38 protein-coding genes are annotated in these 48511 nt (G+C 70.2%); 16 read left to right on the top strand and 22 right to left on the bottom strand.

Annotated elements, in window-relative coordinates:
- The coding region (locus tag VFB40_RS26065; protein ID WP_324855219.1) for a ricin-type beta-trefoil lectin domain protein at window positions 1-1297 on the bottom strand (1297 nt) is incomplete at its 3' end.
- 640 nt (window positions 1298-1937) lie between these two features.
- On the opposite strand from VFB40_RS26065, the gene VFB40_RS26060 reads away from it, so the two are divergent.
- The 3 genes from VFB40_RS26060 to VFB40_RS26050 all read left to right on the top strand — a co-directional run bounded on the left by VFB40_RS26060 (window position 1938) and on the right by VFB40_RS26050 (window position 4470).
- Entirely contained in the window at window positions 1938-2759 is an 822-nt protein-coding gene (locus tag VFB40_RS26060; RefSeq protein WP_324855217.1) for a polysaccharide lyase family 7 protein, read from the top strand.
- Between the two features lie 161 nt (window positions 2760-2920).
- Window positions 2921-3742, top strand: a complete 822-nt coding sequence (locus VFB40_RS26055) for an SAM-dependent methyltransferase (protein WP_324855215.1) — start codon at window positions 2921-2923, stop codon at window positions 3740-3742.
- A 71-nt stretch (window positions 3743-3813) separates the two neighbouring features.
- Window positions 3814-4470: a hypothetical protein gene (locus VFB40_RS26050; RefSeq protein WP_324855213.1), complete on the top strand. Its 657-nt coding sequence runs from the start codon at window positions 3814-3816 to the stop codon at window positions 4468-4470.
- Window positions 4471-4514: 44 nt separating this feature from the next.
- Here VFB40_RS26050 and VFB40_RS26045 read toward each other — a convergent pair whose 3' ends face one another.
- The 9 genes from VFB40_RS26045 to VFB40_RS26005 all read right to left on the bottom strand — a co-directional run bounded on the left by VFB40_RS26045 (window position 4515) and on the right by VFB40_RS26005 (window position 15770).
- Window positions 4515-6536, bottom strand: a complete 2022-nt coding sequence (locus tag VFB40_RS26045) for a cell wall-binding repeat-containing protein (RefSeq protein WP_324855211.1) — start codon at window positions 6534-6536, stop codon at window positions 4515-4517.
- 190 nt (window positions 6537-6726) lie between these two features.
- Window positions 6727-8202, bottom strand: a complete 1476-nt coding sequence (locus VFB40_RS26040) for an aminotransferase class V-fold PLP-dependent enzyme (RefSeq protein WP_324855209.1) — start codon at window positions 8200-8202, stop codon at window positions 6727-6729.
- A 103-nt stretch (window positions 8203-8305) separates the two neighbouring features.
- A complete protein-coding gene (locus tag VFB40_RS26035) occupies window positions 8306-10069 on the bottom strand; it encodes an ABC transporter ATP-binding protein (protein WP_324855207.1) in 1764 nt (587 codons plus the stop codon).
- A gap of 207 nt (window positions 10070-10276) precedes the next feature.
- On the bottom strand, window positions 10277-10765 hold the full coding sequence (locus VFB40_RS26030; RefSeq protein WP_324855205.1) for an NUDIX hydrolase: 489 nt from the start codon (window positions 10763-10765) through the stop codon (window positions 10277-10279).
- A 5-nt stretch (window positions 10766-10770) separates the two neighbouring features.
- Complete coding sequence (locus VFB40_RS26025; protein WP_324855203.1) at window positions 10771-11190, bottom strand: PPOX class F420-dependent oxidoreductase; 420 nt, start codon at window positions 11188-11190, stop codon at window positions 10771-10773.
- Between the two features lie 305 nt (window positions 11191-11495).
- A complete protein-coding gene (locus VFB40_RS26020) occupies window positions 11496-11747 on the bottom strand; it encodes a hypothetical protein (RefSeq protein ID WP_324855201.1) in 252 nt (83 codons plus the stop codon).
- 125 nt (window positions 11748-11872) lie between these two features.
- Window positions 11873-13000, bottom strand: a complete 1128-nt coding sequence (locus VFB40_RS26015) for a glycoside hydrolase family 18 protein (RefSeq protein ID WP_324855199.1) — start codon at window positions 12998-13000, stop codon at window positions 11873-11875.
- A 112-nt stretch (window positions 13001-13112) separates the two neighbouring features.
- A complete protein-coding gene (locus VFB40_RS26010; protein ID WP_324855197.1) occupies window positions 13113-13544 on the bottom strand; it encodes a GatB/YqeY domain-containing protein in 432 nt (143 codons plus the stop codon).
- Window positions 13545-13619: 75 nt separating this feature from the next.
- On the bottom strand, window positions 13620-15770 hold the full coding sequence (locus VFB40_RS26005) for a (Fe-S)-binding protein (RefSeq protein ID WP_324855195.1): 2151 nt from the start codon (window positions 15768-15770) through the stop codon (window positions 13620-13622).
- A 300-nt stretch (window positions 15771-16070) separates the two neighbouring features.
- On the opposite strand from VFB40_RS26005, the gene VFB40_RS26000 reads away from it, so the two are divergent.
- Window positions 16071-16406 (top strand): histone-like nucleoid-structuring protein Lsr2, encoded by a 336-nt coding sequence (locus VFB40_RS26000; protein ID WP_324855193.1) that lies wholly within the window; start codon window positions 16071-16073, stop codon window positions 16404-16406.
- Between the two features lie 105 nt (window positions 16407-16511).
- Here VFB40_RS26000 and VFB40_RS25995 read toward each other — a convergent pair whose 3' ends face one another.
- Both VFB40_RS25995 and VFB40_RS25990 read right to left on the bottom strand, forming a co-directional pair.
- Window positions 16512-18266 carry an ATP-binding SpoIIE family protein phosphatase gene (locus tag VFB40_RS25995; RefSeq protein ID WP_324855191.1) on the bottom strand — a complete coding sequence of 585 codons (1755 nt, stop codon included), beginning with the start codon at window positions 18264-18266 and terminating at the stop codon, window positions 16512-16514.
- A gap of 49 nt (window positions 18267-18315) precedes the next feature.
- On the bottom strand, window positions 18316-19011 hold the full coding sequence (locus tag VFB40_RS25990; protein WP_324855189.1) for a class I SAM-dependent DNA methyltransferase: 696 nt from the start codon (window positions 19009-19011) through the stop codon (window positions 18316-18318).
- A gap of 96 nt (window positions 19012-19107) precedes the next feature.
- On the opposite strand from VFB40_RS25990, the gene VFB40_RS25985 reads away from it, so the two are divergent.
- Window positions 19108-20595, top strand: a complete 1488-nt coding sequence (locus VFB40_RS25985) for an FAD-binding protein (protein ID WP_324855187.1) — start codon at window positions 19108-19110, stop codon at window positions 20593-20595.
- Between the two features lie 11 nt (window positions 20596-20606).
- Here the strand turns inward: VFB40_RS25985 and VFB40_RS25980 are convergent, their stop codons facing one another.
- Complete coding sequence (locus tag VFB40_RS25980) at window positions 20607-24143, bottom strand: discoidin domain-containing protein (RefSeq protein WP_324855185.1); 3537 nt, start codon at window positions 24141-24143, stop codon at window positions 20607-20609.
- A 517-nt stretch (window positions 24144-24660) separates the two neighbouring features.
- Between VFB40_RS25980 and VFB40_RS25975 the strand changes: the two genes are divergently transcribed.
- Window positions 24661-26787 (top strand): cellulose binding domain-containing protein, encoded by a 2127-nt coding sequence (locus tag VFB40_RS25975; protein ID WP_324855183.1) that lies wholly within the window; start codon window positions 24661-24663, stop codon window positions 26785-26787.
- A gap of 151 nt (window positions 26788-26938) precedes the next feature.
- Here VFB40_RS25975 and VFB40_RS25970 read toward each other — a convergent pair whose 3' ends face one another.
- Window positions 26939-27544, bottom strand: coding sequence for an O-methyltransferase (locus VFB40_RS25970; protein ID WP_324855182.1), 606 nt, complete (start codon window positions 27542-27544; stop codon window positions 26939-26941).
- A 135-nt stretch (window positions 27545-27679) separates the two neighbouring features.
- On the opposite strand from VFB40_RS25970, the gene VFB40_RS25965 reads away from it, so the two are divergent.
- Window positions 27680-28315 carry a hypothetical protein gene (locus VFB40_RS25965; RefSeq protein ID WP_324855180.1) on the top strand — a complete coding sequence of 212 codons (636 nt, stop codon included), beginning with the start codon at window positions 27680-27682 and terminating at the stop codon, window positions 28313-28315.
- A gap of 20 nt (window positions 28316-28335) precedes the next feature.
- Here the strand turns inward: VFB40_RS25965 and VFB40_RS25960 are convergent, their stop codons facing one another.
- Both VFB40_RS25960 and VFB40_RS25955 read right to left on the bottom strand, forming a co-directional pair.
- Window positions 28336-29082, bottom strand: a complete 747-nt coding sequence (locus VFB40_RS25960; protein ID WP_324855178.1) for a response regulator — start codon at window positions 29080-29082, stop codon at window positions 28336-28338.
- Window positions 29079-30728 (bottom strand): sensor histidine kinase, encoded by a 1650-nt coding sequence (locus VFB40_RS25955; protein WP_324855176.1) that lies wholly within the window; start codon window positions 30726-30728, stop codon window positions 29079-29081. The genes VFB40_RS25960 and VFB40_RS25955 overlap by 4 nt, the downstream gene beginning before the upstream one ends.
- A 254-nt stretch (window positions 30729-30982) precedes the next feature.
- Here VFB40_RS25955 and VFB40_RS25950 point away from each other — a divergent pair, with 254 nt between their 5' ends.
- The 3 genes from VFB40_RS25950 (at window position 30983) to VFB40_RS25940 (ending at window position 33946) form a co-directional block, all read left to right on the top strand.
- Window positions 30983-31843 carry an ABC transporter ATP-binding protein gene (locus VFB40_RS25950; RefSeq protein WP_324855174.1) on the top strand — a complete coding sequence of 287 codons (861 nt, stop codon included), beginning with the start codon at window positions 30983-30985 and terminating at the stop codon, window positions 31841-31843.
- Window positions 31840-32736 (top strand): ABC transporter permease, encoded by an 897-nt coding sequence (locus tag VFB40_RS25945; protein WP_324855172.1) that lies wholly within the window; start codon window positions 31840-31842, stop codon window positions 32734-32736. Before VFB40_RS25950 ends, VFB40_RS25945 begins: the two co-directional genes overlap by 4 nt.
- A 115-nt stretch (window positions 32737-32851) precedes the next feature.
- Window positions 32852-33946, top strand: a complete 1095-nt coding sequence (locus VFB40_RS25940) for an ABC transporter substrate-binding protein (RefSeq protein ID WP_324855170.1) — start codon at window positions 32852-32854, stop codon at window positions 33944-33946.
- 96 nt (window positions 33947-34042) lie between these two features.
- Here the strand turns inward: VFB40_RS25940 and VFB40_RS25935 are convergent, their stop codons facing one another.
- From VFB40_RS25935 to VFB40_RS25920, 4 genes are all read right to left on the bottom strand, one after another.
- Window positions 34043-34891, bottom strand: coding sequence for an ABC transporter permease (locus VFB40_RS25935; RefSeq protein WP_324855168.1), 849 nt, complete (start codon window positions 34889-34891; stop codon window positions 34043-34045).
- Window positions 34888-35922: an ABC transporter ATP-binding protein gene (locus VFB40_RS25930; protein ID WP_324855166.1), complete on the bottom strand. Its 1035-nt coding sequence runs from the start codon at window positions 35920-35922 to the stop codon at window positions 34888-34890. Before VFB40_RS25930 ends, VFB40_RS25935 begins: the two co-directional genes overlap by 4 nt.
- A gap of 123 nt (window positions 35923-36045) precedes the next feature.
- On the bottom strand, window positions 36046-36738 hold the full coding sequence (locus tag VFB40_RS25925; RefSeq protein ID WP_324855164.1) for a response regulator: 693 nt from the start codon (window positions 36736-36738) through the stop codon (window positions 36046-36048).
- Entirely contained in the window at window positions 36735-37859 is a 1125-nt protein-coding gene (locus tag VFB40_RS25920) for a sensor histidine kinase (RefSeq protein WP_324855162.1), read from the bottom strand. The genes VFB40_RS25925 and VFB40_RS25920 overlap by 4 nt, the downstream gene beginning before the upstream one ends.
- 262 nt (window positions 37860-38121) lie before the next feature.
- Here VFB40_RS25920 and VFB40_RS25915 point away from each other — a divergent pair, with 262 nt between their 5' ends.
- Both VFB40_RS25915 and VFB40_RS25910 read left to right on the top strand, forming a co-directional pair.
- Complete coding sequence (locus VFB40_RS25915; RefSeq protein WP_324855160.1) at window positions 38122-38523, top strand: SRPBCC family protein; 402 nt, start codon at window positions 38122-38124, stop codon at window positions 38521-38523.
- 818 nt (window positions 38524-39341) lie between these two features.
- A complete protein-coding gene (locus VFB40_RS25910; protein WP_324855158.1) occupies window positions 39342-40136 on the top strand; it encodes an STAS domain-containing protein in 795 nt (264 codons plus the stop codon).
- Between the two features lie 94 nt (window positions 40137-40230).
- Here VFB40_RS25910 and VFB40_RS25905 read toward each other — a convergent pair whose 3' ends face one another.
- Together VFB40_RS25905 and VFB40_RS25900 are read right to left on the bottom strand one after the other, a co-directional pair.
- Window positions 40231-42189 carry a cellulase family glycosylhydrolase gene (locus VFB40_RS25905; RefSeq protein ID WP_324855157.1) on the bottom strand — a complete coding sequence of 653 codons (1959 nt, stop codon included), beginning with the start codon at window positions 42187-42189 and terminating at the stop codon, window positions 40231-40233.
- A 175-nt stretch (window positions 42190-42364) separates the two neighbouring features.
- Window positions 42365-44500 carry a transglycosylase domain-containing protein gene (locus tag VFB40_RS25900; RefSeq protein ID WP_324855155.1) on the bottom strand — a complete coding sequence of 712 codons (2136 nt, stop codon included), beginning with the start codon at window positions 44498-44500 and terminating at the stop codon, window positions 42365-42367.
- Between the two features lie 315 nt (window positions 44501-44815).
- Between VFB40_RS25900 and VFB40_RS25895 the strand changes: the two genes are divergently transcribed.
- The 4 genes from VFB40_RS25895 to VFB40_RS25880 form a co-directional block, all read left to right on the top strand.
- The gene (locus VFB40_RS25895) at window positions 44816-45835 is read left to right on the top strand and encodes a LacI family DNA-binding transcriptional regulator (protein WP_324855153.1); all 1020 of its coding nucleotides are present in this window, start codon (window positions 44816-44818) and stop codon (window positions 45833-45835) included.
- A gap of 330 nt (window positions 45836-46165) precedes the next feature.
- Window positions 46166-46996, top strand: a complete 831-nt coding sequence (locus tag VFB40_RS25890) for a ZIP family metal transporter (protein WP_324855151.1) — start codon at window positions 46166-46168, stop codon at window positions 46994-46996.
- Between the two features lie 142 nt (window positions 46997-47138).
- Window positions 47139-47582 carry a DoxX family protein gene (locus VFB40_RS25885; protein ID WP_324855149.1) on the top strand — a complete coding sequence of 148 codons (444 nt, stop codon included), beginning with the start codon at window positions 47139-47141 and terminating at the stop codon, window positions 47580-47582.
- Window positions 47583-47770: 188 nt separating this feature from the next.
- A partial coding sequence (locus VFB40_RS25880) for an alpha-galactosidase (protein WP_324855147.1) occupies window positions 47771-48511 on the top strand: 741 nt, incomplete at its 3' end.

Genomic DNA, 48511 nt, shown 5'->3' with positions numbered 1-48511 from the left:
CGAGCCGGGCACCGGTGTTGCCGCCCGGGTCGGTGAGGCACAGGCCGGAGTTCGGGTTGACCAGTTCGCCGTTGGATTGGTGAGTCCAGGCCTGGGCGGCGGTGCCGTTGCACGGGTACCAGTCCACGTCGGTGCCGCTGGACGTCCCGGCGCTCACCACGTCCAGGCAGCCGCCCTGGACCCGCAGGGTGCTGTCGGAGTAGGTGGACCACTGCTGGGCTGCGCCGCCGTCGCAGGTGCTCACGCCGACCGGGTTGCCCTCGGTGTTGAGGGCGTTCTGGTTCGCCAGGCACAGGCTGTCGATGCCCTTGACCGCGCCGGTCGCGGTGGGAGTCGCGGTGGGGGTGGAGTTGCCGCCCTCCTCGTAGACCGCCACGTAGCCGACGCTCATCGACGCCCCGGACGAGGTCGCGGATGTGGGGCTGGTGCAGCCGCAGATGCCGTTGGGGTAGTTGCCCCCCATGGCCAGATCGAAAATGATGAAGAAGCCGTGGTCGATGGCCTCCTGCCAGGCCGTGGTGCCGACCGACGCCTCGGTAATGGTGCTCTCGACCGTGCCGTCCATCAGGAACTGCATCGACTCGGCGCTGGTGTTGGTCCGGTCGACGATCACCGAGTACGTGTGGTAGCCGGTCTGGCAGCCTGAGCCCGCGGCGGGGCACCCGATCAGCGGGTGACCACTGCTGCCCGCCGCGTCGTGCAGCGTCTGGGAGGCCTGGTTCAGGCCGTTGACGTCCTCCATCATGTCGATCTCGCCGGACTGCGGCCAGCCGCCGCCGGCCCGCATCGGCGAGCCGAGCGCCCAGAACGCCGGCCAGTAGCCGAGACCGGAGGCGGGGTTCGGCTGCTGGATCGAGGCGGTCATCTCCAGTTCGCCGCCGGGCGGGGCCTGGAAGTCGTCCCGGGTGCTCTCGATGCGCCCGGAGGTCCAGGTGCCGCCGTTGTCGATCGCCTTGAGCACCAGGTGGCCGTTGCCGTCGAGGTAGACGTTGCCGGTGGAGTTGGTGGTCTGCTCCTTCTCGCCGGTGCCGTAGCCGGTGCCGATGTCGTAGAACCAGTTGGCGGCGGACGGAGCGGAGCCGGCCGCGCCGGAGAAGTCGTCGCTGAAGACCGTGGTCCAGCCGGACGGCGGCGGCGGCGCGGGGTCGGCCACGGCCGCGGGCGCGGCGGCCAGGGTCGCGGCCGCCGCCCCGGTCAGGCCGCCGGCGATCAACGCAAGGGTGGTCAGGACCGGGCGCCGCCTGCGCGAGGCCGGTCCGCGTTCGGCGCGCCGGCCGATACGCGTGATGTCGAGCATGGTGCTTTCCCTCCAGCGCGCAGCGCGCTCGTCGGTGCGGCGCGGGGTCCGTGGCGGGCGGCGGCAAGGCGGTGCCGCAACTCGGCGATGGGTCGCGCCGGTTGTCGTCTTTGACACTCGTGTCGCTTCTGGCACTGTGCCGTGCGAGCATGGGAGAGCGCTCTCCGAACAGAAGATGTGTACGTCTTGGCGAGGGAGCTGTCAAGCGTTTGCGCGCGGACCTAAGGTTCCGGGCAACGAAGCGCAGGGGCGGGTCGGGACTGAATCGGGCGCGAGGCAACTCGGGCTTTGAGGAGTGGGGTGCTGCGCTACGACGGGGCGCCGTAGGTTGGAGCCTGCGGTTTGAATTGTGGGATTCAAGTATGCGAATGGCGCGACAAAGGTCTCCGATTGGGTGTCGATCTTGGCGGCTTTGCGAGCTCGGGCTGGTGGTGGACGTGGAGGGGGGGATTGGGGGCTTGTGTGGGGGCGGGTAATGGGGGCGGGGGAAGTGGCTGACTGCCGCGGTTCGCGTTCAGCGGGCTGAATTGGCTAAAGAGCTGGTAAACGTTATTTACTAACAAATTCGGCGGGGTTACCTTCTCGGTCAATGCGCCGCCGGCCGGCGGCGGCCCTCACGACCACCGGGATGATCACGCCGATGAAAGATCACGACAATCTCAGGACTCTGTTCAACACCGGGCGCCGCCGCCGGGCGCTCGTCGCGGGCGCGGGCGCACTCGCGTTGACCGGGGCGCTGTCGGTTACCGCGTTCCTCAGCGGTTCCGCCTCCGCCGCACCCGCGCACGCCACGAGCAAGTCCCCCGCCGCGGCCGTGTCGCTGAGCGGCTGGAACCTGACCCTGCCCGTCGACTCCTCCGGCTGCCAGTGCGGTTCCGCGACCGAGATCAGCCCCGCGACGGTCAAGTCGCCATGGCTGGTGCGCAACAGCGACGGCAGCCTGACCTTCTGGGCGCCGACCAAGGGCGCGCACACGCCGCACTCGCTGCACCCGCGCACCGAACTGGTCAGCACCGCCGACTTCACCGCCGGGTCCGGCACGCACACGCTGACCGGCACCTTCGTCATGCAGAAGCTGCCGAGCGCGAACGACATCATCATCGGCCAGATCCACGGCGGCGGCTCGTCCTCCGCGATCCCGCTGCTGATGCTGCACTACCGCAACAACGGCGAACTGGTCGTGGTGACCCGCAAGAACCCGACCTCCGGTTCGACCTCGGCGACGGTGCTCACCGGCGTACCGATGAACGCCGCCTTCTCGTACACGATCACGCAGAGCGGCATGAAGATGACCGTCACCGCCACGTACGGCGGCAAGCACGGCAGCGCGGTCGTCCCGGTGCCCAGTTCGTTCCGCGGCATGGACGTCCGATTCCAGGCCGGCGACTACCAGCAGACCAACGCGAACAACTCGTCCACCGACGGCGGCCGGCTGACCGTGACCGCGCTCTCGCAGAGCTGAGGGACACGCAAGTGAGCGATCGAACCGGCGCGGCGCAGCCGGTTCGCCCTGCGCGCTTACCGAACGCGCCCGCTGACACCAACCTCTTCGTATGATCGTGCCGCAGGCAGCCGCCACTCGGCGGCGCGTCACGCCGCGAGCGACGGCGGAAAGAGGTTTCCATGCTGGAGCGACCCCTCTGGGCCCCCGATGAGATCGACATCGAGCGCCCCTCCGTGGCTCGCATGTACGACTTCTTCCTCGGCGGCTCGCACAACTTCGCGGCCGACCGGCAGCTGGCCCAGCAGGCCTTACAGGTGTTCCCCGACGCGCCGTACGTCGTCCGCGCGAACCGCGCCTTCCTGCGCCGCGCCGTGACGCTGCTGTGCGAACTCGGCATCGACCAGTTCCTCGACCTCGGCTCCGGCATCCCGACCGTCGGCAACGTGCACGAGGTGGCGCACGCCGCCAACCCCGAAGCACGCATCGTCTACGTCGACTCCGACCCGGTCGCCGCGGCACACTCCCAGGCCATCCTGCGCGACGACGAGCGCGTGCGGGTGCTGCACGCCGATCTGCGCGCCCCGGCGCCCGTGCTGCTCGGGGCCGCCGCCGAGGGGCATCTCGACTTCAGCCGCCCGGTCGGCGTGCTGCTGGTCTCGGTGCTTCCGTTCATTCCCGACTCGGACGATCCGGCCGGCCTGGTCGCGGCGTACCGCGAGGCGACCGTACCCGGCTCGTACCTCGCGATCAGCCATGGAACCAACGAGTATCAGCCCGAGACCGTCGGCGAGGTAGAGGGCGTGTATACGAAGGCGAGCCAGCCTGGCGTCTTCCGCAGCCGCGACGAAATCCTCGCCCTGCTGCCCGGGTACGAGCTGCTGCCGCCGGGCTTGGTCGACGCGATCCGGTGGCGTCCCGACCCGAATGACGATCGCCCGGATCCGCTCGGCGGCGATGTCGCGCGCTACAGCCTGCTGGCCGCGGTAGGCCGCCGCGGATAACCCCGGCCGGCGCCGCGACCTCGTGTGCTGCCGCGGCTGCGCGCGAGCGCGTCGACCGGTTCAATGGTGCGATGCGCCTCGATGAGATTCCGATGCCGTCCGCGATCGCCGCACGGCCGCGTGACACGCGCGGCTACCCGGTTCTCGCCATCACGCCGTGGTCCGACGGAACGCCGGATTTCGCGGCCACCAGCACCGCGCGGATCCTCGTGTGCGCGGTGGAGCGACGCTGTTCGATCTGCGGCACCCCGCTCGGGAAGGGCCCGGTGTGGCGCGTCGTCGCTGCGGGCGAAGCCGCAGCGATCGCGCGGGCACAAGGCGACGGGGTTGCGTATTCCAATGCTGCGAAGACTGTCGAGCCGCCCGGGCACCACGCGTGCATGCTTTACGCCGCGATGGTCTGTCCTTATCTGGCGCGGCCTACCGGCAGGCGCGGCACCGACGCGACCGTACCCGACGCGCGCTTCAGTCGCGGCGAGGCGCACGGATCGAGCGAGGGGCTGACCGGCGCGGTCGCCGCGTTCGACGGGTACGAGTTCGAAGTCACGCAGGCCGTGCTGTTCCGCTTCGGCGCGCTGCGCTCGTTCCTGCCGTACGCATCGGGAGACGAGCATCTCGCCGCACTACGCGAGGCGATCGCCGCGCTTCCGGCCGCGGCCGATCCGTGCCCGGCGTGGCTCTTGAACGACGACTCCGCCGCCGAAGACCGTGCTGCGCGGTACGCCTGAAGCACGGTCACAGCGACGGAGCCGTCGGATGAGCAGCCCTCGGCTCACAGGTGCAGAAGCGTCCCCGGGTTGAGCACGGAGTCCGTCCCCGCGGGCCCCTGGAGAGCGTTCTTCGCGGCCGTAAGCACCGAGTCGGGTACCTGCACGGTGCTGCCGTAAGCGACGAGCGTGTCCACCGAGGCAGCCGAGCCCGCGAGCCAGCTGGTCGCGTCCGCGCTCAGACCTTGCTGCGGATCGACGAAGACCACCGGCATCGAGGGACCGTTGTTCGCCGCGAGCAGCGCCTCCTGCCAGGAGTCCGTCGAGGCCAGGCCGACCTCGGTCGGCCCGTCCGAGTAGCGCTCGCTGACCAGCAGGGAGTTGAGGTCGGCGTCCGAGCCGCCCAGCGCGGTGACCGGCAGGCCGGCCGGCTTGCCCGGCCAGGAGGAGGCGAGCGCGGACTGCGCCTGACCGCCCACGGCGACGAAGGTCACCCGGCCGTTTCCCGCCGATCCCAGCCGGTTGATGATCGGCTGGTCGGCCGCGGGCATCGCGTCCTTGTCGGTCAACAGCAGCGAGTCCGCGTGGCCGAGGGCTTCGAGGGAGAGGATCGCGGGCGTATCGGTCGCCGAGACCACGTACACGGTCTGGTCGACCGGCGCCGGCTGCAGCCTCGGGCTGTTGAGCGCGACCGCCTCGGCGATCGGGTCGCGGTCCGGCCGGCGGGTCGTCTGGTAGCCGAAGCCCTCGATCTGCGTCTCGACCGCGGCCGATACGGCGCCGGTGTCACCGATGATCTGCACCTGCGGAACCCTGCCGTAGAGCGGTTTGGCCGGGCCGAGCAGGCGCTTGAGCTCGGCCGTCGTGGCCGAGGGCAGCGAGCCGGGCTGGGTGAACAGCACGGGGCCGAGGCGTACGCCCAGGGCGGCGACGGTCAGCGCGTCCGGATCGGCGGTGCTCACCAGCGTGACAGTGGTCGCGTACGCGGCCCCGGTCGGCGCCTCCGGTATGCCGGTGGCGGGAGCCGTTTGGTAGAAGGCCTTGGTCTCGGCGATGGCGTCGGTGATCGGATCGCCGGTGTCGAAACGCAGGACGCTGGTGGGCGTCATCGGTTCGTACGAGGCGACGCCCGGGATCGGTGACTCGACCGCGAGCGGGTTGCCGCCCGAGCCGGAGGCAGCCGTCGCGGACACCGATTCGACGTTCGTGCTCGTGCCGAACGCGATGCGCGAACCGTCGGGCGACCAGACCGGGTGCGTCAGGCCGACGACGCCGACGGTGAGGCGAACCGCGGTCGTGGTGCCGGTGATCGGCAGGGCCTCGATGTAGAGCTGGCCGTCGCCGCCGACGAAGGCGAGCTGCTTGGCGTCGGGCCCCACGGCCGGCTGCGCGCCGTCGCGGGCCTTTCTGCCCTGCGGGCCGCGCTGGTTGCGGTCCAGGATCCAGATCTCCGCCCCGCCCTGCCCTTGGTGCTGGTATGCCAGGGCGCTGACAGGTCCGTCGAACTTAAGCACCGCGGCGTCGTAGACCGCGCTGGCCGCGGTGTCTGCGGCGCCGTCCCCGATGCTGTCGAGCAGCGCCTCGCCGTGGCCGCCGGCGGCCGGGTCGTCCTGGCCGTCCGCGCCGACTCCCATCAGCCGCCAGACCCCGTCGGCGCCGCGCTCCGAGAAGACGATCTCACCGCCGCCGTCCTCGAACGCCGGCTGCGCGCGCTTGACCCCGGGCTTGGACCGAGTCAGCACCCGCACGTCGGTGCCGTCCGGCCGGGCGGTGGCGATGTTGCCGTTAGCGTCCACGTAGACGAGGCGGGTGCCGTCCGGGGACCACGCCGCGTCCGTGACGGTGGACGGGAAGGTGACGGCCGTGTGGTCGATCAGCACCCGATCGGTGCCGTTGCTGATCGTCGGCACGGTCGCGTTGTAGACCGGGCGCGGTGCCGGGTGTGTCGGCTGGGCGCTGTGGCCGGTCCCGGTCGGGCTCGGCGCGGCGGTGTGGTGGGCGGTGTTGCCCCCGCAGGCCGCCGCGGCGGCGAGCGAGCCCGCGGCGAGCACGATCGCTGATACGCGATGGAAGGCTGATTTCGGCATGGTTCTCCCCCATTGAACCCGACTGTGAGTCTACGAAGACACGCATGTACGCACGTTCATTCCACTGCGACGTACCCGTTCTGCCGGGGTCGCACTCCCTTGACGCGTGACAACGTACGGCGGTTGAGGCCCGCTGCGGTTGGTACCCGAAACGTTATAGAACGGGGTCGTCGCCGGTCGGATCACCAGGTCAGCAGCGTTCCCGCGCCGGCAAGCCCTCCGCGGTGGCCGGTCGGTCGCGGTAGGCGCGCTCGGCGAAGGCGATGAAGCCCTCGACGTCGGCCACGTTCGAGACCAGGCCGAGCGAGACGCGGACCGCGCCGCCGCTCGGCAGCCGCAGGGTCCGAAGATAGTCGTCGATGCCCCGGGACTTGCGGCCGATGCGGCCGCGCAGGGCGCTGCGGCCGATGCCGAAGGCCAGTTCGCCGGCGCCGGGATTGCAGAAGCAGCCGGTGCGCAGGCTGATCTTCGCCGCGGCGGCCTCGCGTTCGACGAGCCGTTCGTCCACCACGCGGCCTTGCGGGTCGAGGAAGTTGAACGCGACCGTGCCGCCGCGGTCTGTCGTATCGCGCGGTCCGTAGATGCGGGCCATCGGTGCGCCGTTGCTATGCGTGAGATCGCCGAGCCGCTGCAACAGCCAGCCGGTTAGGCAGTGCACGCGTTCGCCGATCAACTCCAGTCGCAGGTTGCGCAGCCAGCGCAGGCCGAACTCGACGTCCGGTATGGCCAGGAAGTTGACCGTGCCGTCCTCGAACGCCGACTCGTCCGGGGCCATCACATGCCAGTCGCCCTGGACGCTGACCGCCTGGATCGTGCCGCCGGAGAACCACGGCCTGCGCAGCCGCGCGAGCGCTTCGCGGCGCGCGATGAGGCAGCCGAGGCCGGTCGGATAGCCGAACAGCTTGTACCAGCTGACCGTGACGAACTCCGGCTTCACCTGGGACAGGTCGAGCCGGTTGGTGGGCACGTAAGCCGCGGCGTCGAGCAGGACGTCGAATCCGTGCCGGTGCGCCAAGTCCACCCAGTCGAGCGGATGGCGCACCCCCGAGAAATTGCTCTGCGCGGGATACGCGAACAACCCGGCCGGGCCGCGCCGCCCGATCACGTGCCGGCTGAGCGCCGACTCGACCAGTGCGGTGTCGGTGCGCAGGTCGTGGCCGTCGCCGGAGACGTAGCTGACCGCGGTACGCCGGGCCCGGGCGAACTCGCGCAGGCCGTTGACCGAGTTGTGGTTGTCGAAGGTGAGGACCAGCCGGTTGTCGTGCTCGAACCGGTACGACTCGCCGACCAGCCGGCAGGCCGCGGTGGCGTTCGCGGTGAAGATCGCCGCGTACTCGGCCGGGTCGGCGTTGAAGTGGGCCAGGACCGCGGCGCGGGCGCGCTCGACCCGCTCGGTGGAGGCTCGCGACGCCGGGTTCTCCGAGTGCGGATTGCCGAAGCACTGGTCGGTGAGCCGCTCGCTGTGCGCTTGGTACTGCGCGGTCGCGGCCAGGCAGGCGCCGGTGTAGTCGAGGTAGACGTGGCCGGTGCGGTCGAGGTGGGCGTACTCGGTGCGGCGCGCCTCGTCGAGCACGCGGGTGCGCTCGTACTGCGGGTATTGGGTCAGGAATCCGGCCGGCTCGCTGGATCGCAGCAGGCCGCCAGGACTGGCAAGGATCTTCATCATCTCTTCGCCCCGGGGTGGCGGAGGTCGCAATGCGCTGACGGTTCGGGGGACGCACAGGCCGCGGTGCGGGCGCGCCGCGTCGCACGGCGCCACGCCCGCCGGGCTATCGGCTGGTGCGCCGGCGCCGCGGCGTCTTGCGGGAGAGCACCAGGCCGGCCCCGATCAGGAACAGGAGCATGAAGCCGGCCAGCAGCATCCACTCCCTCGGAACCGAGCCGTCGAAGGTGTCCCCGTATGAGGCCAGCAGCGGCGGCCCGAGCGGGGAGCCGCCGTCCCGCCACAACGCGGGCAGGCCCGCGGTCGTTCCCAGCGCGTCGAACGCCCACCGGTTCGACATCAGGTAGCTCACCGCACGCCCCGGCAGCGCCATCACCGGCACCGGGAGGAACGCGCCGACGAAGAGCACCTGCGGGAAGCAGAGCATCGGCAGCATCAGCGTGGCCTGGGACGGCGCGGAGACCGAGGCCGAGGCGAGCAGGCCGAGCGCGAGCGCGGCGGCCGAGCACAGCAGCAGGGTGGCGAACATCCGGCCCCAGTCCGCGCCGCCGAGCGTGGGCAGCCGGTCGGTGGCGCTCAGCGTCGCGAGCAGCAGCGCGTCCACGGCGGCCAGGACCGGCAGCAGCACCGTGAACTTCGAGGCCAGATACGGCAGGATCCGCAGGCCGACGATCCGCTCCCGGCGCAGGATCGCGAACTCGTCGCAGATCTGGGAGAGGCCGTAGGTCAGCCCGAAGAAGAAGCCGCCGAAGGCGATCCAGAACAGGATCATCATCGAGGTGTTCGGGCTCGGGTCGGCGAAGTCGAACGCCCCGGGCCGGAACATCATCAGGAACATCAGGATGATGACGAGCGGGGAGCCGAGCAGGATCGCCAGGGTGAGCCGGCTGCGGGTCAGCAGGTCGAGGCTGCGGCGGGTGAGCAGCCGCCACTGGCCGAGCGCGCCGAGCCGCCGGCCGGGCGCCTGCACCGGGCCGCCGACCTGCGCCATGCGGGTGCCGCGGATCGGCACGGCGGTGGCGATGCCGGAGGGAAGGCGATCGGCCCAGGCCTGCGGGTCGGGCTGCTGCGCCAGGGCCCGGTAGATCTCGTCGAAGCCCTCGACGCCGAAGTGGGCCAGCGCGGTGGCCGGGGAGCCGGCGAAGGCGAGCTGTCCCTGCGCGGCCAGCACGAGCACCAGGTCGCAGCCGGCCAGGTCCTGCGGGTTGTGGCTGGTGAAGACGACTGTGGTGCCGCCCGCGGCGATCCGGTCGAGCAGATCCACCAGGTCGGCGGCCATCGCCGGGTCGAGCCCTGAGGTCGGCTCGTCGAGGAACAGCGCGGTGGGCCGGGAGAGCAGCTCGACCGCGATGCTGGCGCGCTTGCGCTCGCCGCCGCTCAGCAGCCTGACCCGGGTGCCGGCCTGCTCGCTCAGCCCGAGGGCGGCGAGGACCTCGCTGACCTCCTGCTCGATCTGCGCGTCCGTGGTGCGCGCGGGCAGCCGCAGCCGGGCCGCGTATCGCAGGGTCCTGGCGAGCGGCAGCGACTGGTGGATGATGTCGTCCTGCGGCACGTACCCGATCGGCGCGACGGCGAGGTCGTCGCGCGGCCGGCAGGTGGCGCCGTCGTGCATCACCACGCCCTCGGTCGGCAGGGTGACCCCGGCGAGGGCGTCGAGCAGCAGGGTCTTGCCCGCGCCGCTCGGGCCGATGATCGCGACCAGGGAGCCGGGGCGGATGGACAGCGAGACGGGCCGCAGCACCTGTTTGCCGCCGCGCAGGGTGTGCCCCGCCGCGCGCGCGTCGATCCCGAGACCGGCCGACCGGCGCATCGCCGGACCGCTGCCCCGTTCCGTCGTCACGTGAGCGCCGCGCAGTCCCTGACCGCTCATCCGTCACCATCCGTCTCGCAGGTTTCAGCCGACAGTCACTCGGCGACCCACCTTAATAAGCATCCGTATGGGCTGTGAATACCCCCCGGGCGGCCTTGGGAGTGTCTTAGCGATCCGTCGCACGGTCCCTGCGCGCTCAGCCGAACGGCCCGAAGTCTGAATGAGAGTACTGATTCGCAGGTCGGAGCCGGGGCCGCACCCCGGCCGCTACTCGTCCGGGACCTGCGACAACCCCGCGAGCAGCGCGTCAAGCAGTGGAAGCTGCCCGCGCAAGATTTTCACGCGGGCCTCCTCGATCGTGAACCAGGCGGCGCGGTCGATCTCAGGGAACTGCCGAACCTTCCCGCTGCGCGGCGGCCACTCGATCTCGAAGGTGTTGCTGACCACCGATTCGGGGTCGAGCTCGCCGCGCGCCGCCCAGGCGGTCACGAGCTTGCCGCCGGGCTGGCGTACCGTGCCGAGGTCGATCAGCCGCGCCGCGGCCGCGGGGGCGAGCGGGCGGCCGAGCTCCTCCTCGAACTCGCGCAGCGCGGCGGCGCGGGGATCGGCTCCGGGCTCGTACTCCCCCTTGGGGATCGACCAGGCGCCCGCGTCCTTGCGCGCCCAGAACGGCCCGCCCGGGTGGACCAGCAGCACCCGCGGTCCGTCCGGGTCGAGCCGGAAGAGCAGGATCCCCGCGCTCTGCCGCGCCGGCACGGCCGTCAGGCTCCGGCGTCGCGGAAATGGCCGCCCCAGGAGTGCCAGGAGTCGATCTCGATCCACGCGCTCACCCGGCGGCGGTCGCGCACCGGGTAACCGCCCTCGCTGCCGTAGTGGCGGGCGATGCGGTCGATGTCGGCCAGCTGCGGGTCGTCCTCGATCGAGACGACCCGGCCGGTGAGGCTGATGTGCGAGTACCAGTCGCCGTCCACGAGCACGGTCAGCGCTACCTTCGGCTCGGCGCGCAGGTAGGCCAGTCGCTTGCGGCCCTCGTCCAGGTTGACCAGGACCCGGCCGTCCTCCCAGACGTACCAGGTGGGCACGGACACCGGCTGGCCGTCCGGCCGGACCGTGGCGATCACGGCGGGGTTGGGCTGGGCCAGGAACTGGTCGATCTTCGCCGGCACGGGCGGCTTGGCCATCGGTGCTCCTCTGTTCGCGCCCCGGGCGGGGCTTGATCTTCGTGTCGGGACCATCCTCGCAGGACCGGGTGACGACGGCCGCCCGGGGCACGGCGGCGTCGCGGGCGGGATAGCGGGGCGCCGGGCGGCGTCGAACAGCGCCGTGGAGGCGGCGTCGCAGTGGGATGTAACGCAAATGCGGATGCAGGTCCCTGTTTCGCAAGGCAGGCGCGCGTGGACCTTTCGACCCAGACATCTCGCGCCGCGTCTCCCCGCGGGCCTGTGGCGTTGCGCAACCCATCCCCCTGGCGTCACAGGCCCGCTCTCTAGCCGATTCGGGCAGGCGAGGACCAGTGGTGACGAATGCGGAACAGCAGGCGCAGGTGTAGTGCAGTACAGCGGAAGCCTTCGCGGTGGACGGCGGTTCGACGAACTGCACGGTTACGATCGTGCAGCGGTTCACCCTCGACGATGTGCGCATGGACCGGTAACAGCAGACGGCGGGCCAACCGGCTGCGCTGATCACTGTGCCGGATGAACGCAGAATCAGATGAACGCAGCATCAGATCAATCAGCATCAGATCAATGCAGCATTAGATCAATGCAGCGTCAGACGAACGCAGCGTGAGATCAATGCAACGTCAGGAAGTTCTGGTGCCAAGCGCGGGGTCGGCCTGCGCCGCGGCCGACCCGTCATGCGCGGTCAGTTCTGCCGTAGCGCCGGCATCGGGATCGGAACGCTGAGCGCGGTCGCTCCGGCGCCGACGCCGCCCTGGCAGGTGTTCGGCGGGTCGGTGGTGACGCCCCTGGCCGAAGGGGTGTCCGCGGCCCAGAACATGTAGCCGAGCATCCCGGACGTGCTCCCCGCGCCGCCGGCCGGGGCGACGGTCTGCACGAAGGAGCTGGTCGAGTTCTGCAGCGAGGAGGCGAAGTTCGTGCACTCCGGCCGCACCTGCGAGCCCTCGGCGATGTACAGCGAGCCGGTGAACTTGGCCGGGGCCAGCGGCGGGATCGCCGGGGAGTAGTTGGGCTTGCCGTCGACGTGCTCGAGCCAGTTGGACTCGGCGGTCGAGGCCGAGGGCTGCTTCGAGGGCACCATCGCGTTCGCGTAGTCGAGCACCGGGTTGCTCGTGGTCAGCCAGTTCGCGGTGGCGTACTGGTCGAGGCCGATGAGCCAGCGGTCGCCGGCGGCCACGTCGATGGTCAGCCGGGCGGTCGGGTCGGCTCCGGTCGCGTCGTACGGATGCGCGGCGCGGTAGGCGTTGATGAAGGACTGAAGGCCGGTCAGGTTGGGGCTCGAGCTGTTCTCGTAGTCGATCTCGATGCCGACGCCGAGCTGGGTGGCGAGCGCGGCGGCCTTCTGGCCGAGCAGGGTCGGGTTCTGCGACAGGGCGGTGTCCCAGTCGTTGACGTACGTGATGCCGCCGATGGAGAGCATGACGCGGATTCCGTGGCCGGTGAAGTAGTTCACGATGCCCTGCGTCATGCCGACCGGCACGCCGTTCGCGTCGCCGGCGTCGTTGGTGCCGTCGAGCAGCCTGAGCGGGTTGACGAAGCTGAGCACCACCAGGTTGACCGACGGCCGGCCGTCGCCGCGGTCGATCAGCCAGTGGTTGTTGGCGTCGAAGTCCGCGATGGTGCGGACGGTTCCCCAGGTGCACGCGTCGTTGCTGCAGTGCCAGGCCCCGTAGATCTGGATCGGGGTGGCGGTGGCCGCCTGGGCCGCGAAGAGCGCGCGGCCTGAGGCGGCGGACAGCGCGGAGGTCGTGGGCGCGACGAGGGCGCAGGCGGTGAGCAGCGAGGTGGCCGAGAGCAGGGTGAGTCTGCGCATGGACATGCGCATATACGCCTCCTGGCGTGTGAGCACGGACCCATCCCCGGTCGCTCACACGATCCAGCTGGTTTAGACCAATGTCAAGGGCCGGGCGCTCGGGGCTGAAGGCTCACGGGGCGGCGGGCCGGTCGCCGAGCTGCTCGGCCAGCACCCGGATCTCGCCGCGCAGCCGCTCGGCGTGCTCGATCCTTCCCGCGCGCTGGTAGTCGCGCGCGGCCGCCTCGCGTTCGGCCAGCTCGCCGCGGACGATGCGCTCGATCTGCGCCTCCGTCAGCTCCCGGCGGGCGGCCTGCGCGCTGCCGACGCCGATCCGCAGCTGCTCGATGGCCAGCTGCTCGCCGGCCCGCTGCGGCACCTGCACCGCCTCGGCGTTGTCGATGGCGGCGAGGGTCGAGCGCAGCGCCGCCACGGCCACCTTGTCACGGGCCTTGATCGCGCCGCTGAGCGCGTCTCGCAGGCGTTGGCGCAGCGGGGCGGAGCTACCGGGCTTCCTGGAGTTGCCCGGTTTGGAGGCGGCGGCGGTGATCGAGTCGGTCGGCACGGCGAAGACGATACGTCCGCCGCGCGCGCCCGCGCTCGCAATTGACCGCCGCCACGCTCCGTTCCAGGCGTGGTTTCACTCCGTTGCGCTGATCGTGGAGCTCGAGGATGCGTCGCCACTCTTGCGCACCGAACGCAGCAGCACTTCGGAGACGTCCGTCACGCGCACGTCCTGCGACGCCTTGCCCTGCTGCTTACGGCTGGCGAGCCCGTCGGTCAGCATCACGATGCAATACGGGCACGCCGCGGTGACCAGATCCGGCTCGGTGCTCAGCGCCTCGTCGGTACGCGTCTCGTTGATGCGCGTGCCGATGGTCTCCTCCATCCACATGCGCGCGCCGCCGGCGCCGCAGCAGAAGGAACGCTCGCGGTTGCGCGGCATCTCGGTGAGCCGCACGCCCGGCACCGCGCCCAGGATCTCCCGCGGCGGGCTGAAGACCCGGTTGTGCCGGCCGAGGTAGCAGGGGTCGTGGTAGGTGACCGCCGCGTCCACCTCGTTGGCCGGGACCAGCTTGCCCTCCTCGACCAGCTTGGCCAGCAGCTGGGTGTGGTGCACCACCTCGTAAGTGCCGCCGAGCTGCGGGTACTCGTTGCTGATCGCGTTGAAGCAGTGCGCGCAGGTCACCACGATCTTCTTGGCGCCGACCTCGTTGAGCGTCTCCACGTTCTGCTTCGCCAGCTCCTGGAAGAGCAGCTCCTGGCCCATCCGGCGGGCCGGGTCGCCGGTGCAGCTCTCGCCGCTGCCGAGCACCATGAAGCCGACCCCGGCCTCGTGCAGCAGCTCGGCCACCGAGCGCGTGGTCTTCTTGGCGTTGTCGTCCAGGGCGCCGGCGCAGCCGACCCAGAACAGGTACTCGACGTCCTCGGGCAGCTTCTCCTCGCCGCCCTCGCCGAAGACGCGCACCTCGAACGGCAGGCCGGCGGCCCACTCCATGCGGGCCTTCTGGCCGCGGCCCCACGGGTCGCCTTGCCGCTCCAGGTTGCGCAGCATCGTCTGCGCCTCGCGCGGGAATTCGGATTCGATGAGGACCTGGTAGCGGCGCATGTCCACGACGTGGTCGACGTGCTCGATGTCGACCGGGCACTGCTCGACGCAGGCGCCGCAGGTCACGCAGGACCACAGCACGTCCGGGTCGATCACGCCGTTGACGTCCGACCCGCCGACCAGCGGCCGCTCGGTCTCGGCGACGACCTCCGGCGGCAGCGCGGCGCGCTCCTCGTCGGAAGAGGCCAGCAGGTACGGCGCCTTGGCGAGGGCGTGGTCGCGCAGGCCCATGATCAGCAGCTTGGGGCTCAGCGGCTTGCCGGTGTTCCAGGCGGGGCACTGCGACTGGCAGCGGCCGCACTCGGTGCAGGTGGCGAAGTCCAGCAGGCCCTTCCAGGTGAAGTCCTCGATCGCGCCGCGGCCGATCTTGTCGTCTTCGCCCGGGTCCTCGAAGTTGACCGGCTGCCCGCCGGAGTAGACCGGCAGCAGCGGGCCGAGGGCGCGCGGGCGGCGGGAGAAGGCGACGTTGGGCAGCGCGGTGAAGATGTGCATGTGCTTGGAGTAGACGACCAGCACGAGGAAGGCGAGCACGACCCCGAGCGAGCCGACGATCCCCACGGTCTCCAGCACGTCGTTCGCGGTGTGGCCGAGCGGGTGCAGCCAGTGCCCGACCTCCTGCGAGGCGAACGCCCCGTGCCGGTACGGGAAGTAGCCGGTGTTGATCTGGGCGCCGCGGTACAGCAGCAGCGTCCACATCACGTTGAAGATCATCAGCAGCACGAACCAGGCCGGGCCGAGGTGCGAGCCGAAGAAGCGGGAGCCGCGGCCCTCGCGCTCGGGCGACTGGCGCAGCCGGATCACCGAGAAGGCGGCCAGGCCGCACAGGACCGCGACGATGAAGAAGTCCTCGAGGAAGCCGAGCCAGGTGTCGGTGCCGATCAGCGGGATGTGGAAGTCGCGCTGGAACAGCGCGCCGTAGCCTTCCAGGATCGTGGCGCCGAGGATCACGAAGCCCCAGAACACGAAGAAGTGCGCGGTACCCGCGCCGGTCCACTTGAGCAGCTTGCGCTGCCCGAAGACCTCGGTGAGCACCGCCCACAGCCGGCGCCCGGCGTCCTGCGTGCGCCCGGGCTCGGCCGGCTGCCCGGCCCGGCCAAGCCGCACGAGCGTCCAGACGCGGCGCCCGGCGACGGCGAAGGCCGCCGCCGTCAGCACCAGGCCGAGAACCATACGCAGTACCACTTAGTCCTCCATGGGGTCGTGCGCGGCGGATCCCAAAACGTATACACCTACGCGCTCAAGTGAAGGCAGAGCCCCAGCCTGATCACTGGGCCAAAAAGTTCACCAAGTTGCGCACACCCGCCGCCCGGCGACGACGCGCGGTCTGCCGCTGCGCGTGAGTCTATGGGTACGCGGCGTACAGGGAAAAGAGCGGCGGCTGTGGGAGAGCCGATAATCGGCCGGGGTTTCACGCTAAGGCTTTTGGATAGAGTGTTATGATCGCGCCCGGCACCATACTCCACCGAAAGCAGGCGCATTTCCATGGCACAGAAAGTAGAGGTCACCCTGGTCGACGACCTCGACGGGGGCAAGGCCGACGAGACGCTGGTGTTCGGGCTCGACGGCACGCGCTATGTGATCGACCTGAGCGAGAAGAACGCCAAGAAGCTGCGCGACACGCTCGCCAAGTACATCGAGGCGGCGCGCCGGGACCGCGGCGGGCGGGCGGCCGGGCGCGGCGGCGCCGCGCGCAAGCCGGCGCAGGGCGGGCCGAACACCTCCGAGGTGCGCGAATGGGCCAAGGCCCAGGGCTTCGAAGTCTCCGAGCGCGGCCGGGTCTCCAAGGATCTCATCGTGAAATTCCAGGAAGCGCACTGAATCTGCGCCCGCCGGAATCGGCTCCGACTGAATCAGCGCGGTGGCCTTTCCGGCCCGTCTTCCGCCATACGGGTGGAATAGCGCCCGGAAGAGCGGCGGCGGAATTCAACTCGGCGGGGATTGGACGCGCGGGCGCGGGAGCGCGGCGCGTCCTTCTCGCGACGGCCGGCCGTCCTGCCCGGCCGCCGCGCCGAGGTCCAGTTCGAACCAGACCACCTTGCCGTGCGTCGTGCGGCTGACCCCCCAGCGCCGGGCCAGCCGGCTGACCAGGAACAGGCCGCGGCCGTTCTCGTCAAGGCCGCCGGCCTCGCGCAGGATCGGCAGGTAGTGGTCGTCGTCGCGCACCTCGCACAGCAGGGTGCTGGTGCGCAGCAGCCGCAGCTCGATCGGCCGGGTCGCGTACCTGATCGCGTTGGTGATCAGCTCGGTGGCGAGCAGCTGCGCGACCTCGCCGAGCGCGGACAGGCCCCAGGCGGCCAGGGTCTGCTCGACCAGCCGCCGGGCGCGGGTGACGGTGACCGGCTGGGCGGCCAGCAGCCAGTGGGCGACGTTCTGCGCCGGGATCCCGCCGAGCCGCGCGGCCAGCACCGCGATGTCGTCCTCATACGTGTCGCGCTCAACGGTCGCGATCACCGCGTCGCATAGGGCGTCCGGGCTCAGCGCCGGGGCGTCGAGCGCGCGCAGCCGTTCGCCGAGCGCGCGGATGCGCTCCTCAAGGTCCTGGCCGCGCTCCTCGACCAGGCCGTCGGTGTAGAGCAGGAGGGTGTCGCCGTCGCGGATGGTGATCTCCACGGTGTCGAACGCGACGCCGCCGACGCCGATCGGGGCGCCGGTGGGCACCTCGACCCGCTCGACCCGGCCGTCGCGGCGCACCAGCAGCGGCGGCAGGTGCCCGGCGTTGGCCAGGACGCAGCAGCGCGCGATCGGGTCGTAAACCGCGTAGAGGCAGGTGGCCAGGTGGTCGTCGCCCAAGCGCTGGGCCAGGTTGTCGAGCTGGCGCAGGATCTGATCGGGCGGCAGGTCGAGCGCGGCCAGGGTCTGCACCGCGGTGCGCAGGTGCCCCATCATCGCCGCGGACCGCGCGCCGTGGCCCATCACGTCGCCGATCACGATGGCCGTTCGGCTGCCGGGCAGCGCGATGGTGTCGTACCAGTCGCCGCCGACCTCGACCGAGGGGTTGCCGGGCAGGTAGCGGTGCGCGAACTCGACGCCGGCCACGGTCGGCGGGGTGGCGGGCAGCACGTCGCGCTGGAGTTCGGCGGTGGCGGCCCGCTGCGCCCGGTACAGCCGCGCGTTGTCGATGCCGAGGGCGCCTTGCGCGGCGAGCTGACAGACCGTCAGCACGTCGACGTCGTCGAACGCCGGGCGGTTCGGCCGGCGCGTGAGCGTGACGCAGCCGAGCACCCGCCCGCGCACGAGCAGCGGTACCGCGAGGTACGCGCGTTCCGCGAGCAGCGGCCGCAGGTCGCCGGTGTGGTGGGTGCGGGACATGGCGACCGCGTGGATGTCGTCGATGCGGTCGAGGCCTACCGGCTCGCCGGTCGCCATAGCCTCGTAGCCCGGCCCGGCCGGGTACATCAGGTGCACGGCGCCTTCGGGCACGACATCGCGCCAGAAGGCCGGCGGCTCGTCGTGCGCGACCGCGACTCGACGCAGCGGGCTGGCCGCGGTGGCGCGGGGCGCGGGCGGCGCGGGGGCGCCGTCGACGATAAGGGCGTCGAGCAGGTGCACCGAGGCGAAGTCCGCGAGCCGCGGCACCATCGCCCCGGCGAGGCTCTCCGCGATGTCGACCGTGTCCAGGCTCGCGCCGATCTGCGTCGTGGCCTCGTTGAGGAACCACAACTGGTCGCGCAGGTCCATCCGTCCACTTCCCCCAGGTCGCCTGGCTCAAGCCCTGCGGAGGGTAAGACTAGCCCCAGTGCTCCGGATCGGCGGTCTGCCGGCACAGCAGGAACAGCTGGATCTCCGGCTGCGCGGTGGAGGTCTCCGGGGCGTAGGAGACCACCTCCTCGTGCGCTATCTCGAATCCCGTCTCGCGCAGCAGGGCCCGAAGATCGTCGCGCAGGAAGCCGGTGACCCGGATCCGGCTGCCCAGGAACGGGATCGGCACATCATCGACGTCTGCTTCAACCATGGCCAGCGCGAAGTACCCGCCGGGGACGAGGATGCGTCCGATCAGCTTCATCGCGGTGCGCACCCGGGCGCGCGGCAGGTGCAGCAGCGAGAAGAAAGCGACTACGGCCTCGTATTGGCCGGGCTCGTCGGGCAGGTCGAGCAGGTCGCCGAGGACGAACTTCGCGCCGGGCGCGTTGCGCTGCGCCAGCTCCAGCATCCCGGGGGCCAGGTCGAGGCAGGTGACCTCGCAGCCGGCGGCGATGAGCTGACGCGCCGTCGGCAAACCGGTGCCGGCCCCGGCGTCCAGCACCCGGGCGCCGGGCCGCAGCCGCTCCAGCAGCCGCTCGGCGCAGGCCAGCTGGCCCTCCTTGTGCGGGAAGGCCTCGTCGTAGCGGGAGCCGATCTCGTCGTAGGCGTTGGCCTGCGCCGTTTCCCGGTCGAGCCACAGGAGGTCCCGCTGGGCCGGTGCGGCAAGTCTCTGGACAGCCATCGCAATCCCTTCGTTGATTGACGCCGCCCCCTCGTCGCGTGTCGCCGTCTGGTATTCACTATCAGAAGGCTGCCTGATGGGAAAAGGAGAGCTCGGATGGACGCGGGTGCGGGTTTGAGTCGCCGGGGCTTCGTGCGGGCGCTGGGCGGCGCGACGGTGGGGGCGGGTGTGCTGGTGACAGGCTTCGACAACGCCACGAGGGCGTGGGCGTCGGACGCGGCGAGTTCGTCCGGCGGCGGTTTCGACCACGTGCCGCATCTGGACGGCCGGCTGCTGCTCGATTCCGCCGATCTGGCGCCGTTCGAGGACGACTTCGGGCACATCGTGCACCGGGTGCCCGGCGCGGTGCTCGAGCCCGGATCGGTGCGCGACATCGCGGCGATGATCGAGTTCTGCGGTCCAAGGCGGATCGCGGTGGCGCCGCGCGGCCAGGGGCACCAGACCTTCGGCCAGGCGCAGGTCTCCGGCGGTCTGGTGATCGACATGAGCCCGCTCAGTTCGATCACGGTGGATCCCGCCGCGCGCACGGCGACGGTAGGCGCGGGAGCGCTGTGGAGCGCGCTGCTGACGGCGAGCCTGGCGCACGGCCTGACCCCGCCGGTGTTCACCGACTACATCGAACTGTCGATCGGCGGCACGCTCTCGGCCGGCGGCCTGGGTGGCACGACGCAGCACTTCGGCGCGCAGGTCGACAACGTCGTCGAGCTCGAAGTCGTCACCGGGACCGGCGAGGTGGTCCTCGCCTCGCCCTCGCGCCGCGCCGATCTGTTCCACGCGGCGCTGGCCGGGCTCGGCCAGGTCGGCGTGATCACGCGCGCGACCCTGCCGCTGATCCCGGCGCCGACATCGGCCAGGCAGTACACCCTCACGTTCCCCTCCGTGTCCGCGCTCGCGGCGGCGCAGCGCAAGGTCGTGCGCGACGGCAGGTTCAACTGGCTGGAAGGGGCGGCCAACGCGGTGACCGGCGGCGGCTGGCAGTTCGTGCTCGAAGGGACGGCGTACTACGACGGCACGCCGCCGAACGACCACGCGCTGATCGGCGACCTCGGATACGAGGGCACGGCGCAGATCCAGGATTTCAGCTACCCGGACTTCGTCGACGACCTCGCGCCCGCCGTCGCCTTCCTCAAGTCCACCGGCGAGTGGTTCGATCCGCACCCTTGGCTGAACATCTTCCTGCCCGACGCCGCGACCGACGCGTATGTCACCGCGGTCATGGACAAGCTCACGCTCGCTGACATCGGGGCCAGCGGCGTCGTGCTGCTCTATCCGGTACCGACCTGCAAGCTGCACGCGCCGCTGCTGCGCACCCCTGACAGTGAACTGACGTTCCTGTTCGCAGTGCTGCGGACCGCCGCCCCGGACACCGACGCGCTGCCGACGGCGACGATGCTCGAAGGCAACCGCGCGCTGTACCTGGCGGCGCAGGCACTCGGCGGCACCCAGTACCCGGTCGGGTCGATACCGATGACCAGCCACGACTGGCGCATCCAGTACGGCGACGCGTGGCAGTTCTTCAGCGCGGCCAAGCATCGGTACGACCCGCACGGGATCCTGGCTCCCGGCCAAGGAATCTTCAGTTAGCCCTGGTCACCTCACCAACCCTGTAAGCCCGCGCCGTAGGGATACAGCGGGCTTCCATAGGTGGTGGGCACGGTCTGCCCGGCTGAGATGTGTGCCCTGATATCAGTCCGCTGGGCGTCGGTAGCGCCCAGATCGTAGGGCAGGTCCCAGTTCTCGACGGCGTCGGCGAGGATGTCGGTGCCGCCGGGGGCGAGGATCTGGTCCATGCCGGCCGGCAGCTGCCAGGGCAGCTTGCCGGCCGGCAGGTAGTCGCCGAACAGCAGGCTCGCCGCGGCCGGGCCCATCTCCTCGCCGCCGCGGTAGGTCACCACGACGGCGTCGGCCAGGCCGTTCCAGTCGGAGATGACGTAGGGGCGCGGCAGCACCAGCAACACGACCACCGGGATGCCCTGGTTCTTGAAGCTCTGGATGATCGAGAGCTGATCCGGCGGCAGATAGGGCTGTTCCTTCACCCAGTTGGTGGCGTGCGTGTAAGAGGCCTCACCGACCGCGACGATCGCGAGTTTCGGCGTGGTCGGCGAGGTGTCCTGGTAGACGTTCACTCCGGCCTGCGCCGCCCGGGCCTTGATCGCGTCGAGGAAGTCGAGCGAGCCGTACGCGGAGTGGAAGTAGCTGGTCCACAGGCAGCAGGCCGGGCCGTCCGCGGCCCGCGCGCCGCTCACCACGACGCTGTCCCCGGCGTTCAGCTTCACCGGCAGCACGCCGTCGTTCTTGAGCAACGTCATCGACTCGCGCGAAGCCTGGTCGGCCAGCGCGACATACGAGGGCTGATGGAAGCGGAACGGCGCGTTGACCGGGTCGCCGTAGGGGTTCTCGAACAGGCCGAGCTTGAACTTCACGGTGAGGATCCGGGTCACCGAGTCGTCGATCCGGCTCAGCGGGACGCTGGCGGCGAAGCCGTCGATCGAGAAGCCGGTGGCGCCGGGGTCCGCGCCACCCAACACGTCGGCCCCGGACTGCGCCGCGCTGACCCACCCGCCGGAGGGCAGCCAGTCCGTGGTGATCAGCCCGGTGTAGCCCATGTTCTGCCGCAGGTAGTCGATGATCGGCGCGCTGTTGCCCGCGCCCGCGCCGCTCGGGTCTAGGTAGGTCGCGCCGGCGTAACCGGTCATGACGCTGCCGGCGTTGGCGTCGATCGCGGCCTGCCACGGGATCATCGTGTACTTGATCGTGGTGGCGTCGTAGGTGATCCCTGATTCGCCGCCCGCGCCCTCGCCCGGCCAGTGCTTGACGGTCACCAGCACCGATTGGTCGTTGAGCTCCGGGCCACCCTGCAACCCGGCGACCAGCGCGCGGACTTGCGCCGCGGCCACGTCGGCGTTCTCGCCGTTGCCTTCCTGGATCCGGGGATAGAGCACCTTGGTGCCGAGTTCGGCCAGCGGCCCGAGCACGCCGCGCGCCCCGGCCTGGACCTCCTCCTCGCGCTGCATGTCGCCGAGCTTGTAGTCCAGCGGATAGTCGCGCCCGGCGGCGAGCGCGCTCTGCGCCGGGTACGTGGTCTGATAACCCATGATGGTGTCGCCGGCCGCGATCGGCGGGACGCCGAGCCGGGTGCCGCAGGAGGCCAGCAGGTAGTTGTTCAGGTCGGCGGGCTGCGCCGGGCCGAAGATCCAACCGGACTGCGGATAGACCTGGTTGTTGTAGAACATCTGATAGGCCTTCTCCTGCAACGTCATCCGGCTCAGCAGATCGTTGACGCGCGCAGAGACCGGATTGTGCCAGTCCTCGTAGGGTTCGATGACGCCGTCCTTGTTCAGGTCGCGCATCCCGTCGATGACCGGGACGCCGTCGGCGACCGTGCTCACGGTCGGCAGGTAGACGCTGAACGTGCGGATGTTCGAGGTCGTGGTCGCGCCCGAGCCGGACACCGCGACCACGAACCACTTATACGTCCAGCGGTCCGGCAGGTCCCAGGCCGGGGCGTAGCTGGTGCCGGTCGGCTCGGCGACCTTGGTGTAGAAGTCGAGCAGGTTGCCGGAGGCGGTCCAGTCGTAGTCGGTGCGGCTGATATTGATCCAGACCTGATAGTGCGCGGCGCCGGAGACCGCGGCCCAGCTGAAGGTGGGCCGGCGGGTACCGGTGACCATGGCCGCGTCGGCCGGGGCGCTGAGGGCGAACTGGCCGGTGGCGGCCGGGGCCTTGGTCGGCGGGGAGAGGATGGTGGGAGTGGAGCCGGAGGTGTTGACGGTCCCGTGGACGTCGAACTCCCAGAGGGAGTATCCGTACCCTGTCGCGCGGGCGGTGCCGTTGATCCGGACGTAGCGGCCGGCGCCGGAGACGTTCAGCGTCTCGATGCCGCCCTTACCTGTGGTGGTCGAGTAGATGGTGTTCCAGGTCGTACCGTCGTTGGAGAGGTCGATGCTGTATGCGGACGCGTATGCGGTCTCCCAATTCAGCACGACGCAGGTGACCGTCGCCGGGCCGCCGAGGTCGACGGACAGCCACTGCGGGTCGCTGTACTGGCTTTCCCAGCGGGTGGTGGTGCGGCCGTCGAGCGCGGCCGCAGGAGCGTTGCCGCCGTTGTACGAGGACGCCTTGACCGGCTGGAAGTTGGAGATCACCGGATCAGAGCACGCACCTGCGCCCCCGGTCCCTCCTCCCCCGCCGCCGCTGCCCGAGCTGAATACCTGGAACTCCCAAAGCGAGTAGCCGTAGCCGGTCGCGCGGGTCGTGCCGTACATGCGCACGTACCGGCCGGTGCCGGTGACGTCCAGCGTTTGCGTCCCGCCGGCGCCGGTGGTCGTGGCGTAGATCGAGTTCCACGTCGTGCCGTCCGCTGACACCTGAATCTGGAACGCGGTCGCGTACGCGGCCTCCCACTGCAACGCCACCTGGCAGATGCCCTGGCTGGAGCCGAGATCCACTTGCAGCCACTGCGGATCGGCGAACGCGCTCGACCAGCGCGTGCCGGCGTTCCCGTCGAATGCGGCAGCGGCGGGAGTGCCCGCGTTCTCCGTGGTGGAGGCGGAGGCCGGCTGGTTGAGTGCGACGTTCGTGGTTCCACAGGACCCTGATCCGCCGCCGCCACCGCCGGATGTGGTTCCGTAGACCTGGAACTCCCAGAGCGAGTATCCGTAGCCGGTGTTGCGCTGTGTGCCGTACATGCGCACGTAGCGGCCGGTGCCGGTGACGTTCAATGTCTCAGTACCGCCGGGACCGGTAGTCGTGGAGTAGATGCTCGTCCAGGCGGCGCCGTCGGCAGAGGTCTGAATCTGATATGCCTTCGCCGAGGCGGTCTCCCACTGGAGCACGACCTGACTGATGGTTGCGGCCGCGCCCAGGTCGACCTGTAACCACTGCGGATCGGACCAGGCGCTCTCCCAGCGGGTGCCGGTGTTCCCGTCGACCGCGAACGCTGCGGCGTTGCCTGCGTCGCTGGACGAGGCCGTCGCCGCCTTGCCCTGCGAGAGCAGTGCAGGCGCGGCGTGGGCGGCCGGTCCGCCGGCGACGAGCGCGTACGCCGCCAGACCGATCGCGGTGACGATCGCTGTCAGAACTCTGAGTGGATGGGGAAGGTGACTTCGATGCGCCGCGGCGCCGTGTGCCATGCCGACTCCTCAGGGCGGATGATGGCGGCGGAGCAGTTTGGAGAGAGCGCTTGGAAAGAGCACTTGGAGAGCGCTCTCCAATTCTGAGGTAGCATCGCGCGATTCACGGCATCCGTCAAGGGAATCTCATGCCTGCATTGCCCAGAATCGGCACGTTCTGTCCAGTTGCCGTACCGGCCATTTAGGACTCTGCCAGAGAGCGCTCCCCACTCCGGGCCATCACCTACTTTCACGAGCGCCATGACAACGGACGTATGAACGCCTGTATCCGAAATGACCCTGGAACTGCCTGTTCGACGGCATTCGACAGCGCGTTGATGGGGAGCGGTTCTCGAGCTCGGCCGGGCGAGTGGACAAGCCCCCGAATTGCCCGTAACCCGGGGGCGTGCGCGCCTTCCGCCCGAGGCGCGAATCCCACCGGCCGGCAAGGAGTCGGGCTATGGCAGCACGGAAACCTCGGACAACCACGGTTCGGACGGCCCCGCTCTCGACGAGCACGGCGCGGTCCAGGAAGGCGGTGTCGTGGATCGGCGCAGCGATCCTCGGCGCGACCGCTCTGGCCGGCGTCACCGCTCCCCCGGCCCAGGCGGCGACCGCCGTCGCGGTGACGGTCAACGCCACCGCCGGTCTCGGCACGATCCCGTCCGGGGCGATCGGCCTGAACACCGCCGTGTACGACAGTTACATGAACGACGCCCCGATCCCCGGCCTGCTCAAGGCCGCCGGGATCAACGCGCTGCGGTACCCCGGCGGTTCGTACTCTGACATCTACAACTGGCAGACGAACGTCGCACAGGGCGGCTACGACGCGCCGAACACCGCCTTCAGCAACTTCATGAGCACTGCGCAGGCCGCCGGCACCAGCCCGATCATCACCGTGAACTACGGCACCGGAACCCCGGCGCTCGCGGCGGCGTGGGTGCAGAACGCGAACGTGACCAACCACTACAACATCCAGTACTGGGAGGTCGGCAACGAGGTCTACGGCAACGGCACCTACGGCGCGAACTGGGAGGCCGACAGCCACTGCACCACCTCGGCCTCCGGCGGCCCGGTGACCATCGGCAGCGAGCCGAACCAGACCTACAACTGCGGCCCGAGCACCTACGCCACCGGCGTGCTCAGCTATATCTCCGCGATGAAGGCCGTCAGCTCGAACATCCACGTGTGCGCGATCCTGACCACGCCCGGCTTCTGGCCGGACAACGTCACGAACCCGACCACAAGCCCGCAGTCCTGGAACCAGACCGTGCTCAAGGCGCTGGGCTCGAAGACCGACTGCGTCATCGTGCACTACTACCCCGGCGGCTCGAACGCGGCCGGGATGCTGACCGACCCGACCGACATCTCCGGCATCGTCTCGACCCTGCACTCGGAGATCCAGCAGTACGCCGGCGTGAACCCGGCGAACGTGCCGATCCTGGTCACCGAGACGAACTCGACCATTGACACCGACACCCAGCCGGCCGCGCTGTTCGGCGCCGACATGTACATGAGCTGGCTGGAGAACGGCGTGGTCAACGTCGACTGGTGGGACGAGCACAACGGCCCGGGGACGAACACCCCGGCCGTGGTCGCCGGCGTGCAGGACTACGGCGACTACGGGATCTTCTCCAACGGGGCCAACAACAGCGGCGTGACCGAGCCGGCCGTCGAAACGCCCTTCGCGCCCTACTACGCGATCGAGCTGCTCACCAAGCTCGGCGCGCCGGGCGACACGATGGTGAACACCGCCTCCGGAAACGCACTGGTCAAGGTGCACGCGGTGCGCCGCGCGGGAGGTAGTCTCAGCGTCCTGATCGAGAACGAGGACCCGTCGAACTCCTACACCGCGAACCTGGCGCTGAACGGCTTCACCCCCTCGGGCAGCCCGACTCTCTACACCTACGCCAACGGCGGCAGCTCGATCAGCAGCACGACGCAGAGCTCTGCCTCGTCGGTGACCGTGGCCCCGTACTCGCTGACCGTGATCCAGATTCCCGGCAGCGGCGGAACCGGCGCGACCGCGCCCGGCGCTCCCGGACAGCCGACCGTGTCGAACCTGTCCTCCAGCACCTCCGGCAACAACACCGGCACCGGAACGCTGAGCTGGACCGCCTCGGCGGCGGGCACGTACCCGGTCGCGAACTACCAGGTCTACCAGCTCGGCAGCGGCGGCGGCAGCACCCTGGTCGCCAGCCCGACCGGCACCACCCTCAATCTCAGCGGCCTGACGATCGGGGCGAGCTACACGTACAACGTCGTCGCGGTCGACACACACGGCAACCCGTCGCTGCCCTCTCCCCCGGTCACCTTCACCGTCCCACCGCCGGCCAACAGCACCTGCGCGGTCCACTACGCGATCAGCAGCAGCTGGCCCGGCGGGTTCGGCGGGAGCATCACGCTGACCAACAAGGGAACCAGCGCCATCAACAACTGGACGCTGACCTTCGCCTGGCCGGCCACCGGCGAGGCGGTGCAGTCCGGCTGGAACGGCACGTGGACCCAGTCCGGCCAGAACGTGACGGTCACCGCCGCGTCCTGGAACAGCACCATCGCGGCAAGCGGCGGCACGGTGAGCCTCGGCTTCAACGGCACGGACACCGGGCTGGACCCGGCACCCACCGCGTTCTTCATCAACGGCACGGTGTGCGCGAACAACTAAGGAGCCTCACTTCATAGCCCGGCCGCGTCAAGCTCACGGCGGCGGCCGGGCCGGATCGAACCGGTCGGTGGCGCCGCGGGCCAGCCCGAAACCCGCGCGCCGCCGGCCGGTTCCCTGTTCCCGGAAACGGGATCGGGCGTGGCTGCCTGGCCTACTCGCCGATGTAGGTGGCGAGCAGTGTCGCGTGGCCGGGAGCGACGTTGATCTGCGTCGCGCGCAGCCGCGGATGATCGAGCCAGTACTGCCGCGCCGTGTCGACGCGGCCTTCAAAGCGGGGCGGCCAACCGGTCAGCGGCGAGAGGTCGTCGATGACCAGCACGCCGCCGGGGCGCAGCCAGGTCTCCGGACCCAGCGGCGGCTCCTTGCCCTCGCCCTGGCCGCCGCCGTCGAGGACGAGCAGGTCGAAGGGCGCGAAGGCGTGCAGTTCGCTCCAGTCCCCGGATCGAACCCTGACGTTCGGCCGAGCGCTGAACAACCGCGCGGACGCCTCGGCGCGCTCCGGCTCGCGCTCGACGCTGAACAGCCGGGCCTGCGGGTGTGCGCCGGTCGCCAGCCAGGCCAGCCCCACGCCGTAGCCGGTGCCGGTCTCGCCGATGACGCCGGCGCCGATTCCTGCGGCGAGCACGCGCAGCAGTTCGCCCTGAGCAGGCAGGCAGCTGTAGGCGAAGCCGGCGGCGCGGGCCCGCTGCACGGCGGCCTGCACGAGCGGCGGCAGATCGCTGAGACCCTCGTACGCGGCGGTCCCGTCTTGCGTCATGGCCCTGATTATCTCCGAGCCTCGCCTGCCGGGCCGGACTCAGGGATCGATCAGGGTCTTACCCGGGCTATCCCCGATGCTCACCGGTCCCGGCGCGAGCAGGGTGGGGATCACGCCCGAAGAGAGGACTTGGCGATGCCCAGACGACGACGGGGACCCGGCGCCGACCTTGTGCTGTCCGTGGGAATCCTGGCCGCGGCGATTGGCGCCCTGGTGGTGAGCGGCTGCGCTACGAGCGCCCCGGGCGCGGCGAAAGCCCCGAACGCGGCAGGCAATCAGAACGCTGCGGACACCGTGGCGCAGGCCGCCGCGATCTACCGCGGCGGCGACAGCGTGCACCTGGTGGACTACACCGACGACGACGGGCCGGATTCCGGCGTGATCCTCACCGGGGCGATCGGCGACTACGGCAAGGCGGTGAGCGTGAACCCGGACGGCTCGGCCAACCCCGAGCACAACAGCCAGTTGCGGCTGGACCTGGCCCACGGCTCGTTCCGGCTCGACATCGCGGCGCTCGACCAGGCCTTCGTCGCGGTGATGCGCACGCAGTTCCCGACGAATACGGGCACCTGCTCGGGCAGCGTGTCCGCGTCCCACGCGGCGCCGATCGTGGCGGGCTCGGGCACCGGCGCCTACCAGGGCATCAGCGGCCAGTTCGACCTGACGATCAAGCTGGACGAGGTGGACGCGACGGGTCCGAGCTGCCAGGGTGCGGCTCTGCTGAGCCAAATGCTGATCACGAGCGGGTCAGGGCACGTACGAGTGCACTGACACTGACCCGCGGCCCGCGATCACTGCCCGGCGCCGGCCGCCGTGTAGAGGTGTTCAGGCCGACCGGTTACGCCGTAGCGCAGCTGGAGCCGCACGAGGCCGTGCTGAGCCAGATAGCTGAGATACCGCTGCGCGGTCGCCCGGCTCACCCCGACCTGCTCGGCGACTTCGGCCGCCGAGACCGGGGCCGGAGCCGAGCGCACCGCGTCACGGATCAGCTCCAGCGTCGGCGCGGAATGGCCCTTCACCGGGTTCGAGGGCAGCGTGGCGGGGCCGCGCAGCAGGCCGAAGAGCGCGTCCACGTCGGACTGGTCGGCCTGGTCCTTGAGCGCCTCCATCCGCAATCGCATGCTGCGGTACGCGCTGAGCTTGTCGTTCAGCGTGTTGAATCCGAACGGTTTGACCAGGTAGTGAACCGCGCCCAGCTGCATCGCGGTGCGCACGGTGTTCACGTCGCGCGCCGCGGTGATGACCACGCAGTCGGGGTGCTCATCGCGTTCCATCAGCTTGCGCACCACGCCGAGGCCGTCGCCGTCGGGGAGGTAGACGTCCATGAGGACCAGGTCCGGGTGCAGCGCGTCCACCGCCGCGAGTGCCTCCCTGGCCGAGTGCGCGAGGCCGACTGTCTCAAAGCCCTCGGTTCTGGCCACGTAGGCCGCGTGGATCTTCGCGACCCGGTAGTCGTCGTCGACGATCAGCGTGCGGATCGGCGCCGGTCGCATCGGATCGGCGCTCGCGGAGTCGAGGCCCACGGAGTCGGTATTCATCCGGTGGCCGCCTTCGCCAAGGCCGGTACGACGTCGCGCGCGTGCTTGGGCAGCCGGACCGTGAACACGGCGCCCGGCCCTTCGGAGACGGTGATCTGCCCGCCGAGACGCTGGACAAGCCGGTGGACCAGGGCCAGGCCGAGGCCGCGGCGGCGGGAGCCGGATTCCGGCTTGGTGGTGTACCCGTCCACGAAGATCGAGTCCGCCGCGCCCGGCGGGATGCCCGGGCCGTCGTCGGCGACCCGCACCGTGATCTCGCTGCCGTCCTCGACGATCGTGACCTCGACCCGGCCGAAACCGCCCGGCACCTGGCAGCCGCCCGCGGCGCCGGTGCCGCCGAGCGCTTCGAAGGCGTTGTCGATCAGGTTGCCGAGGATCGTGGTGAGCGCCTGCGCCTTCTCCGGGGCCTCGCTCAGCAGCGTGTCGTCGCTGAGCGCGAGAACCACGCCGCGCTCGCTGGCGACCGCGGCCTTGCCGAGGATCAGCCCCACGATGAGCGGGGAGGCGATGCGCGAGCGCACCGACTCGGCGAACTCGGCCTCGGCGCCGCCCAGGTCGGTCAGGTAGTGCAGCGCCTCGGCGGACTCGCCCAGTTCGAGCAGGCCGGCGACGGTGTGCATGTGGTTGGAGAACTCGTGCTGCTGCGCCCGCAGCGCGTCCGTCAGGCCCCTGACGCTGTCGAGCTCGCGCAGCAGCCCGGACAGCTCGGTGCGGTCCCGCAGCGTGACCACCGCGCCGTGCGACCGGCCGGCCAGCGTGACCGGCATCCGGTTGACGGTGAGGCAGTAGTCGTCGGTGAGCACCACCTGGTCCTGGCCGGCGATCTCGCCGGAGAGCACGTCGCGCAGCCGGCCCTCCGGGACCAGGTCCTCCAGCCGGCCGCCGATCCCGGCGGTGCCCAGACCGAGCAGCCGGCGCGCCTCGTCGTTGATCATGGTGACGCGGCCGGCCGGGTCGAACGCGATCACGCCTTCGCGGATGCCGTGCAGCGTGGCCTCGCGCTCCTGCAGCAGGGTCGTGATCTCGTCAAGCTCAAGCCCGAAGGTGCGGCGCTTGAGCCGCGCCGCGAGCAGCCACGAGGCGAACGCGGCGGCCGCGAGCGCGGCGGCGACCCACAGCGCCTCGCCGGGCAGTTCCTGCGCCAGCTCGCTGGTGATCGAGGTTTCCGTGATGCCCGCGGAGACCTCGCCGACCATCACGCCGTCCGGTCCGTACAGCGGCGCCCTGCCGTTGGCCGACCGGCCCAGCGAGCCCGGATCCATGCGCACGTGGATCTTGCCGTCGACCGTCGCTATCGGCTCTTCGACCTGCTGCCCGATCAGCGCCGGGTTCGGGTGCGAGTGGCGGACCCGGTTCATGTCGATGACCACGACGTACGACGCCCCGGTCTCGGTCTGCACCCGCGTGGCGATCTGCTGGATGCTGTCCCCGCAGGCCCCGCCCTCGGTCTCCAGGCAGGAGCCGACCTCGGGGATTCCGGCCACGGTGGCCGCGATGTCCGCGGCCCGCTGCTCGTATTGCTCATCGAGCTGCCCGCGCTGCTGGTAGGCGAACAGCACGAAGCCCACCAGAACCACCGCCACCAGGATCACGATCTGGCTGACGAGGATCTGGGTGGAGAGCCTGCGCATTCGCGAACGCCGCATTTGCCCGATTGTGACGAGAACCGCACGGCGCGACAAGAGCCCCGGACCGACAGGCCCAAACGTGATGGTCTTGTTACGCGCACGCCCCGTTGATCAGCGACTTCTCCGTGAGCACAACGCGCAAAACCCCGCTTAATGCGACTAACGCGGGATGTGCGCGAAACGGCGACGTAACCTGGCGCGGCCTCTAGCGTCATCGCCAATCCACCCGGCTGTAACACGCAGTCAGCACGCACCGCAGAGGGAACGGACAGATGGCTTCACGCAATCAACTCGCGAACAGACCGGCCGCCGGGGCGTTCGACTCGGACGCCTCCCGGATCGAGGTGACGGGACTGACCAAACGGTTCCTCACTCCGAAGGGAGAGGCGTTCACCGCGCTGCGCGACGTGACCTTCACCGTGGAGCCCGGCCAGTTCTGCGCCGTGGTCGGGCCGACCGGCTGCGGCAAGTCCACCACGCTGAGCATGGTCTCGGGACTCGACAAGCCGAGCGAGGGCTCGGTGAAGGTCGGCGGACATGAGGTGACCGGGATCACCGAGGGCATCAGCTTCATGTTCCAGCAGGACGCGCTGCTGCCGTGGAAGACGGTGGTCGGCAACGTCGAGATGGGGCCGGTGTTCCGCGGCCTCGGCAAGCGGGAAGCCCGCGAGCTGGCCCGCGACTGGCTGCGCCGGGTCGGCCTGGCCGGCTTCGAGGACCACCACCCGCACCAGCTCTCCGGCGGCATGCGCAAGCGCGTGGGCATGGCCGCGGCGCTGATCAACGAGCCGCAGATCCTGCTCATGGACGAACCCTTCGGCGCGCTGGACGTGCAGACGAAGGCGATCATGCAGACCGAGCTGCTGGGCCTGTGGGAGCAGCTTCGTCCTTCGGTCCTCTTCATCACGCACGACCTGGACGAGGCGGTCGCGCTGGCTGACCGCGTGGTCGTGATGACCTCGGGTCCCGGTTCCGTCAAGGCGGTCTACGACGTGGACCTGCCGCGTCCGCGCGGCCCGGTACAGGAAATTCGCTACGAGCCGCGCTTCCTCGAGATCCAGCACCAGATCTGGGCATCGCTGCGCGAAGAGGTCGAGCGCGCCTACGCACGCACCGCGGGAGTCAACGCATGAGCATCACGTCCGCCGCAACCGAGCCGGTGAGCCCCAACCCGGCGCGCTCGGCCTCCGACGCGAACCGCAGCGCCACCGAAGCGGGCCGCAAAGCCCGGCGCAGGCGCCTGTACCTGCTGTGGGCCGCCCGCCTGGCCTTCGCGGTGTTCGTGATCGGCGGCTGGCAGCTGTTCACCTCGCTCAAGATCGTCGACCCGTTCTTCTACGGCCAGCCCTCCGGCATCTGGAAGCGCACGCTCGACCTGTTCGAGCACGGCACCGAGTTCGGCTCGTTCTGGACCGACATCTTCACCACGCTCAAGGAGGCCGTCTTCGGCTTCGGCCTCGGCGCCGCGGCGGGCATCGTGCTGGGACTCGCGCTCGGCCAGAACCGCTTCCTTTCCGAGGTGCTCGGCCCGTACATCAAGATCGTCAACGCGATTCCCCGGATCGTGCTCGGCGCGATCTTCGTGGTCGCGTTCGGCATCGGGATCACCCCGAAGGTGCTGCTCTCCGCGGTGCTGGTCTTCTTCGTGGTGTTCTTCAACGCCTTCCAGGGCGTGCGCGAGGTGGACCGCAACATCCTGGCGAACGTCAAGGTGCTCGGGGCCTCGCAGCTCCAAGTGATCCGGCACGTGACCCTGCCCTCCGCGCTCACCTGGATCATCGCCAGCCTGCACACCGCCTTCGGCTTCGCGATCGTCGGAGCGCTGGTCGGCGAGGTGCTCGGCGCCGAACACGGCGTCGGCCTGGTCATCAAGACCGCCCAGGGCAACCTCGATCCCGACGGGGTGTTCGCCGGGATGCTGGTGATCTCGGTGATCACGCTGATCGCGGAGTTCGTCCTCACCTTCGTCGAGCGCCGGCTGCTCTCCTGGCGCCCGCCGTCCCCCTCGGAGGCGGTGGCCATCTAGGCACCGCACGCCGCGGCGGAGCTCAGGCCCTCGCCTGGCCTCCGCCATGCAACACCGCTCCACCTCCACACCCGCAACAGGCTCACTCCCTCAATGACGAAAGGACCGACGAGTCATGATCAAGCGGACTCTCGCACTGTCGCTGGCGGGCACACTCGCCCTCGGCGCGGCCGCGGCGTGCGGCAGCAGCAACAGCGGCAACAGCCAGAGCGCAGGCTCGGGCGGCGCCAGCACGCCGACCGTCACACTCATGGTCGGTGGCATCGACAAGCAGATCTACCTGCCGTATGAACTGGCCCAGCAGCTCGGCTACTACAAGAAGTACGGCGTCAACATGCAGCTGAGCACGGAAGTCGACGGCGGAGTCGGCGCCGAGGACGCGGTGGCCTCCGGGCAGGTCGACATGGCCGGGGCCTGGTACGTGCACACCATCGACTTCCAGGTCAAGGGCAAGGCGGTCGAGGACATCGTGCAGCTGTCCGGCGCGCCGGGCGAGCGTGAGATGTGCGGTACGAACAGCGGCGTGCACTCGGCTGCGGACTTCGCCGGCAAGACCCTCGGCGTCACCGACCTCGGTTCGGGCACCGACTCGCTGACCAAGTTCCTGGCCGCGCAGAAGGGCATCAAGACCTCCCAGATCCACCGGCTCGCAGTCGGCGCCGGCTCGACCGCCATCGCAGCGATCAAGAGCGGTTCCGCGCAGTGCGTCATGACCACCCAGCCGACGGTCACCGCGCTACAGCAGAAGGGCCTGGCCTACTCGGCCATCGACCTGGCCACCACGGCCGGCGCGACCCAGGCCCTCGGCGGCGCCTGGCCGGCCGCGGGCGTGCTGGCCCGCACCGACTGGGTCAACTCGAACAAGGCGACCGTGCAGAAGGTCGTGGACGCGCTGGTGGACACGATGCACTGGATCAACACGCACTCGGCGGCGGACATCGCCGACAAGCTCCCCCAGTCCTACGTGCAGAACAGCCTGGTCACCAAGGCCGACTACATCGCGGCCCTGACCCAGGACAAGGGCCAGTTCCTGCCGGACGGCATCATGCCGGCCGGCGGCCCGAAGACGGTGCTGGCGATGGAGGAGCTGATCGGCTCGGCCACCTCCTCGGTGAACCTGGGCACCACCTTCACCAACGACTTCGCGGTCGCCGCGAACAAGGCTGAGGGCTACACCGTCACCACGACTCCGGCCGGCTCTGACGGCTGATCGGGCGGGTACATCCGGCGGGGCGCCGGCACCGGTGTTGGCAAAAACCCGGTGCCGGCGCCCCCCGCTGCGCGCGCGGTCAGCCGAGCACAGCGGTCAACCGAGCACAGCGTCGCGCCGCTCGGTGAGGATGACCGCGGCGATCAGACCCGCGACCACATACAGGCAGAAGACCGCGAAGCCGGTCCACGGCGCGAGCGCCGGAGGATGCGGGTTCGCGGTGAAGACTTGGCTGCCGGAGTTCGCGGGCATGTATTCGATCACGTAGTGCTTGGACGGCGGCAGCAGATCGGCGAGCGCGGAGGGCAGGAAGAGCAGGCCGAACAGCGTGGCCAGGGCCCCCGCGGTGTGGCGGACGGCGGCGCCGATGCCGAAGCCGAGCAGCCCGACGGCGGCGAGGTAGAGCCCCGCGCCGGTCGTGGCGCGCAGCGCGCCGGGATGGGAAAGCGACACTCCGGCGTGCTGAGTGGAGAGGATCGCCTGGCCGAGGCCGAAGGCCGCGAAGCCGACCAGCTGGCCGAAGACGAGGTTCGCCGCGGTGAAGGTCAGGGCCTTGGCGGCGAGTACGGTACGCCGCTGCGGGATCGCGGTGAGGGTGGCCGAGATCATGCCGCTGCCGTATTCGGCGCTGATGACCAGGACGCCGAGCGTGCCGACCGCGAGCTGGCCGAGGTAGGTGCCGGTCAGGCTGGCGGTGATCGGGTCCAGGTCGGAGAGCCGGTCGCGGTGCTGGCTGATCGTGTCGGCCCACTGCGCGCACGACCCGGCGGCGATCCCGATGACCGCGAGCGCGGCGAACACGGCGGTCCAGTAGGTCGAGCGCACCGTGCGCAGCTTGGTCCATTCGGCGAGCATGACGGCGCCGAAGTCGGACAGCGCCGACCCGGCCGATCGTCGCGCGGCGTCCGAGGCCGGTGCCTGGGCGGTGAACTGAGTCGTCGTCATGCGCGCACTCGCTTCGTTTCATCGGTTGCTGATTCGCCGCTGCTGATGCCGGTGCCGGTGCTGGTGCCGGGGACGTCGGCATTCTCGGCGCGGTAGTCGACCGCGTCCCTGGTGAGCTCCATGTACGCGGCTTCCAGCGACGCGTGCTGCGTGGCCAGCTCGTGCGGCACGATGTCATGGCGCACAGCCAGCTCGCCGATCTCGGCCGCGGTGATGCCGCTCGCGAGGAGTCCACCGCGCGGTGACGCCGACTCGCCCGCCTCCGCCTCTCCCGCTGCGTGCCTCGGCTCGGCGGGACGCACCACCGCCCCGGCGCGCTCCAGCAGCGCCGCGAGCCGCGCCTGGTCCGACGAGCGAACCAGGACACTGCTACGCGCGCCGCCCTCGACGAATTCGCGGACGCCGGTGTCGGCGAGCAGCCGGCCGCGGCCGATGACCACGAGGTGGTCCGCGGTGAGCGCCATCTCGCTCATCAGGTGGCTCGAAACCAGAACCGTGCGGCCCTCGGCTGCGAGGCCGCGCAGCAGCGTCCGCATCCACAAGATGCCTTCGGGATCGAGTCCGTTGATCGGTTCGTCGCAGATCAGCACTGGCGGATCGCCGAGCAGCGCGGCGGCGATCCCGAGGCGCTGCGCCATGCCGAGGGAGAACGCGCCGACGCGCCGCCCCGCGACGCCGGCGAGTCCGACGAGTTCGAGCACTTGGTCGACCCTGCGGCGCGGAATGCGGTTGGACTGCGCGAGGCACAGCAGGTGGTTGTAGGAACTGCGGCCGCGGTGCGCGGCGTGTGCGTCGAGCAGCGCACCGGCTTCGTGCAGGGCGCGGCGATGTTCGGTGAAGGGGCGCCCGTTGACGGTCGCGGTTCCGGAGTCCGGCCGCGAGAGACCGAGCATCATGCGCATCGTGGTGGATTTGCCGGCGCCGTTGGGGCCGAGGAAGCCGGTGACCGCGCCCGGCTTGACGGTGAAGGTCAGCGCATCGACGGCGGTCTTGCCGCCGTAGCGTTTGCTCAGTTCCCTGACTTCAATCATGCCGCCGACGCTAGGCGCGCGCCGCGCCGATCGCCTCGGCCGCCAGTAGCCGGTTTCCGGCCGCCGACCGCTACTTTCGGGGGAACCGGCCTGCCGCCGTAGTGCCTCGCCGCCGGCGCTACGTCAGGCCGGCTGATCGGCGGAGGCGCCGGGCGTGACCAGTCCGCTCTCGTAGGCGAGCACGACCGCCTGAACGCGGTCACGAAGGCCCAGCTTCGACAGCAACGCGCCGACATGGCTCTTCACGGTCTGTTCGGCCAGGCACAGGCGCGTCGCGATCTCCGCGTTGGACAGGCCGCGTGCGACGAGCAGCAGCACTTCGCGTTCGCGGCCGGTCAATCGGTCGAGCCGCGCGGGAGCGGTCAGCCTCGGCTGACGCGCGAACTGCGCGATGAGGCGGCGCGTTACCGCCGGAGCGAGCAGGCCGTCACCTGCGGCGACGACGCGGATCGCCTCGAGGATCTGCTCCGGCGTGGCGTCTTTGAGCAGGAAGCCGCTGGCCCCGGCGCGCAGCGCGTCGAAGACGTAGTCGTCGAGGTCGAAGGTGGTCAGCGCGATGACGGAGGGCGGCTCGGGAAGCCTGCCGAGCTGCGCGGTCGCCTCGATGCCGCCGAGCACGGGCATGCGGATGTCCATGAGGACGACGTGCGGGCCCTGATTTCGCGCGGCCAGGTCCTCGGCGAGGCGCACCGCCTCACGTCCGTCTCCGGCCGCGCCGACCACCACCATGTCGGGTTGCGAGCCGACCAGGCTGGAGAAGCCGAGCCGGACGACCGCCTGGTCGTCGACGATGAGGATGCGCGTCGGGTCGGTCACGCGGGGCGCTCCTCGCCGCTGTTCGCGGCCGGTGTAGGACACGGCAGCTTCGCGACGACTTCGAAGCCGCCGCTAGGACGCGGTCCCGCACGCAGGCTGCCGCCGAGCATCGCCACGCGCTCCCGCATCCCGACGAGACCGAATCCCGTTCCGTCTCCCGGTGCGCACGGTCGTCCGCGTCCGTTATCGCGCACGCGGATCGTCAGTTCGTCGGCGCGGTACTCCGCATCGACATCCACGTTGCTGCCGGGCGCGTGTCTAACCGTGTTCGTCAACGCCTCTTGGACGATGCGGTAGCCGCACACTTCCACACCGTCGGACAACGGGCGCTCCTGGCCGTCGATGCGTAGCACCACTGGCGTGCCCGTGGATTGAACGCGTGCGATCAGCCTGGGCAGATCTGCGAGGCGGGGCTGTGGTGCACCCTCAGGGGCCTCGTCACCGCTGCGCAGGACCCCGAGCACGGCTCGTAGATCGACCAGGGCGGCGCGTGCCCCTTCTGCGATTTCGTTCAGTGCGGTGCGAATCGGCGGCGGCATGTCGCCGACCTCGTACGGCAACGTCGCCGCGCGTACCGCGATCGTGGACACGTGATGAGCCACCACGTCGTGCAACTCGCGTGCGATACGCGCACGTTCACGCGCCACCGCGTCCTGCTCGGCGAGGGCCTGCAACCGTTGCGCCGTACGCGCGCGCTCGACCGTGACCTCTTTGCGAGCGCGTAGATTCTCACCGATCCACCAGGCGGCTAACGCGACGACGCCCTCAGCGATCGTCGCGTCCCAGGGTGTCGCGTTGATCCGGGCCGGGACGAAGACGGCCGCGATCACCGCCGATTCCGCAGCGATCAGGAGGGCCGCCGCCTGCCATCTGCGCAGCAGCAGCGGGCTGAGCGCGAGGGAGATCAGCCACGCGAAGATCGCCGTGGCCGGCCAGGCCAGCCGGGCACTAACGATGAATACGCTGCTCGCGGCGATCGTCGCGACGAGCGAGAACAGCGGTGCGATGCGAACGGCGGCCAGCGGAAGCGTCGCTGCCAACGCCAGTGACAACGCCACGTTCTCGCTGAGACCGGCGGTGTGCCTGAGGCTGGAATGCGCCGCGAACACGGCGAGCAGCACCGCTCCGGCGAATTGGACGTCCGGGCGCCGCGCCAGACGTAAAGCGGCCGTCCGCTTGCGCTTGATGGCCAGGGTGACCGCGGCCTGGAACCGCGACCCGCGCGCGGCCAGCGTCCCAGCCTGCTCTTCAGCGGTCACCACAGCGCCAGCATCGCACGCGCCGAACCGGCCGACCACCTCCGGCGGGGGCAGGCCGACCCCTACTCAGGTATGAGACCGCAGGCCGAGGCGGATTGTCGGTGGGGCCTGTCAGGCTTGATCCATGCGGTTCGAATCGAAGCACCTGAGTGAGCGGATCGACCGGCCGACCCGGGAGGTCTACGAGTTCGCGGTGGAGCCGACGAACCTGCCTCGTTGGGCGCCGGGCCTGGGCACCGCGGTGGAGCAGGTCGACGGGCGCTGGTTCGTGCGAACCTCGGTGGGCCGGCTGGGCCTCGCCTTTGCGCCGCGCAACGATTTCGGCGTGCTCGACCACGACGTCACGATGCCGTCCGGCGAGGTCGTCTACAACCCGATGCGCGTCATCGCGGACGGCGACGGCTGCGAGATCGTGTTCACGCTGCGGCGCAGGGAGGGCGTGACAGACGAGGAATTCGCCGCGGACGCGCAAGCCGTCGCCGCGGACCTGGCCAGGCTCAAGCGCCTGATGGAGGTGGGTGACTGACGATCCCGGTTCGTCGTCGAGCCGTGATGCGGCAGGTGCGTCTTCACGCGGGGCGGTAGACGCCTCGATGTCATTCGCCAGATTGTTCGGCCTTCAGCACGTGTAGCTCGTTCGAGTCGGGGTATACGCCGCGCCGCTTCCGTGACCGGAGCGTTCATGTTCGGCGGCACGCGAGCACGTACCTGGCCAGGCGTTGAAACCACAGCGCGACGGTGCTTCAGCACCGGATGGCCGCGCCATGCCGCACACCCAAGGGCAGCGGTGATGACGCGGAGGATTCGGCTCGAACACGTCCACGAGGAGGGCGCATGGACGCACCGACGCAGACCACCGAGACCGCGATCGCTGAGAAGATCACCGAGAAGATCGCTGAGAAGGCGGAGACGACAGAACCGACCGGGGCGACGCGAGTAACCAGGAGGACGAAGGCGACCGGGACGACGGAAGCAGCCAAGACGGCGGCACAAAGGCCGGTCCGCAAGCCGCGCAAGAAGGCGTCGCCCCCTGTATCGACCGAAAAAGCGTCCGAGGCGTCGCAGGCAAAGTCAGTTGCGGACGCCACAGAGGAGCCCGCGCCGGCTGAAGAGTCATCAGAGCCGGCCGAGTCGTCAGAGCCATCAGAGCCGTCGGAGGTATCCGAGGCATCTGACTCGGAGCCAGTAGCGGCCGCCACGCCCGAAGATCAGCCTGCAGCAGCTGAAGAGCCATCAGCGGCGGCGCAGCAGGAGACGCAGGCCGAGGCGGCCGCGCCGGAGGCAGAACCGCACGAACACACGATCGAGTCTGTCCGCGCTCACGAGACACCGATCTTCGCCGCCATGTTCTCCGCCTGGGACGGGCCGGCGGTCGGCATGATCGGCCGCAATCTGCATCGCGCCGACGACGACACGATGGCCTTCGACATGCTCATGTGGCGCCCCAGCCCCGACGAGGCGGCCCCCGCGCTGCGCTTCCAGGTCGGCGGCGACCGGCACGCTCCGGTCATCACCGTCGAAGGCGAGCTCAACTCCGGATCGGTCGCGCTGCTTACCACGCCACTGCGGCACATCCTGCGGCGCAGACCGCGGCAACTCATCGTCGATCTCGCCGGGATCACCGCCGCGAGCCCCGCCGCGCTGCGAGCGCTGCTCGACGTGCGCGGGGCAGCCCGGGCCGCGCACGTCGACTTCTGGCTGCGCTCGCCTTCCGAGCCGGTGCGGGAGCTGTTGCAACCTGCGAAGTCTCAGGTCGCGGCGCGCCCGAGGTCGTCGGCCGCACACCGGTCGCCGGGCGCGATGAGAAAGCACGATGAGGTTGGCGCGACGGTCGGTGTTGACGGCGTCGGCCTTGACGGCGTCGGCGTCGACATGGCCGGCAGTGTTGACGGGGAGGAATCGGACGCCGAGACGTCGTCGCAGAGTACGACTCGCCTCAAGGCCCATCCGGTCGCGGCGAGGTTCTCCGTGATACACCGGCGCCCGCCTGTGGAGCCGACCGTGTTGGAGGGTGTCGTCGTCCAGGGCCAAGGCCCCGTCTCGCGATCGAAGCCGTGGTGGTCCTCGCACTCGCTGCGCGAGTCATTGCGCCGAGTCGGCTCGCATCAGCACGCACACGGTCACGGCTCGCCGACGTAAGAACGCCGACGAGCCGTTGGCCGTACGCGCAGCACACTGCCCAGAGCGAATCCGTTCCGCTGAGCGGAAAGCCCCGCGCGGGCGCGGAGGTGTCTCAGGACCCGGACGGGAACCCGGCGCCGGCGGCCCATACGGCGAGTTCGGCCTGCGCCGCCGCGCGCTGGGCCGCGGTCGCGCTGGAGGAGCCGTTGGTGATCAGCGCGAAGTGCAGGGTTCCGGCCACGGAGCTGTCCGAGAGCAGCAGCCTGTTGACGCCGCTCGCGCCCGGCAGCGCCGCGTATGCGATCGGCGTGCTAGTCGCCTGGCCGGTCGCAGCGTACGCGGGCAAGCCCGTCACCGTGCCCAGGTCGGACACGACTGTCGTACCCGCGGGCGTGAACGCGGCGGGCAGATGCAGCTCGGTCGGCGCCGCCGAACCGGTCGAGCGCCAGACCAGCACGCCGTACTGACCCGAGCCGACCAGCGCGGCCGTGTTCGGCAGGCTGGAGGGGACCGGGTTCCAGGTCAGCGTGGTGGATCCGTCACGCGAGCGGTCCTCGTAGGTGAAGGCCAGCGTGTGGCCGGCCACCGCGAGCGGGTAGAGCCGGTCGAGCACGCGCACGTCCTGGCGCAGCTGGACCGCGCCGGAGGAGTCGGTGTCGATGACCGAGAAGTCCTCGCCGTTCCAGGCGTCGCCGCTGGTCTCCACCTTGCTCGCGTTGCCGTTCATCAGCTCGTCGTGCCGGCCGCTGTAGAGGTCCCACTGCCACTCGGTGCCGCTGACCACGCCGCCGGACTGCGCCGCCTGGCTCCACCAGTTCGCCCCGGCCACGCCGGAGTCCAAGGCCTGGTACATCGCCTTGAGCACCGTCGGGGTCTTGTCCGAGGTGTAGCCGCTCTCCGGGCTGCCGTACTCGCTGACCAGCGCCGAGGTGCCGAGGCTGGAGCCGCGCTGGCGGATGGTGTCGAAGTTCGAGGTGTACTGGCCGTCGGCGGCCTTGCCGATCATGAAGACGCCCGAGAGCGCCGCCTCGTCGTAGAAGTGCGTGTTGAAGACGTACCTCGTGCCGATCGCGCCGACGTTGGCCAGCCCGCCGGCCTGCTGCTCGAAGGAGAGGTTCGCGTTCCAGAACAGGTTGGGCTCAACGAACGCGGGCTTGGCCGACCAGCCGGCGCCGTCCATCGCGGTGCGGAACTTCTGGAAGAAGGGCCACAGCACGTCGCGCTCCCAGGTCTGGCTGGTCTGCCCGGAGTCGTACTTGCCCGCGTAGGGCTCGTTGTACGGGTCCACGCCGAGCACGCGGGTGTACTCGTCGGCACTCAGATGCGTGCGCAGGTAGGTGAGCGCGGCCTGAGCCTGTCCGAGATAAGCATCCTGCTCCGCGATCTGTCCCGCGGAGGTCGTCAGCACCCTGTTGTGCCAGAAGTCGTAGGTCGCGTCCTGCACGGCGGCGTTCTGCGTGATGTTCTGGCCCCAGTTGAAGCAGATGCCGCAGCTCTCCTGCGGGTAACCGCCGGCGTTGATCACCCACTGCGGCGCGCCGTCGCCGGTGTACCAGCTCCCGCTGTTGAACAGGTAGCGGGAGAACAGGTCCTCGTGGAAGTCGACGAGCACGTCGATGCCGTCGTCGAGGAAGGGCTGCATCTGCGCGGTGACGTTGGCCAGATACGTGTAGTCGATCTGGTTCGGCTGCGGCTCGATGTACGCCCAGGTGAGCAGGAACCTGATCGAGTTCGCGCCGGTCAGCCGGCGCATCGCGGCGGCCGAGGTCCGCGCGTCGGCCACGCTGGCGAACGGCAGTCCGTTGTTCTCAGCCAGCTTCGCCTCGCCGGAGACGTTGAAGCCGCGCAGCACGACTTGGCGGCCGTAGCCGTCGACGAAGCCGTTCGGCGTGACGGTGAGCGTGGCGCTCGTGGCGTTGTCAAACCACTGATTGCCGGTCGTCGCCGCGATCGCCACCCCGCCGCCGGTTCCGGTCGCCGCACCGGCCGCCGCGGCCAGGCCGATCGCCAGGGCCGTCGCCGTCATCCTGCCTCGCAGTCGGCTCAGCCGCCCGCCTCGCACCGCCGCCATCGATCTTCCATCCTTCGCGCCGTAGGTATCCCGGCAGTGTCGGGTAGCCCGGCGTTCGGCGGAAGTACGCGGGTTGCCAATCTTGCGCGTTCCGGTTGTCGCCGGGCGACAGGCCGGCGGGCAACCGGAGACACGGCGCTGCGCCGATTGCGGTTCGGGATACGGCGGTTCGGGGTTACTGCGGTTCGGGCGGGAAGCCGTGCGGCGCGGTGAAGTCCTGGACCGGCACGCCCGAGAGCGCGCGGGTCATCGCCTCCTGCCAGATCGGCGCGGAGATCGTCGCGCCGAAGATCTGCCCGTAGTAGTACTGCCCGCCGACGCGCATGTTGCCCATGAAGTCGCCCTTGAGCGTGTCCGGGCGGATGAAGCCGGTCCACACGGCGGTGGCCAGCTGCGGCGTGTAGCCGTCGAACCAGGTGGCGATGGAGCTTGTGGTCGTTCCGGTCTTGCCCGCGGCCGGGCGGTCGAGGCCGAGCCCGGACGCGGTCGCGCCCGGCTGGGTGAGCACGCCGCGCAGCAGCGCGGTCAGCTCGTTGGCGATGTTGGGGTCGAGCACCGCGCGGCAGCTCGGGTGCTGCGCCGCGAGCTGGCGGCCGGCGCCGTCCGTGACGGCCGTGATGACGTACGGCTTGCAGTAGGTGCCCTGGGCGGCGATGGTCGCGTAGGCGCCGGCCATCTCGATCGGCGTGATCAGGTTCGTGCCGAGGGTGAAGGACGGGAACTGGTCGAGCGGCCTGCCGTTCCCGCTGTCGTTGTCGAAGGTGACACCCATCGACTGGGCGATCTGCGCGGGGTGGCACAGCCCGGTCTGCTCCTCGAGGGTGAGGAAGTAGGTGTTGACGGAGAACCAGAACGCCTGGTCGAGGGGGCCGCTGAACGCGTTCCCGTCGTCGTTGCTCGGGTGGTAGTCCGCGGTCCAGAGCACCGAGTGCGTGCCGTTGCCCGGGCAGGCGGCGATCCGGGTGCCCGCGTCGTCCATCGGGCTCGGCACGCTCATCACCTGGCTGGGATCGTGCCCGTCCTCGAGCGCGGCGAGCCCGACGAAGATCTTGAACGAGGAGCCGGCCTGATAGCCGCCGCTGCCCTCGTGCGCGGGGTCGCCGGCCAGGTTCAGGTAGGTGTCGCCCAGGTTGTTGCCCATCGGCTTGGACTGGGCCATCGCCTTGATCTGGCCGGTCCCCGGCTGGATCATGGCCAGCGCCGAGGCGACCTTGTCGGTGGCGTAGGTGTGGCTGGAGATGGCCCGGTCCGCCGCCGTCTCGTCCTTCGCGCTCATCGTGGTGTGGATGGTCAGGCCGCCCATGTTCCACATCTGGATCCGGGCCGCCTTGGTCGGTCCGTAGTCCGGGTCGTTGATGAACGTCTGGTACACGTAGTTGCAGAAGAACGCGGCCGAGCCCTGCGCGACGATGCAGCCGTGCTTCGGCGGGGTCGGCTTCAGGCCGAGCGGAGTCTTCTGATACGCGGCGACCTGCGCGTCCGTCAGGTATTTGAGCACCGGGCTGGCCATGTCCTGCAGGACTATGTTGCGGCGGGCCAGCGCCGCGGCCGGGTGCTGCAGCGGGTCGTAGTCGCTCGGGCTGTTGACCAGCGCGGCCAGCAGGGCGGCCTGCGGGACGGTGAGCTTGGCCGAGGTGGTGGAGAAGTAGCGCTCGGCCGCCGCCTCGACGCCGTAGGCGCCGTTGCCGAAGTACACCAGGTTGAGGTACCGCTCGAGGATCTGCTCCTTGGTGAGCGACTTCTCGACCGCGACCGCGTATTTGAGCTCGGTGACCTTGCGGGTGAAGGTGTCGGCGATGGCGGCCTGCTGCTTGACCTTGTCGGTGCCCGCCTCGAGGAGCAGCACGTTCTTCACGTACTGCTGCGCGATGGTCGAGCCGCCCTGCAGGTTGCCGCCGTTGGAGTTGTGCACCAGGGCGCGGATCGTGCCCTTTATGTCGATGCCGCCGTGCTGGTAGAAACGCACGTCCTCGATGGCGACCAGGGCCTGCGGCATGCTCGGGCTTATCTGCGACATCGGCACCACGACCCGGTTGCCGCCCAGGTCGTCGCTCCAGGTGTAGGCGATGAGGCTGCCGTCGTCGGCGAGTATCTTCGAACGCTGCGGTAGTACCGGGGTCTCGAAATCGCTGGGCAGGTCCTCGAAATGGTCCGAGGCGGCCTTCGCGGCCAGCCCCGCGCTGCCCACCAGGGGCAGGCTCAGCCCGGCGAGCATGATGCCGCCGAGCGCGCTGATGATGATGAATATCAGCAGGTTGCCGAGCAGTCGGCCCGCCCCCCGCAACCCCGTCCTCCCGGCCGCCTTGCTCATGGGGATCAGCGTACTCGGGTCGCCACGTGCAGCAACCGGACTCGCTTGCGTAACGCAGCAGTCTTGGCGCGAAAACCGAGCGGCCGTCAGCTTCGCGCCGGTTCACCGGGGAGCGGAACGCATCATCCGTGACATTCCGGAAGTCACCCGGCTGATTTTCCGCCCCTTTCAGAACACACGTTTCACGCCCGGCCCGGCTTCCCCGATGCTAGCCTGGCCGTAAAGCACCAGGTGCGGGCCGCAACAGCGCAGGCCACTGCCGGAAGTCCGGGCTCGCCGCCTGCCGCGACCGCGGAGCGAAGGGGAGGAGCCGTGGTGGCTGCCCAGGATGGGCCCAGAATCACCATGACCAGCATCGCCCGAGAGGCGGGGGTCTCGGTGCCCACGGTCTCCCGGGTGCTCAACGGCCGCTCCGACGTGGCGCCGGAGACCCGCGAGCGGGTCGAGGAGCTGCTGCGCCGGCACGGCTACCGGCGCCGGGTCAACCGCTCGCAGGAGCCGGCCGGGCTGATCGACCTGGTGTTCAACGACCTCGACAGCCCGTGGGCGGTGGAGATCATCCGCGGCGTGGAGGACGTCGGGCACGCCGCCTGCGTGGGCACGGTGGTCTCGGCGATCCACCGCCGCCCGGCCGCGACCCGGCAGTGGCTGCGCAACGTGCAGGCGCGCAACACCGACGGCGTCATCCTGGTGACCTCCGACGTGCAGTCCCCGCTGCACACCGAGCTGCGCCGCCTCAACGCGCCCACGGTCGTGATCGACCCGGCGGGCGTGCCCGGGCACGAGGTGCCGACGATCGGGGCCGCGAACTGGTCCGGCTCGCTGGCGGCGACCGAGCACCTGATCTCGCTGGGCCACCGGCGGATCGGCTTCATCGCCGGGCCGCGCACCCTGGTGTGCAGCCGCACCCGCCTCGACGGGTACCGGGCCGCGCTCGAGGCCGCCGAGATAGCGGTGGACCCGCAGCTGATCGTGCAGGGCGACTTCTACCACGAGTCCGGATTCAAGGGCGCCGCGGAACTGCTCGCGCTCGCGCAGCCGCCGACCGCGATCTTCGCCTCCAGCGACCAGATGGCGCTGGGCGGATACGAGGCGGTGCGCCAGCGCGGACTTCGGGTCCCGGACGACCTGAGCATCATCGGGTTCGACGATCTGCCCGAGGTGCGCTGGTCCTCGCCGCCGCTGACCACGGTGCGCCAGCCGCTGAGCGAGATGGGCGCGCTGGCCGCGCGCACGCTGCTGCGGCTGGCCGGCGGCGAGCAGATCGAGGGCCTGCGCTTCGAACTGCCGACGCAGCTCGTGGTGCGCGACAGCACCGGACCGGCGCGCGCGTGACGGATTCGCGTCCGGCCGCGGGCCTCGGATCCAGGTAAAGATCAGGAAACCGGGGTAAGGGCCTACCAACCTCGGCGGCGCCGCGGCCGTCTCCACACCAGGGCCGGCTCTCAGCGACCTACCCCCACATCGCTGAGCTCCGGCCCGTTCGGCCCTGGCCGCCGCGGACCGGTGCCGCGATCATTAGTCCGCCCGGCCGATTGCGCGAGCAGATTTGTTAGGCAACCCTAACTTAGGTTAACCTTGCCGACTGGTCGCCCTGGAACGCCCGGGCGGCGAAGCCCGCGCGCCCGCGTCCCGCGCGCCCCGATCCGCCGTGGAGGATTCCGGATGTCGTCGTCGCAGATAACACTGCTGGGGGCGGTGGCCGGTTTCACCATCTACCTGGGCCTGCCGATCGGGCGGCTGCGCTCCCCCGCGCCGACGCTGCGCGCGCTGCTCAACTCGGTCGCCACGGGCATCCTGATCTTCCTGCTCTGGGACGTGCTCTCGCACGCCTGGGAGCCGATCGACTCCGCGCTCTCCGACCACCGCTACGGCTCCGCGGTCGGCAACGGCGCGGTGTTCTTCGCCTGCTTCGGCGCCGGCCTGGTGGCGCTGGTGTACTTCGACCGCTACGTCGCCCGCCGGGCCGCCAGGGCGCGCGGCTTCGGTCCCGGCGCGGCCGCGGTCGACGAGCTCAATCCCCGCTCGGCCGCGTTCACCCGCTTCTTCGACCTGGCGATGATGATCGCGGTGGGCATCGGCCTGCACAACTTCGCCGAGGGCCTGGCCATCGGCAACTCGGCCGCGACCGGCAAGCTCCAGCTCGCGGTGCTGCTGATCATCGGCTTCGGGCTGCACAACGCCACCGAGGGCTTCGGCATCGTGGCCCCGATGGCCGCCGAGGGGCGGATGCCGACCTGGGCGCGGCTCGGACTGCTCGGCCTCATCGGCGGCGGGCCGACCTTCCTGGGCACCCTCGTCGGGCAGCACGTGGTCAACGACACGCTCTCGATCGGCTTCCTGACCCTGGCGGCCGGCTCGATCCTGTACGTCGTGATCGAGCTGCTCGCGGTGGCGCGCAGGATGGGCCGCAAGGAGCTGACCACCTGGGGCCTGCTGCTCGGAGTGGTCCTCGGCTTCGTCACCGACGCCGTGGTGACCGCCGCAGGAGCCTGATACCGGCCCGAAATTCCGCAGCGCACGGGTTTAAACCGCGCGGCGCGGCAAGTTTCACAGAGTGCTGAACTACCCGTCGCGGGGATCCGTTTCGCGCGTGATCCGGCGCTCGCCGGCGCACCCACCCTGAGACGGTGATCAGATGCGCAACGCCCTGTCGCTCAACCAGCACCTGACCTCCCTGTACCGCATCGTGCTCGGCCTGCTGATCTCCTGCCACGGCGCATCGACGCTGTTCGGCCTGTTCGGCGGCTCGCTCGGCACGGGGAAGACCGTTTCGCCGACGCAGTGGCCCGGCGGCACCGCGGCCCTGATCCAGCTGGTGTGCGGGCTGCTGATCCTGATGGGCCTGGCCACCAGGCCGGCCGCCGTACTGCTGTCCGGGTCTATGGCCTACGCCTACTTCTCGGTGCACCAGAAGCACGCCGTGCTGCCGATCCAGAACGGCGGCGAGCCCGCCGCGCTGTTCTGCTGGGGCTTCCTGATGATCGCCATCCTCGGCCCGGGACCGCTTTCGCTCGACGCGGTGGTGGCGAGGCTGCGCGCCAGATCCGGCGCGCCGCAGCCCGTCGCCGGCGAGGCCTAGCCGGCACGGAACCCTGATTCCCTCCGCTCCGTCCGGCGCGCGGCCCGCCGGGCGGAGCGGTCGCGCTCCAGGCCTTGACAGCGTTCCGGGCAGGTCGTTTACTCCGGTGCGAATAAGTTTCGTTCCCTAACGAATTGTGTTCGCGCGTGTTGAATTGCCAGCGGAAGCTGAGAGTTCTGGAGCGGTACATGCACCGTCTGACAGGAATTGCAGGACCTAAGAGGCGCGCGGCGCTCGTCGCGTTCGCGCTGGTCGCGGCGAGTGCGGGCTATGCGACGCTGATGCCGTCGCCCGCGCTCGCCGAGGACAACGGCGTGGGCGGCACGCCCGCGCTGGGCTGGAGCAGCTGGAGCTTCATCCGGCACGATCCGACCGCCGCGAAGATCGACGCCCAGGCGGATGCGATGAAGAGCAGCGGCCTGGCGTCGGTGGGGTACCAGTACGTCAACGTCGACGACTTCTGGTACCAGTGCCCGGGCAGTCAGGGCCCGAACGTGGACGCGAACGGCCGCTGGGTCACCGACGCCACGAAGTTCCCGCCCAGCGGCTCGACCAACGGCATCCAGGTCGTCGCCAACCACGTGCACGCCGACGGGCTCAAATTCGGCCTCTACGTCACGCCCGGCATCTCCAAGCAGGCGGTCGCACAGAACACGCAAATCCTCGGCACCTCCTTCCACGCCGACGACATCGCGAGCACGGCCGCGGAGAAGAACTACAACTGCAAGGGTATGGTCGGGATCGACTACACCAAGCCCGGCGCACAAGAGTTCATCAACTCGTGGGCCGATGAGTTCGCCTCCTGGGGCGTGGACTACGTCAAGATCGACGGCGTCGGGCTCAGCGACGTGGCGGACGTCCAGGCCTGGTCCACCGCGCTGCGGCAGACCGGGCGGCCGATCCACCTGGAGCTGTCCAACAGCCTCGCG

The sequence above is a fragment of the Actinocrinis sp. genome (assembly GCF_035650855.1).
Lineage (GTDB): Bacteria > Actinomycetota > Actinomycetes > Streptomycetales > Catenulisporaceae > Actinocrinis.
Note: the sequence above shows the minus strand (reverse complement) of the source record. Positions and strands in the feature narration are given on the sequence as shown.

What these genes read in the sequence shown, in the direction of transcription:
- VFB40_RS26060 (WP_324855217.1), top strand. Translation starts at nt 1,938, where the DNA reads ATGAAAGATCACGACAATCTCAGGACTCTGTTCAACACCGGGCGCCGC.
- VFB40_RS26055 (WP_324855215.1), top strand. Translation starts at nt 2,921, where the DNA reads ATGCTGGAGCGACCCCTCTGGGCCCCCGATGAGATCGACATCGAGCGC.
- VFB40_RS26050 (WP_324855213.1), top strand. Translation starts at nt 3,814, where the DNA reads ATGCGCCTCGATGAGATTCCGATGCCGTCCGCGATCGCCGCACGGCCG.
- VFB40_RS26045 (WP_324855211.1), bottom strand. Translation starts at nt 6,536, where the DNA reads ATGCCGAAATCAGCCTTCCATCGCGTATCAGCGATCGTGCTCGCCGCG.
- VFB40_RS26040 (WP_324855209.1), bottom strand. Translation starts at nt 8,202, where the DNA reads ATGATGAAGATCCTTGCCAGTCCTGGCGGCCTGCTGCGATCCAGCGAG.
- VFB40_RS26035 (WP_324855207.1), bottom strand. Translation starts at nt 10,069, where the DNA reads ATGAGCGGTCAGGGACTGCGCGGCGCTCACGTGACGACGGAACGGGGC.
- VFB40_RS26025 (WP_324855203.1), bottom strand. Translation starts at nt 11,190, where the DNA reads ATGGCCAAGCCGCCCGTGCCGGCGAAGATCGACCAGTTCCTGGCCCAG.
- VFB40_RS26020 (WP_324855201.1), bottom strand. Translation starts at nt 11,747, where the DNA reads ATGCTGATTGATCTGATGCTGCGTTCATCTGATTCTGCGTTCATCCGG.
- VFB40_RS26015 (WP_324855199.1), bottom strand. Translation starts at nt 13,000, where the DNA reads ATGCGCAGACTCACCCTGCTCTCGGCCACCTCGCTGCTCACCGCCTGC.
- VFB40_RS26000 (WP_324855193.1), top strand. Translation starts at nt 16,071, where the DNA reads ATGGCACAGAAAGTAGAGGTCACCCTGGTCGACGACCTCGACGGGGGC.
- VFB40_RS25995 (WP_324855191.1), bottom strand. Translation starts at nt 18,266, where the DNA reads ATGGACCTGCGCGACCAGTTGTGGTTCCTCAACGAGGCCACGACGCAG.
- VFB40_RS25990 (WP_324855189.1), bottom strand. Translation starts at nt 19,011, where the DNA reads ATGGCTGTCCAGAGACTTGCCGCACCGGCCCAGCGGGACCTCCTGTGG.
- VFB40_RS25985 (WP_324855187.1), top strand. Translation starts at nt 19,108, where the DNA reads ATGGACGCGGGTGCGGGTTTGAGTCGCCGGGGCTTCGTGCGGGCGCTG.
- VFB40_RS25980 (WP_324855185.1), bottom strand. Translation starts at nt 24,143, where the DNA reads ATGGCACACGGCGCCGCGGCGCATCGAAGTCACCTTCCCCATCCACTC.
- VFB40_RS25970 (WP_324855182.1), bottom strand. Translation starts at nt 27,544, where the DNA reads ATGACGCAAGACGGGACCGCCGCGTACGAGGGTCTCAGCGATCTGCCG.
- VFB40_RS25965 (WP_324855180.1), top strand. Translation starts at nt 27,680, where the DNA reads ATGCCCAGACGACGACGGGGACCCGGCGCCGACCTTGTGCTGTCCGTG.
- VFB40_RS25960 (WP_324855178.1), bottom strand. Translation starts at nt 29,082, where the DNA reads ATGAATACCGACTCCGTGGGCCTCGACTCCGCGAGCGCCGATCCGATG.
- VFB40_RS25955 (WP_324855176.1), bottom strand. Translation starts at nt 30,728, where the DNA reads ATGCGGCGTTCGCGAATGCGCAGGCTCTCCACCCAGATCCTCGTCAGC.
- VFB40_RS25950 (WP_324855174.1), top strand. Translation starts at nt 30,983, where the DNA reads ATGGCTTCACGCAATCAACTCGCGAACAGACCGGCCGCCGGGGCGTTC.
- VFB40_RS25945 (WP_324855172.1), top strand. Translation starts at nt 31,840, where the DNA reads ATGAGCATCACGTCCGCCGCAACCGAGCCGGTGAGCCCCAACCCGGCG.
- VFB40_RS25940 (WP_324855170.1), top strand. Translation starts at nt 32,852, where the DNA reads ATGATCAAGCGGACTCTCGCACTGTCGCTGGCGGGCACACTCGCCCTC.
- VFB40_RS25935 (WP_324855168.1), bottom strand. Translation starts at nt 34,891, where the DNA reads ATGACGACGACTCAGTTCACCGCCCAGGCACCGGCCTCGGACGCCGCG.
- VFB40_RS25930 (WP_324855166.1), bottom strand. Translation starts at nt 35,922, where the DNA reads ATGATTGAAGTCAGGGAACTGAGCAAACGCTACGGCGGCAAGACCGCC.
- VFB40_RS25915 (WP_324855160.1), top strand. Translation starts at nt 38,122, where the DNA reads ATGCGGTTCGAATCGAAGCACCTGAGTGAGCGGATCGACCGGCCGACC.
- VFB40_RS25910 (WP_324855158.1), top strand. Translation starts at nt 39,342, where the DNA reads ATGTTCTCCGCCTGGGACGGGCCGGCGGTCGGCATGATCGGCCGCAAT.
- VFB40_RS25905 (WP_324855157.1), bottom strand. Translation starts at nt 42,189, where the DNA reads ATGGCGGCGGTGCGAGGCGGGCGGCTGAGCCGACTGCGAGGCAGGATG.
- VFB40_RS25900 (WP_324855155.1), bottom strand. Translation starts at nt 44,500, where the DNA reads ATGAGCAAGGCGGCCGGGAGGACGGGGTTGCGGGGGGCGGGCCGACTG.
- VFB40_RS25890 (WP_324855151.1), top strand. Translation starts at nt 46,166, where the DNA reads ATGTCGTCGTCGCAGATAACACTGCTGGGGGCGGTGGCCGGTTTCACC.
- VFB40_RS25885 (WP_324855149.1), top strand. Translation starts at nt 47,139, where the DNA reads ATGCGCAACGCCCTGTCGCTCAACCAGCACCTGACCTCCCTGTACCGC.